Here is a 57671-nt window from a genome sequence, read left to right on the forward strand (position 1 = left end):
GATTTAAGCACATCGGCCTTTGGTCCGTAAACCGCTTGTACCCCATTATCTACTTTAATTAAGCCCAAGGCGCCTAGCGCTTTCCACGTCTTTTCATCCCCGACAGCTTCTGTATCCTTCACCGTCACACGCAGACGGGTCATGCAAGCATCCACCTCGACAATGTTCTGCTCACCCCCAAGTGTCTTGATGATATCCGCAGCCAATTGATTTTGAGTTGAAACCGCTGCCACACCATCCGTTAATGTACTCTCTGCCTCGGAAGTCGCTTGGGGCTCCTCATCCGTATAGTTCCCCAGTCTTCCTGGCGTAGCCATTTTGAATTTACCGATCATAAAATACGCGATAAAGTAGGTTGCTACCGCAAACACAACACAAGTCAGCACGAAGTTGATTATATCCTGTACCAACCCCGCATTTATAGACAATGGCAATCGAGTCAGCAGTTCAATCATACCAAATGAATGTAAACGCAGATGTATGATATCAGCCATTCCGAACGCGATTCCGGTAAGAATAGCATAAACTACATACAACACGGGCGCTACGAACATAAACATGAACTCCAGCGGCTCCGTCACCCCTGTTAAAAAGACGGCTGCTGCTGCAGAGAAAATCATTGACTTGTACTTGCTGCGTTTATCTTTATCTACGCGGCGATACATAGCCACGGCCAGCCCCATAAGGATACCCGCTCCGCCGATCATCTGTCCTACCTTGAAGCGGGCAGGCGTTACGTCTCCCAGCAAGCTGTTGTAGGCTGCCGGATCCGTACCACGAAGCGCACTGAGATCACTAGCCCAAGCCAGCCACAGCGGGTCTTGCCCAGCAACAACGCTTCCTGCTCCAGAACCCGTGAGCACCGTGTAAACGCCACCAAGTTGAGTATAGTTAATAGGAACGGTCAACATATGATGAAGACCAAAAGGAATCAGCAGTCTTTCTAGTGTACCATAGACAAACGGCGCTACAAAAGGAGCCGACTCTCCCGAAGTCGCCAACCAGACGCCAAATTGGTTAATCCCTCCTTGGACAAATGGCCAGACAGCAGACATGATCAAACTAACGATTACAGACCATAAAATCACGACAAAAGGGACAAAGCGCTTACCGTTAAAAAAAGCTAGAGCATCGGGGAGCTTGCGATAATTATAGTATTTATTAAACACCACGGCCCCGACAAAGCCGGAGATAATACCGACAAACACACCCATATTGAGTGCAGGAGCCCCCAAAATAGAGGTGAAATAACCACTAACCGGAATCGTTGCACCGAAGAGGGTATGAGTGGTTGCTCCTTCCTGGGTTAGCATCTTCGAGGATACGCCCAAAATCGTTCCTGTTGAAATATTGATGAGAACAAAGGCAATTAGAGCCGCAAAAGCCCCGCCCGCTCGTTCCTTAGCCCAGGAACCACCAATCGCCACGGCAAACAGGATGTGTAAGTTGTTGATAATGCCCCAGCCCAGATTCTCCATGACCCCGCCGACAGTCACCCAGAAATGAATATCGCCAGCCAACATCGCCACTACTTTACCAAGTGAAATCATAATCCCGGCTGCTGGCATGACAGCAACAACCACAAGAAGTGCCTTCCCAAGCTTTTGCCAAAAATCAAATGATAGAAGTTTTTTCATGCTCGTTCAGTCTCCATCCCTTATAGTATGTATAGCATGGGTAGTGCTCAATAAAAAATATTATGCAATCGGTTGCACGATTATTATAATGATATCGCTTTCTATTGGCAATACCCTAGTTATAAATATCTTGGTTAATGATGATAGAAATACTCGAAAAAGCCGCTAATTTGTTGAAATTGGAGCAATATCGTATGATAGAACATAATATTTTCTGCTTGAGATAGCAAAAGGAGACGAAGACGATGGCAGTAACCATCAAAGATGTCGCAAAACGTGCTAAAGTTGCTACTTCCACCGTATCCCGTGTCATTCAAGACAGCCCCAAAATCAGCGAAGCCACCAAGGCACGCGTTCGCAAAGAAATGAAGGCGCTTGGCTATGAACCCAACTATTCCGCTCAAAGCCTGGCTAACCGTGTCACACAGTCGATAGGCATTATTATGCCTGAATCGGACGTGGCGATCTTTCAGAATCCTTTCTTTCCGGAAAGCCTACGCGGGATCAGCGAATGGGTAAACGAGCACAACTATACACTGTCGATTGTCACAGGCAAGACGAGTGATGAATTGCTATCCCGCGTAAAGTTGATGACCCGGACCGGACGCGTTGACGGCTACATTGTCCTGTACTCCAAGCAAAAGGACAGCATCGTGGAGTATCTTCATAAAGAGAAAATCCCCTATACCGTCATCGGCAAGCCTCAGCAGTTTGTCAGTGAAACTACCCATGTAGACAACGATAACTACCAGGCTGCCAAAGATGTGGTCACTTATTTGACGGGGCTGAAGCATGAGCGCATTGCTTATGTTGGCGGTGATCAGGAACACATCGTAAATCTTGAAAGACTCCGAGGCTACCAAGATGCGCTACGAGAGGCTGGCTTGCCTCTACCAAAAGAATACGTGGTTAGGGAGCCCTTTAATCTGGAGGACATGCGCACGTTATTACAGGCTTCCCCGCCACCTACAGCGATGATCGTTAGCGATGACCTTGTAGCCATGGCCGTACAGAAAATGCTTGCTCAGTTAGGCGTATCCATGCCAGAGCAGCTTTCCATGGTGAGCTTTAATAACTTGATGCTGGCTGAGCTGATGAATCCCCCTCTTACTTCCGTGGATATTGATATCTTCAGCCTTGGTTATCAGGCTGCCAAAAGTCTGATCGAAAAAATTAAAGACCCGAAAGAATTGACCAAGCACATCATTGTTCCCCACCGAATTGTAGAGCGCAAATCAAGCCAGACACTATGAATCTCTAAGAAATGAACAAGAACTGATTTTGTGGATATTCATAAAATCAGTTTTTTTGCGTTGACAGGGCAAACGGTTGCACTATATACTGAACTCGCTCATATATTGGTTCCGTTAAAACAACGATCTCATTTTCCGAGAGGGGTACGCAATCATGGTTTACAACCGATTATTTGACGTAGATAGTTGGAAGCTGACAACACACACTCTACATAGCACACACATGCGATTACAGGAAAGCTTAACGTCCATAGGCAACGGTTATATGGGCATGCGCGGCAATTTTGAAGAAACTTATTCAGGGGATCATCATCAAGGGACGTATATCTCCGGTATATGGTTCCCTGACAAAACAAAGGTAGGCTGGTGGAAGAACGGCTATCCTGAATATTTTGGCAAGGTCATCAATGCTATGAATTTCATCGGCATCCGTCTGATTGTAAACCAAGAGGAAGTGGACTTATTTACGGCACAGATCAGCGATTTTGTGCAGGAGCTGGACATGAAGCAGGGAATCCTGCGGCGCGCTTGTACTGTGAACGACCAGGTTCGTATCACTACAGAGCGTTTTCTGAGCATTACCACACGTGAATTATGCCTGATTGATTATCAGGTCGAAAATATAAGCGATCAGCCTTTAAGCATTGAGCTTGTTCCTTATTTGGACGGCAATACGAAAAATGAGGACACCAACTATGACGAGGTATTTTGGCTGGAAGAGGCCCGTGAGGTTCAAGAGCAATTCATCAGTCTGTCCACAACGACGATAGATAATCCCTTCGGTATTCCGCGCTTTACCGTAAACGCTACCATGGGTATTGTAACCGAGGGACAGGATGAGCAGACGACGGAAGAGAGCTTTTTGTATGCTGCACGCCACTATCAATATAACGTCTCGCCAGGGGACCGTATCCAACTGCAAAAAATTGTAGCCGTCACCACTTCACGCGATATGGAAAAGGATGCATTGATTCCGCAAGCTGAACGCATTGCCGTGGAAGCTGTGAACAAAGGCTACACCTCTCTAAAGCAAGAGCATATCGACGCTTGGGCCAGACGCTGGGACAAGGCAGATGTCGAAATCGAGGGGGATACGGAGGCCCAACAGGGAATACGCTTTAACATTTTCCAGCTATTCTCTACGTACTACGGTGAAGATGCCCGTCTGAATATCGGACCGAAGGGCTTTACGGGTGAAAAATATGGCGGTGCCACCTATTGGGATACAGAAGCATATGCCGTACCTATGTACCTGGCGCTTGCAGACCCGGACGTAACGCGAAATCTGTTGCTGTACCGTCACCAACAATTGGAAGGTGCCAAGCATAACGCAGCCCAGCAAGGGCTTCGAGGGGCATTGTACCCTATGGTCACTTTTACAGGCGTGGAATGCCATAACGAATGGGAAATTACCTTCGAGGAAATTCATCGTAACGGTGCGATTGCATATGCCATTTACAATTACACCAATTATACGGGTGACTTGACTTATCTGCATGAATACGGAATCGATGTACTGGTCGAAATTAGCCGCTTCTGGGCCGATCGGGTTCATTTTTCCAACAGTCGTCAGCAGTATATGATCCACGGGGTTACTGGGCCGAACGAATACGAAAATAACGTCAATAATAACTGGTATACCAATACGTTGGCTGCATGGGTTCTGAAATATACATTATCGGTCTTGCCTCAAATTTCGACTGAGAAAGCGCAGCGCCTGGCAGTTACAGCTGATGAGCTTGCACATTGGCAAGATATCATCAACAACATGTATTATCCGTATGATGAAGAGCGAGGCGTCTTCGTACAGCACGATACCTTTATGGATAAGGATTTGCAGCCTGTATCCACTTTGCATCCGAGCAATCTGCCACTTAATCAGAAATGGTCATGGGATAAAATCCTACGTTCCTGCTTCATTAAGCAAGCAGATGTGCTGCAAGGGCTCTATTTCTTTGGAGACCAGTTCACGCTGGAGGAAAAAGCGCGAAATTTTGCATTTTACGAGCCGATGACCGTTCATGAATCCAGTCTATCTCCTTCGATTCATGCCGTGCTGGCCGCTGAACTCAAAATGGAAGATAAGGCAGTCGAAATGTATAAACGGACGGCCCGTCTGGATCTGGATAACTATAATAACGATACCGAAGACGGACTCCATATCACCTCCATGACAGGAAGCTGGCTGGCGATTGTACAGGGATTTGCCGGGATGAGAACCTATAATGAAACACTCAGCTTTTCCCCTTTTCTGCCGAAGGACTGGAACAAATATACGTTTAAAATCAACTATCGCGGCCGCTTGCTAAGTATTCTCGTACAGGAGGGTGAAGTAGTCATTACCCTGCTGGACGGAGAACCGCTGACGCTGGAGCTGTATGGACAGCCAACGCACATTACCAGTGGGCAATCGTTAATGGCGAACAGTGCTTCATAAATGGACCAGACAGGGGGAAAGCATATGAAAGCAGTTATTTTTGATCTGGACGGAGTCATTACAGATACGGCTGAATATCATTTTCAGGCATGGGGCAGCTTGGCGGCAGCGCTCAGCATCCCTTTTGATCGGGAATTTAATGAACAGTTAAAAGGAATCAGCCGTACGGAATCACTCGAAAAAATACTAGTGCGTGGTAACCTGTCCGATACGTTATCAGAAGAAGGCAAGCAAGAACTGGCCATGCAAAAAAACACCGAGTATCAGCGGCTTATCTCAGCTTTAACTCCCGCAGACGTTCTTCCCGGTATTAAAGCGCTTCTGAAGGAGCTTCGTGAAGCCCGAACCGGCATCGCGCTCGCCTCTGCGAGCAAAAATGCAGCGTTTATACTGGATCGGCTGGAGCTAGCACACTATTTTGACAGTGTGGTGGATGTTACGGCCATTCGGAATGGCAAGCCTGACCCAGAAATTTTCCTCGCCGGAGCTGCGAATTTGGGCGTTCAGCCTGCCGATTGTATCGGCATAGAAGACGCACAGGCCGGCATTCAGGCGATCAAGGGCGCCGGGATGTTCGCGGTCGGTGTAGGAACGCCTTCGCAAATGCAAGGTGCGGATATCGTGGTAGCCACTACAGCCGAGCTTTCTTTGAGTATGCTGGAGGAACATTTTTACGAGTTCAAAAAATGATCTCATTCTGATTAAGTTCATATGACGTTATGTATGACTAGAGACGAACACCATTAGGTGTTCGTTTTTTTCTTGTACTGTACAAAAGGATTCATGAATATTTATCACTATTTTACACATATTACATGCATATCATGCTTAAGTTTTTTGAAGGGGGAAACGTCATTGGCAAGACCACTCAAGGCGAAATTGGACCATCTAAAAAAGACCCTGGGTCATCTTCCTGATGTCGTCTTCAAAAAAATGAATGTAGGCCAAACGGGAATTCATGTCATTATGATCTATCTCTCCGGTATTGCGGATACAAGTATGATTAACGAACAAATCGTCAAGCCGCTCATTTTAACTGGAGTCCGTGAAAACCACTCCCAAGTTAATCCTGAGAAAATAAAGGAGGAGTTGATACAGCAGACAGCATTTACGATCGATATGACAGAAGGGACAGACCTTGAGACGTGTGTAAGCAAAGTATTATCGGGATATACTTGTCTGCTGATCGAAGGAACGGATGATGTTTTTTTTGCTTCTACAGGCAAATTTCCTTCGCGAAGTGTTGATGAACCCAGCACCGAAACTTTGGTTAGAGGACCAAGGGAAGGTTTTATTGAGGATTTGGAAAGTAACCTGGCAATGGTTAGAAGGCACATCAAAGATATTAGTTTCAGAATAGACAAAATAACCATTGGAAGGAGATCCTCCCGTAAATTAGCAATCTTGTACATATCGGATATCACAAATCCGGAGCTAGTTCAGGAAGTGAAGCGAAGAGTCAAAACGATTGATGTGGATGATGCTTCTGATACCGGGGTTATTGAGCAATGGATCGAGGAACATCCATGGTCTCCGTTTCCCCAGATTCAAGCCTCTGAACGCTCGGATAAAGCGATAACGGCCTTAATGTCAGGGAGGGTTGTCATTATGCTAGATGGCACCCCTTTTGTCCTAATTGCTCCCATGACCTTCTGGATGCTGGCTCAATCCCCAGAGGATTATTATGAGCGTTTTCCTTTAGGAACATTTTTCCGTATGCTTCGTTTAATGGCGTTGTTCATTGCAACATTCCTGCCTTCGTTGTACGTTGCACTCATTTCTTTCCATCCTGGATTAATCCCGCCTGAGCTGGTCATATCTATCGTTGCCTCAAGGGAGGGAATCCCTTTTCCCGTTTTTGTGGAGGCTTTAATTATGGAAGTGGCATTGGAAATATTGCGTGAGGCAAGTCTGCGGCTACCCAAAGGGATAGGACAGGTCATCGGTATTGTAGGCGGTCTTGTTATTGGACAAGCAGCTGTCGAGGCGGCGGTTGTAAGTGCTTTTCTGATTATTGTTGTTGGTCTTACTGCCATTGCGTCCTTTGCAAGCCCGCAGTACAGCGGCAGTATCGGAATCCGGCTTCTTCGTTTTCCCATTATGATGATCGCAGGGGTTTATGGGCTGTATGGAGTAATTTTAGCCTTTATTTTTTTAGGCGTACACATGGTCCAGATCAAAAGCTTTGGAGTTCCTTACATGTCACCCCTGGCCCCTGTTCGGCTAAGAGATCAACAAGACACCTTGATACGGGTTCCTTTTAAATACCTCAGAAAGCGTCCGATCATGCTAAAAACACAGGACGAAACACATTCTAACAGGAAAAGGAAGTAAACCTATGATTTCTTACGCCTTTCTGTTTCGTCGCACCCTCTGGGTGCAAAAATGCTTTGCCGCATGGATCGTGTGTGCTCTCCTCACCGGTTGTTGGGATAGCAGAGAGATCGATAACTTGAGTATTATTCAAGGTGTCGCCATTGATATGGATCAGCAGGATATGCTGGAACTTACCTACCAGCACTTAATCGTGCAGAAATCCAAAAAAAATATGTACAGCAACGTAACAACCTTTAACAAGGATTCCATCCAGTCTGCTTCCAGGGAACAGGCCAAGCAGGTATCCCGTGCTCCTTTATATAGTTTTATTCGCCTGATTTTGATTAGTGATCAAGCTATACAAAAAAGAAGAATCGACCAGTTGTTAGATACGTTTACTCGCTCCTATAAACCAAGTCGAAAATCACTTGTTATGATCATAAAAGGCAATGCAAAAGAAGCGCTCAATAAGATCGGTAAACATCAAGAGATCCCTTCTATTGACCTTGAAGCAATGGCTAAAAACAGCAATTTAAACTCAAAAATACCTTATAGAATAACCTTAGGAGAAATTTCTACGCATATCTCACAAGGAGCTGACTTCCTCATTCAATGTCTAGAAACCAATGGAGGCAACCACTTCTCAGGCGCAGCTCTGGTCAGCGGCAAAACGAAGAAATTTGCTTATTGGCTGGACGAAGAGGATGTCATCGGAATCAACTGGATGCTGGGAAAAACGAAGGGCTCAATTATTAGAACTGAGAGCTCAAAGTCAAATCAATCCATGGTGTTTGAAGTTGAGGATGTCCATACAAAACTTATTCCCCACCTCAATGGACAGGATCTCTCATTCACAGTTCGTATTAAAGCAGATATCAAATTAAACGAAAATTCGGTTGATTTTGAGGACTTCTTGAAGGAATCGTTCATCCGAACCGCTACACAAGAGGCACAGGATGAAATCAAACATACCGTATCCCAATCGCTAAACACACTCCAGAAAGAAATGAGAGCAGATGTGGTCGGTTTTGGCACAAAAGTAAAAGTGAACTATCCCGCTTACTGGGATCAGGTAAAGGAAAATTGGCAAGATACATTCAGTCAAATACCAATCGATGTTAAGGCTAAAGTACAGATCGAGCGAACTGGTGCTTATACAAAAGGAGAGGGTGAATAATGTCTAATATACCTTCCATGAAAAAGGAAAAAATATCCACCCTGCAAGCCTTATTTACCGTCACTTCGACCGTGTATGCTGTGGGTATTGTCAGCTTACCAAGAACCATTGCGGAGAAGACGCACACGCCCGACGTGTGGCAGGGACTTTTGCTGGCAACTCTGCTTGGAATCGTTGTCATTTTTATCCATGTTAAATTGTGCGGACGATTTCCAGGGAAGACGTTCTATGAATTCAATCCTGTGATTGTAGGTAAATTCATCGGCCTTCTGATCAATATTGCATTTATTGTATTTTGCATGATGATCTGCTCTCTTGTATGTAGAATGATGGCGGAATTTCTCAAGGGTCTTGCACTGGAGAGAACCCCAATAAGCATGATTCTCTTGCCATTTCTTCTGCTTATCGGGTATTTGACCTGGGGCGGTCTCCATGCAATGGTTCGATTGATCGAGCTTTTTTTCCCTTTAACCTTTATTGTTTTTTTATTGTTGATCGTTCTTAATATCAACCATTTTAATCTTGATAATTTGCGCCCTGTTTTCCATAAAGGATGGCATCCGATCTTTGAATCACTTAAAGTTATACCTTTCTCTACAATGGGTTTTGAATCGATCCTTATCTTAACTAATGTGATGACCCACCCCCAAAAAGCATGGAAGGCCGGGTGGATCGGCTACTCGATTGCAATGGGTTTGTATATTTTAATGGTAACGATGGTCGTTGGCTGTATGTCCGTTGAAGAAGTTTCCCGATTGCAGTGGCCCGTCGTTTCTTTTGCACAGCAAATTGAATTCCCCGGCGCGTTCCTGGAACGATTTGAAATATTATTTATCATTTTGTGGACGATCAAAATTTTCATGACCGCCTCAAATTATTATTTCTATATTGTAGCTGGGATCAGCCAACTCACCCAAAAGTGGAACAGGTTTATCTGTTATCTCCCATTAATTATATTATTTTGCCTGAGCATGTATCCCCAAAATTTTATTGAAATAGGCAACTTTGATAAAATAATAGGTTATTTCGGAATTGTTGTATGCGCGGCAGTACCTTTGGTGCTTCTCGTCATCTCTATGGTCTTCCATCGAACAGAGAAGCCAAATGGGAAGAAGTAGAGGATACTCCCTCCTCGTTCTTGCCAATGACTCCCCCCTTATGCTATAGCGTAAGGGGTTTTTCACTTTTTACCCCAGCGGTTATTCTTCGGAATTTCCCAACTGCTCCCTCCACTCAATTTACATTCGTGAACTGATATAATGGAAGAGTTAAGCTACTATCAGGTCAATATCAGATCAACTATTCTCTCTTAGGAGACTAATGCATATGAAACCAACCTATCTTATGGATGATATACAGTGGCAGCAGCTTATTCAAAACGTGGCTGACCATTTTAATGATGTGACGATCAAACGAGGTTTTCAGTATTTCAAGCAGGGAAAGGTCAAAGAATTCGCAATGCCTGATGCTGACCATATCGCGGCTGTCGTGGACGGGAATGAGCTCTACGAAGTGGATCTCCACTTGAGTGCTTTTGCTGCCAGCAGATGTACATGCCCTGTTCGCACCAACTGCAAGCATATGATCGCCGTATTGCTGAATTACGCGAATGAACAGGAACGTTCCGTGCATGCATTAGTGAACGCTCATTCGGCAGGATTCACACGGCTGACTACAAAAGCAGACACCCGTACCACACCTGCTTTCCGGTCGAACCCTTCGCCGGATCACAAGGAAGCAACAAGAGATGCTCTCCGTAAAAAAGCAAGCAACCTACCGGACATGCCCGTTTCCGAATGGCATGATCTGTTCGATCAGTGTATCGCCCTTAATCATGTGCACACTCAAAATTCCCAATATGTGCAAAGTGCTTTAGCTTCGATCTATGCTGTGAAGCCGCCGCTCTTACCCGGTATGCAGCAGCTATATGGACTACATGCTCATCTGCGTGTGCTGGAGAAGCTGGTACCCCAGGCCCCCATGACGGGTTATCCCACTCATAGCTATATGGGCTACTACACCCAAATCGCCGCAGATGAACTTAAAGAGGCGATCGAGCGTGATTTTGAGCGTCCTCTGGAGCTAACTGATGAACCGATGTACGAAGCTCGTATGGCAGAAACTTTAGCTTATTTACGTCAAAAAATGCTGACAGAGTCGCGGAACGGTACTTATTTTTCAGACGCGTACTATCAGTTTTGGCTGTACTGGGTGCATCCTGCAAGGCAGAAATCCAGCATATATGCGGAGGAATTGCAGCATTTACATTCAGCTGAAGAGGAGCATAGTGCTACGTTGGCACGGCTTCCGTGGATGCTGGCTCGGAGCTGGATGTATGTTTACCAAGCGCAGGATCCTAAAGCCTGGGAACTGCTAGAGGAGGCGGAACGAGCTTTTCCACTAAAAATCTCCTCCAGCCAGTTGCTATTGTTCTTACATGCATTGCGACAGGCCGCAGATTGGGTACGTCTCAAGGATGGACTGCAGCATATCGGCCCCCTCCTTCACAGTCATCGGGACGATCATTTACAGGATTATATGCATGATTGGGAGCTGGTGTTGCAGCACCTTCCAGAAGCAGAACAGGACATGTGGGACACGCTGATGGGTATGCTTCCATTTGCCGGGGGGATGTATGAAGAGGCCCTGCTTGCTCATGAAAAATGGCGGCAATGGATCGACTATCAGCTAAGCATACGCAGTGAACCTTTGAGTTTTCGGGTGAGCGTGCTGCAACCCATCGAAAAGAACGCGCCTGAGTTGCTGCTGCCCTTTTACCATCAAGCGGTAGAACGTTATGTGCTGGAAAAAAACAGATCTAGCTATAAAGCGGCAGTTAAGCTGTTAAAGCGATTGTTCAAGCTGTACAAAAAAATGAAGCAAGAAACACGCTGGGAGCTGTTCTTCATGACCTTTACCAGCCGTCACAGCCGCCTGCGGGCGCTACAGGAGGAATTGCGGAAAGGGAAATTGTTATCATGAGCCAATATACCGAAACGATTACGGTGCACATCCAATTAACTACCTATGGAGACGCGCTAATTTATGGCGATTCCTCCATGAACTATAGCATTTCCGGTCAAATGTTGAAGCAACGTCTGTTTGCTTGGCATGAGGCTTCATTTTATGGCACCGAGCTAGAGATTCAGCATGTTCAAGACACAGATATTATCGTGCTGCCCTCGGAGCAAGTGATTCCTTTTCTGGCAGAGCAGGAGCTTCTACAGCATATCGAATGGATCTGGGACGAGGCCAATGCCCCGTGGCTTCGGCTGATCCCTCCATTGGCTCACTGTATTGAAACGAAAGCCTATGTGCCCAGCTTCACGTCGTTCCAGGCAGGGAAGCTGCACTGGAAGTGGGATGCAGAAGCATTGGAAAGCATCCAACCAGCAGAACTTGCTTTGCTGGACAACCTGGATGAGAACGAGCGCGATGGGCTGGTAGCGGCGTTCTCGGCCGCTGTATTTCAGCGCTGGTACGGCACCGAAGCGGAAGCTGCTGACTTGCGAAGAGAATATCCGATTCTCTTCGCTCCCCAACGCCAGGTCGCAGCAGGCCTGGATGCTCAGGCATGGCTGATCGCCATTGGCTGGAAGTCCGATACGGCGCCGTTCCGTCCGCTTCTGCAACTACTGGAGCCAGAGCTGGAGGACGACGAGCCGTCCTGGCAGCTCAAGCTTGTGTTGCAGGACAAGCAGGACCCGGCCTTGCTGGTGCCTGTACAGCTCGCCGATGACGGTTATGCCTCCGGCTCATGGCCCGAAGCGTGGACGGCGCATGTGCGTGAGCGCTCAGGCGGGTGGCTGGAACGCTTGACCGCTATTTTGCCCGCAGGCCAGCGTGCCGGAAGCCACGACGATATACTGAGTCGCCCGCTCTCCGACGAGGCAGCGTGGCAATTCCTGACGACCGACAGCCAGCGTCTGCTGGAAAGCGGTTGGCAGGTGCTGCTGCCAGCCTGGTGGGAGGCAGCCACCCGCAAGAAGCCAAAGCTGCGAGCCAAGGTTCGCCCAGGCGAAGGTGCGGGAGAGCGCTCGAAGGGCAGCTCGCTGTTCGGACTGGACTCCATTGTCCAGTTCGATTGGCGTGTGGCCATCGGCGATGCCGATCTGAGCGAGTCGGAGTTCGCCGAGCTCGTGGCTCGCAACGAGCGCTTGGTGCGCTTCCGCGGCCAATGGATCGCGCTCGACCCTGCGCTGCTGGCGCAAATCCGCCGCGCCATGGCCGGGATCGACAGCACTCAGGGATTGTCCTTTCAGGACATCCTGCAGCTGCATCTGCTTGGTAACACCGACGAGCCTGAAGGCGACGCCTCGGGCGAGCAGCCGGAGGACCCGGCACGCTTCCGACTGGAAGTAGAGCTGAACGCTCATCTACTGAAGCTGATCAGCCAGCTCGGACGGCAATCGGAATGGCCCGCTTTGGACGTACCCGATGGGCTGCAAGCCGAGCTGCGGACGTATCAGCAGGACGGGTATGCATGGCTTGCCTTTTTGCGACGCTTCGGATTGGGCGCGTGCCTAGCCGATGATATGGGACTCGGCAAAACGGTGCAGTTTATCACTTATTTACTGCACCTACAGGACATTGCCGCCGAGACAGGTGTGCGCTCCAGTTCGCTGCTGATTTGCCCGACTTCAGTGCTGGGCAACTGGCAGAAGGAGCTCAGCCGCTTCGCTCCCTCCTTGAAGGTCATGCTGCACTATGGAAGCAAACGGGAGCAAGGAGACTTGTTCCGCGAAAAAGTCGAGCAAGCTGATGTCATCCTGACCTCCTTCGCTACGGCAACTCTGGACCAAGAGCTGCTGCAGAGCATGACTTGGGATTCGATCTGCCTGGATGAAGCGCAAAACATTAAAAATGCGCAAACCAAGCAATCCACAGCTGTGCGCAGCTTCCCTGCACGTCATCGTATCGCGTTGACAGGAACACCTATTGAAAATCGGCTGTCCGAGCTATGGTCCATTTATGATTTCATCAATCCAGGTTATCTGGGCAGCTCACGCGCCTTTAGCAATCGCTTCATGAATGCTATTGAAAAAGAACATAATGAGCAGCGCACGTTGGATTTGCAAAAGCTGGTTCAGCCCTTCATGCTACGTCGCAAAAAGAAGGACCCTGCGATACAGCTTGATTTGCCTGACAAGAATGAGATGAAAACGTACATTCACCTCACCTCCGAGCAGGGTGCGCTCTATGATCAGATTGTTAAAGAACTGATGGAACGGATGCAGAAGCTGGAGGGGATCGAGCGCAAAGGAGCCATTTTATCAGCCCTGACCCAGTTGAAGCAGCTTTGTAACCACCCTGCTCTCTTAACTAAGGAGGCGCTCCTGGATGCAGCAGCTTCTGGTTATAGTCAGCCCGATCTTGAAGCGGTTATTAGCCGTTCATCCAAGCTGGAGCGCATTCTGGCTATGGTCAAGGAGCTGCGGGAAGAGGGCGAGCGCTGTCTTATTTTTACACAGTATATTGGTATGGGACAGATGCTTCAGCAGGTACTCGCTCAGGAACTTCAAGAACCCGTGCTCTATCTGAACGGTAGTACATCCAAAACTGCGCGTGACCGAATGATTGAGCAATTCCAATCGCATACGCTTCCCCCTGACGAGCAGCCGTCTGTGTTTATTTTATCGCTCAAGGCCGGGGGGGTGGGTCTCAATCTGACGGCTGCCAACCATGTCTTTCACTTTGATCGCTGGTGGAATCCGGCTGTTGAAAATCAGGCCACAGACCGAGCCTACCGGATGGGACAAACCAAAGATGTACAGGTTCACAAATTTATCTCGTTGGGTACGCTGGAGGAACGTATTGATGAAATGCTGGAGAGCAAGCAGCAGCTCAGTGACCAAATTATCACCAGCACCGAGGGCTGGATTACTGAGCTGTCTACAGACGCGTTAAAAGACCTCTTCACGCTACGGCGCGATTGGGCATAATGAGGTGCTAAGTTCGTTATATGCCTATTTTAAGGAAGAGTAGTTTATAGCACGGTCCAACACTCCTTTGTGTGCATTTAATATCTCATCACAACAAAGGAGTTGATTTTTAGTGGCCATTCGTCCTCCACAAACGCTGAAATCTACGGGCAGAAAGGTTCCTGTTACGAGATATCGCAATGTGAGTCCAACACAAACCCTTCGTAGATTCACAGTTATCTGGGCTAACAATGATGGTGTACCTTTTAACACGTCTGGATTTTTTGCAACACTCCGGCGTTTAGATGGAACCTTTGTCCAAGCTGCAGGCTTCGACCGCTTTGGTACTGCCCGATTCAACAGAGTCCGCACACCTACGAACCAGCCTTATATTCTGCGTACTTTTAGAGATGATGGAGTATTATTCCGCGTTAGATCCGTACCTGCTGGCGTATCCTCATTTGTCGTTATTGGTTAAGTTCGTACCGAACGCAGCCTAAACATGTTTAACAAAAAAAGCAGTCAGAACAGAGCGCATCTGTCCTGACTGCTTTTTTTCAAAACTACCTACTCGGAATCTTCTTCCACTTGTGCATCTTTCGTAGCGGCTGTATTGTACACCGTTTTGAGCCAGTTCTCACTCGACCAGTTCAGCTTGCCTGCGCCCGCTCCGTCCTTGGCCTGCAATTGAGCAACCAAGTTGGCAGGGTCTTCGGCTGTATAGCTGTATGGCAACGTTGTGAACCCATTCCAAGAGAAGCTCTTAGCCTTTGCTGGATAAGGAGCTAACGGGCTATTCGCAGCGTCACTGCCGCCTCTGAACACGGCACCGTTGTCCGACAAGATAACATCCTCGGCTTTGATTTCACCTGTATAATCCGCTTTGTTAGGGTCTTTTTGATTATTACGCACCGGAGAAAACACATCAATTAAATACGATTTTTCTAGCAGCACTGCGCCGTTTTCTGTTGAAATCGCACCATTACCCACGACGTCAAAATGATATCCTTTGGCAGCGATCGCTTTGGCCATGTCGGACGTAATTCTTTTTTTGGCTCTGGCCAATCCAGCATCATCCATAACGATGTTATATGCATGCGCATTACCACCACGCAAACGTGGCATACGGTCCTGAATATCCAGATAATAATTATGATGCAGCGTCACTTCCAAATCCGCATTGTCGCCTGCCATTTCCGTGGCACCCACCAGATGCGCTTTCTTTTGTCCTGCTGCAATATCAATGATATCTTCTTTACTCATGCCCACTGCACTGCTTCTCAAATAAGCGTACATAGGGTAGGAGGACTTATCTGCTTCCATGGCATTGACTTGTTGGGTTACCCAGCTGTTGGAGCTGCGGTCATCTCCTTTGAACAATGACCAGGAAATTGTAACTCCGTTACTGCCCTTTTTCACATCTACCAGGCCATCATAGGCTTTGTTAAATGTACAATGGTCGATCCATACCTTAGAGCTTGCACCTTCGATGGTAATATAATCCCAGTCATTCTTGTCATAGTTTCCTTTGGTTGCTTCATCCCATTCCCACAGTTCATCAAATTCAAGGTTACGGAAAATCAGATTAGAGCTTCGTTTGATAACAAAACCGGCATGCTTGATTTTCGCACCATTGGCCGAGAAAATCGTAACTCCATTCATATTCTCGATATAGACTTTGCTCACCCCTGTCTTTTTCAGAACAGGATGTGTTTGTACAGGATTGTTGGCGCTAAATGGCATTGCCTTCGCAGCGCTAGGGATTTCATTCCAGCCAAGGTCCAGATCGTTCATAATTTCAATCACTTTAACCTTGCTGCCTTTTTTCAGTGCTTCGTTGAGATCTACAGCATTGTACACCTTTTTGTAATTAGCATCGGTATCGGTAATGTTCCCACCACCTGTATTACCATACGAAAAGCCAGTCAAATTATAATTATTTTTGGAGGTTACACCGGGGTCCATCCCTGGAGTTGGTTGTTCTGTACCCGGACCCGGTGTCGGCTTCACAGGTGGTGTACTTGCATTCCCTTCTGAAGAAGCACCCGATACAATCACATTGTCGAACTGGGCAACTGCTTTAGACGTTACCAGACCCATAGCTCCAGCAGTGAGACTAGTGTCTGTGGCGGATAACTCCAGCTGATCATTAACATACATTTTGATTTCCGAACCGGATAGCTCCAGCTTCACTCTGTACCATGTATTGGTGTCTAGTTTGTATTTTTTATTGGTAGCCAATGTCTTCATAGATCCATTAACTTTTTTACGAATCTCAAGGGCTCCGCCTTTCTTATTGTACAACGATGCTGCATAGAAGTTGTTAGAATCTGTGTATCTACCTGCCACATATACTCGATTAGAGCCATTAAAATCATTTACATATACATCTGCTTGCACACTATAATTCGTCCATGAGGTATTTCCTTTAACGGAATGGCTTTCGCTTCGACTAGATTGTTGGTATGTAGAACCATTCCCGTCCTTGACCACAGACCAGTTCCCCGAATCTGCGGACCAGCCTCGAGCTTCTCCTTGTTCAAAATCATCACTTACCTGTACATTCTCATCAGCCTGTGCATGGCCTAATAGCGGTAATGATAAAGACAGTGCCAACGTACTGCTTAACATTACACTTGCACATTTTTTTAACAAACTCGATTTCATATAACAATTCCCTTCTCAATTGGATTTATGAATACTAAAGCAAACGGTATATAACGTATTGATGGAGGAAATCATATCCATACACCAATGAGGGCCCCTAATCGCTATACTCCAATAATTATAGGCACTTAAATAAATATTAAAATATGTCTAATTACTTATCTTTTGTCTTAATTTTTCTATTAATTTTTCGTTCTTTTTCGCGAACACACCAAATGATGTTTCATAAAATCACAAAAAACGAGATTTTTTTATTTTTGAATAAGACATACGGTTGTCATATTGAGAATGGTACATATAAAGGGTGAGTATCACCAATATCATGTAAAGGAGCGATTAGATGTCTAGCTACGACTACGCTTCCAAATCAGAGTTAAAAGAAGCCATTCATACCGCCTACTTACGGTTTGACGGTGAATTCCAGGACATCGACGAAAGCCACAAGGATACTCGAATCGACGAAGTAGATAAAACACCTGCAGAAATGATAGCCTATCAGCTTGGATGGCTTCATCTTGTCATGAGTTGGGACAGAGACGAACGAGAAGGGAAAACCGTCATCATGCCTGCCCCGAATTATAAGTGGAATAGACTAGGCGAACTATACCAATCATTCTACAAGACCTATTCCCACCACTCTCTATATGAATTACGCGATATGTTCAAGTTGGCTGAGCAAACGTGGCTGGATTGGGTGGACACACTCAGTCATGAAGAACTCTTCACCCAGGGCGTTCACAAGTGGACAGGCACCAATCCGAACTGGCCTATGGCGAGATGGATTCATATCAATTCCGTAGCACCGTTCAAAACATTCAGGGCCAAGATCCGGAAATGGAAGAAATACAACGTGCAACATTGATGAAAAAAAGCGTGCATTGTGCTACAATACTTGAGTTGTATCGGGATACATTTAGGGAAGGGTAAGTGAAACGCCATGCTAATTATTGGTATTGCCGGCGGTACAGGTTCCGGTAAATCGACGGTCGCACGCGCCGTCGTTGAGCGTCTGGGATCTAATAAAGTGACTTTCATATCTCAGGATAACTACTATAAAGACCATTCACATCTGAGTTATGACGAACGTGCTTTGGTCAACTATGATCATCCGTTTGCCTTTGACAACGACTTGCTGATTGAGCATCTTCAATGTCTGAAAAAAGGACAAGCAACTCAAGCGCCCGTGTATGACTTTACGGTTCATGCTCGTTCCACGGACGAGACGGTAGAGCTTCTGCCGAATCATATCGTTATGTTGGAAGGTCTGCACGTACTGTCAGACGAAAAACTCCGCAGCCTGCTTGATATTAAGGTATTTGTGGATACGGATCCAGATGTTCGCATTCTCCGTCGGGTTCTTCGCGATATTGAGGAACGCGGTCGCACCATCCATTCGATCCATGATCACTATTTAACGACGGTTAAACCGATGCACGAGGCATTTATTGAGCCTTCCAAGAAATACGCCGACCTGATCCTGCCTGAGGGAGGACATAACGAGGTTGGTATTCAACTGCTGTCTATTTTGACTGAAAAATATTTGGCAGGAGATCGGACATGGGGTACTGTATAAAGTAATCCCGGTTGTTCAGGCTGTCGAGATTTTCTCGGCAGCCTTTTTTGTCTTTTGTATGCCATTTGAACTAAATTATTTTTGGAATCACCCTGCCGTTTATGTTAGCATGTAAAGATTAAAAGCTTTAGATTTTAGTTAAAGTTGGAAGCGTTATCAACTATGTCCGTCAGATGATTAGGCCCTCGCCTTAATGGCGTCTTTTTTGAATAGATATAATTATGGAGAGTGCTGTCATGAATGAGCTATGCAACATTTTAATTGTAGATGATGAAATATTGGTACGGCAAGGGATCAAACATCATTTGTCGTGGGAACAATACGGATTTCGAATTGTAGGCGAGGCCTCCAATGGGAAAGAGGCGCTGGAGCTGATTGAAGCCTTGCGTCCTCATATTGTCATTACGGATATCGTAATGCCGATCATGGATGGCGAGGAGCTGACACGCATCGTCAGACAGAACTATCCAGATATCGAAGTGATTGTGCTCAGCAGCTACGGCGAGTTTAATTATGTGCGCTCCACCTTTCAGCAAGGTGTGGCTGACTATATTTTAAAGCCCAAGCTGGACACAGATGAGCTGCTTCAGGTGCTCCAGCGAACAGCCCGCAAAATTCCATCCATTCAGTATCAAGAGGATGCCGGGAATAACCAAATTACGATGGAACATGTGATCGAGAAATTGATCTCCGGCTATAGCATAGACTATGAAGCTGAGCTGCTGAAGCAAGCATTCCCTTATGCCCGTTTTGCGCTCATAGGTATAGAACAGTCGGCACAGCAAGATAAGGGACGCTCTACCACTCTCTCTGCTTCAGACCTATTTTCCAAGCTTACAGATCGAGTAGCCTCTGCCTGTGAACACGTGGTTCTGCGCCAGCTGCCATCGGATGGGTATGCGGCCGTTTTTTTAGCCAATCTGGGGCCACGGGAATTAGATGCCTGGATGGCTGCGGTTAGGGAAGTTGCTCAAGAGATGAAGCAGCTCGATCCGCAGACGGGCTGGGCGGTCAGTCATCTATTTGATGATTTTAATCAGATTAGCGATGTCTATCAGGATGAACTGCCGAAGCTGCTAAGCTATCGCTTTTATTTCCCGGAGACAGCACTGCTCATAGAAGATGAACTCCCTCAGCCTGTTCAGGTGAATCGTTCGTTTAACTTAAAACAGTTTACGGAAGAGATGAAGCGTGAGCATTTTGATACAGCTTTTCAGGATTTGAGGTCTTATGTAGCCGCCATGTCCGGCAACTATACCTCGACCGCTTTTGAATTCAAATCGCTGCTCGGAAATATCGTGTTCAACATTACAATTTTGCTCGGGAATCAGGGGTATGATATGAAGGAGCTGGATGCGGCGAAATATTCGTATTTCAAAACAATTAATGATGCCCCTCATGTACATGAAGCCGTACGGTTGCTGGAGACTTTTTTGGAGGAAGCGAACCGACAGATCCTGGCTAAGACGCAGCAAGGAAGTAGTGCAAGCATGAAAAAATTGCTGGAGTATATTGAGGAACATCATGCTGAAACACTCAATTTGACGACCCTTGGGCAATATTTCCATTTTAACCCCTCTTATTTGTCCAGTTATTTTACGGCACACCATACAGAGGGATTTAGCGAGTACCTGAACAAAATTCGGGTTGAAAAAGCTGCTGAACTACTGCGATCGGGGACGCTGCCCATTTCAGATATTAGCAGTACAGTAGGCTATTCGGACCCCAGCTATTTTACTAAAGTGTTCAAAAAAGTGAAGGGATACTCTCCCAGTCAGTACCGCCGGGAACATCTCCATTAGAGAACAAGCGCATATCTGCCAGCAGAAAAGAGATAACATATGAAAAGATATATCCATAAGATCAAATATCAAGGTCTGTTCTTCAAAATCTTTATTGTTATGGTGGTCAGCATCACTGCGGTATCGTTGCTGACCTCTTTGGTGACGATTCGAATGTCTGAACGACTATTCGCTGAGACATTCAGTATTACCAATGCCAAGGTGCTTAGCCAGATTCAATCCAGCTTTGAATCCTTCAATGACTCTATCGTGAATGCTGTAACCCACGCTTCGGAAAATGGAACCGTCAAAAACTATTTGACTAGCGGCCAATCTGACTCGATTAACTCGGCAAGGATTTACTTCGGTATGGCACAGCAAATGAAGCAAATTAAATCGAACGTCGATGCTTATGATGTCGGTGTCGCTGTAACAGGTCTGAACGGACGGAGCTTTTACTCCGATTCCTCCTATTGGCCTGTAACTGCGGAGCAGCTTAAGAGCAGTGCTATTACGGCCCGAAGTGTAGCACGCCCGGCACAGCTTATGTATCAAATGGATACGGAGTTATTTCATCAACAAATGACTAGCACCGTCCAAAAACCCTCACCCTATATTATCGCCTCTAAACCATTTATGGAGCGAACCAGTGGCACCTTGTACGGAATGATCTACATTGCCATTCGGGAGCCAGAATTTCGGCGTTTTTATAACAATTTCACGAGTAACGGTAATGATGTGCTTATTTTGGACAAATCAGGACTGATCGTATCGAGCAACCGTCAGGACCTAATCGGACAACGCTCCAGTGAGCTGCTGGGCTATGCCACCAAAATCAATGAACAGGGACTAAACTATATTAATGCGGATGTAATGAATAAGGAGAGCATCGTTCTTTCCAACTATATCCCTTCATTTGATTTTTATCTGGTGAACATGATCGATAGACAAACCGCGGTTGGGCAAATTATTGACGTTAAATCTGTTGTATGGATCTGCATCGCCATCGTACTGATTGCTTTGGTGATTGTTTTTCTGATTTCTCGTCGCCTGATTCGTTCTTTGACTCGGTTGGTCAAGCAAATGTCGACGATACGTGAGAAAAATTTTGATAATTATATCCCGGTTACGGGCAGCTACGAGGTCAGACAGCTAAGTCATGCTTACAACTACATGCTCGATGAACTAAATGATTATATTCGTAAGCTTTTAGAAACCCAAAAAGGCCAACGAAATGCAGAGCTTGCTGCACTACAACGGCAGATCAATCCACATTTTCTGTACAATACATTGGCTTCAATCAAAATGCTGGTACTCAAAGGAAACAAGGAAACCGCCGCCGAGACGATTAATGCGCTCATTTCCTTGCTGCAAAATACAATCAGCAATGTGAGCGAAACGATCACCATCGAGCAGGAAATGGCCAACATGCAAAATTATGTATTTATTAATCATGTGCGTTATGGGCAGCGGGTACAGGTAAATTATTTTGTATCACCCGATTGTCTGGAGTATCATGTGCCCAAGCTTATCATTCAGCCTTTTATCGAAAACTCTTTTTTCCATGCGTTTAATGAGAAAAATACAGGGCACATCTATATATTGGTGTCGAAAACAGAGGATACATTGATCTGTGAAGTAGTCGACGATGGAGACGGTATGGATTTGGACGGAAATACAGCGCAGGACGGACTGCCGAATCCCAAGAGCAAACGCCAACTATTTACAGGCATCGGCATTCAGAATGTACACAATCGCATTACCCTTTTGTATGGAGAAGAATATGGTGTGACCATCTCCAGCAAGAAGGGCGAGGGCACCAAAGTAAGAATGACACTGCCTCTAATTGTAAAACCCGCTCCTCCTACCCCATAAATATGGAGCGAGAACAGAGTGGGCCGAATGGTGCTTACAAGCAACAGCGATGGGAAGCACCATCGGCTGCGCAGTGGCGCTTCGTGAATATCTTTAGTCCCTCCTATAAAAAGTACCTAAACCTAAAGAAAACACAAATGTAAGCGGTACCTTTTTGGATAAATCATAATAATAAGACCAATCTGTATAAAGATATTCCTAACTGCCAGTAAAGCAAGGATGATAAACTAAATTCATAAACAAGGTAACCGCTTTCAAAAAAAGTTCTACATGGTTAGCAACATATAAAAAAAGAGTAGGGGTTGAACAAAATGAAAAAAATGTCTTTCCTTCTGCTGATTGCAAGCTTGATCTTGTTATCCGCATGCTCCAGCAATTCTGAGAAAGCAGCTACGACCACAGATTCAGGCAAGAAAGAAATTACAGTCTGGGCTTGGGACCCGAACTTCAACATCGCAGCCCTGAAGCTGGCAAAAGATCGCTATGTTGCCAAACATCCAGATGTAACCGTAAACATTGTCGAATATGCTCAAAACGATATCGTTCAAAAAATGAATGCCGGCCTCAACTCCGGTTCTACTAAAGGATTGCCAAACGTGGTTCTAATTGAGGATTACCGGGCACAGAACTTCCTGCAAGCCTATCCCGATTCTTTCCATGATATGACTAATTCGATCAAAGCATCCGACTTCGCTGATTATAAAATCGGGCCGACCAGCTACAACGGCAAGCAATACGGAGTTCCTTTCGACTCTGGCGTTATGGGATTGTATGTAAGAACGGATTATCTGGAACAAGCTGGCTACAAGGTGGCAGACTTGACCAATATTGATTGGGACAAATTCATTGAAATCGGTAAAGCTGTAAAACAAAAAACAGGCAAAGATATGCTGACTCAAGATCCGAATGACCTCGGTCTGATCCGTGGCATGATCCAAACAGCGGGTTCCTGGTACCTGAAAGAAGACGGTAAAACACCAAACCTGGCTGGTAATCCAGCTCTGAAAGAAGCGCTCTTGACGTACAAAGCCTTGTTCGACGCCAACATTGTTAAAATGAATGCCGACTGGAGTCAATTCTTGGCCGCATTCAACAGCGGTGCAGTTGCTTCTGTACCTACAGGTAACTGGATTACACCTTCAATTAAGGCAGAAGCTTCGCAATCCGGTAAATGGGCTGTTGTACCTTTCCCTAAACTGAAAAATATACCTGAATCCGTGAATGCTTCCAGCCTCGGCGGCAGCTCCTGGTATGTCCTCAACTCGGACGGTCAAGATACCGCTGCTGATTTCCTGAAAGAAACATTTGGTTCAGATACAGAGCTGTATCAAGATATGCTGAGCAAAATCGGAATTGTTGGTTCATTGAACGCAGCTTCCAGCGGTAAAGCTTATGACGTGGAAGATGCTTACTTCGGTGGCGACAAAGTATACAAGAAATTTGCTGATTGGACTAAACAAGTTCCAAAAGTCAATTATGGCCTGCACACTTATGCAATTGAGGACATCATGACTGTTGAAATTCAAAACTACCTGAACGGAAAAGATGTAGATGCAGTTCTGAAGGACGCTCAAGGACAAGCGGAAGCACAGCTTAAATAAGTCAGTCCATCTAGCCAAGGCTAAACAATAAAACGATAAGCACTTAAAACCTTGGGCTTGCGAGTTCAAGGTTTTATTGCTGCATAGGGAGTTGACATGGTATGAAGACAGCCGCGCCCAAAATGACTACAACACGTCTTAAAGCAGGTATGACAGGATGGTTGTTCATATCCATCGCAGTGATCATGATTGCCGCCTTTTATTTCTATCCGATGATTCAGGCGCTAATCTTATCCTTTAAGACGGGTACTGGGTCTAATCTGAGCTTTAACGGCATTGATAACTATAAGCGTCTGTTCACTGACAAAATGTTCATTACCGCTGTGAAGAATACGTTTATCTACTTAATTTTCCAGGTACCTTTAATGGTCATTCTGGCTCTGTTTATTTCCGTATTGTTGAATGATAAAAACCTGAAATTCAAAGGCTTTTTCCGCACCGCCATCTTCTTGCCGTGTATCACATCCCTTGTAGCCTATTCGGTTGTTTTCAAGTATCTGTTCTCGGCTGACGGTTTGGTAAACTCCTTGTTGCTGAACCTGCACGTGATTGGCACGCCAATCCAATGGATTACAGATCCTTTCTGGGCCAAAGTAACGATTATTATCGCGATCACATGGCGCTGGACAGGGTACAACATGATCTTTTACCTGTCGGGTCTTCAAAACATTGACAGTTCCATCTACGAAGCGGCCCGTATTGACGGAGCTTCCCCGATCCGGCAGTTTTTCAGCATTACCGTTCCACTGCTTAAGCCGATTATCCTGTTCACCTCGATTACATCGACGATTGGTACACTTCAGCTCTTCGATGAAATCATGAATATTACCAAAGGTGGACCAGGTAACGCGACATCTTCTATTTCGCAATATATTTATAATCTGTCCTTCAAGTATTCATCCGACTTTGGTTATGCGGCGACCGTATCTTATTCCATCGTCATTATGATCATTATCTTGTCGATTATCCAGTTTAAAGTGGCAGGTGAGAAAAAATGATGAAAACAAAAAGAGCATTTACGTACGCCTTTCTGATTCTTGTGTCATTCATTTCGATTTTCCCGTTCCTGTGGATGCTATCCAGCTCCACGAACCTGTCAGTCGATGTGACCAAAGGCAAGCTTCTGCCTGGCTCCCACCTGATGGATAACATGCACAATCTGCTCGAACAAGTAGACATCGTTACTGCGCTCAGTAACTCTGCAAAGGTTTCCATCTCAACGACGTTGCTGGCTATGCTCATTGCATCACTGGCTGGTTATGGCTTTGAAATTTACAGAAGTAAAGCGAAAGACGTTGTCTTCAATATCCTGCTGATGTCGATGATGATTCCGTTTGCGGCGATTATGATCCCGCTTTACCGGATGTTCGGCAGCATTTCTAATGTGATACCGTGGATCGGCATTGATACGCTCTCTTCTGTCGTTATTCCAACCGTAACTACGGCGTTCCTGATCTTCTTTTTCCGTCAAAGCACCAAGATGTTTCCCAAGGATCTGCTGGAAGCTGGCCGGATGGATGGATTATCCGAGCTGGGTCTGTTCTTCCGGGTGTATATGCCTACGATGAAAACAACCTATGCCGCTGCCGCAATTATCACGTTCATGTCCAGCTGGAACAACTACCTCTGGCCTCTGATTGTACTGCAAACGCCAGAAAATCAAACCATCCCGCTGTTGATCTCGAACCTCGGCTCCAGCTATGCACCGGACTACGGCGTTATTATGATTGCCATTGTCCTGTCCACATTGCCGACTGCACTGGTATTCTTCCTGATGCAGAAGCACTTTGTCGCAGGTATGGTCGGCTCGGTAAAATAATAGATTTCTGTATACGGTCTTCATTCAATTTAAAAATAAGGAGTGTTCGCCTTGACCATTCATACCCCTAGTCTGGACTGGCTCACCGATGTAACCAAATTCGCCGTAAATCGCTTGCCTGCCTATTCCGATCATAAATATTACACCACGCTTCAGGAAGCAGAACACCAGGCCGATATGGTCTGGCGTCACAGCCTGAATGGGAGTTGGAAGTTCAACTATGCGACGAATCCAGCCACTCGCCCAGCAGAATTCTATGCCCCTGACTTTGAATATGGCGGCTGGAGCGATATTCAGGTACCAGGTCATATTCAGACGCAAGGCTTCGGCCAAATGCAGTACGCCAATACGATGTACCCGTGGGACGGACATTCGGACGTTCGTCCACCTCATATTCCACAAGACCACAATCCGGTCGGTAGCTATATCAAAAGCTTTGTTTTGCCTGAAAATATGGCTTCTGACGCGCAGCCTGTGTTCATTTCTTTTCAAGGTGTTGAGTCGGCTTTCTATGTATGGCTGAACGGACAATTTGTCGGTTACAGCGAGGACAGCTTTACACCGTCTGATTTTGAACTGACACCCTACCTGCAAGCTGGCGAAAACAAGCTGGCGGTAGAGGTATATCAAAGAAGTACGGGAGCTTGGCTGGAGGATCAGGATTTTTGGCGTTTTTCCGGCATTTTCAGAGACGTATATTTGTACACGATCCCTACTGTTCACGTACGCGACCTGCATGCCAAGGCGGACCTGGATGCTACCTACACGCAGGGCCTGCTGGAATTGAAACTGACTTTGGAGCAACCAGCAACAGCCCATACAACTGTCGATGTGAAGGATGCCACCGGACATATAGTAGCTTCTTTGAAAGCTGACTTTACAGATGGCATCGCCTCGCTGTCAGCAACTTTGGAGCAAGTAGAGCGCTGGAGCGCGGAAAGGCCTTATTTGTACACGTTGTTCATTCAAATTTATGATGCCGATGGAACACTCGTCGAGGTGATCCCACAAAAGGTTGGTTTCCGCAAATTCGAGATGGTGAACAAGGTCATGCATCTGAATGGCAAGCGCATTGTGTTCAAGGGCGTGAACCGTCATGAATTTAACGCTCGTACCGGGCGTGCAATTTCCCGTGAAGATATGCTGTGGGATATTCGGACACTCAAGCAGAACAATATGAACGCTGTACGTACCTCTCATTATCCGAATCAGACACTGTGGTATGAGCTGTGCGATGAGTACGGGATATACGTGATTGACGAAATGAACCTGGAAACACACGGTTCCTGGCAAAAACTCGGCGCGGTCGAGCCTTCGTGGAATATTCCGGCCAATCTGCCTGAATGGCAGGATATCGTTATGGATCGCGCTATTTCCATGCTGGAACGGGACAAAAACCATGCATCCATTCTGATCTGGTCCTGCGGAAATGAGTCGTATGCAGGCGAAGTGCTACGCAATGTCGCTAATTATTTCCGGTCCACCGATCCGAGCCGTCTGGTACACTACGAAGGCGTGTTTCACAATCGTACGTATGATGATACCAGCGATATGGAGAGCCGGATGTACGCCAAGCCCGCTGATATCGAGCAATACTTGAATGACAATCCACAAAAGCCGTATATCAGTTGCGAATACATGCATGCTATGGGCAATTCTGTGGGCGGCATGCACAAGTATACCGAGTTGGAGAACAAATACGAGCTGTATCAGGGCGGTTTTATTTGGGATTACATCGACCAAGCGGTCATGAAAAAAGATCGTTACGGACGCGAGTACCTCGCGATCGGCGGCGACTTTGACGACCGTCCAACAGACTATGGCTTCTGTACGGACGGAATTGTCTATGCGGACCGGAAGGTTTCACCGAAGATGCAGGAGGTCAAATTCCTGTACCAAAATTTGAAGCTCATCCCGGATACCAAAGGTGTGACCATTCGCAATGAAAACCTGTTCGAGGGAACAGGGGACTATGAACTGGTATACAGCCTGTTGCATGAAGGTCAAGAGATCACGCGAAATGTGAGTCATGTGGATGTGGCGGCTCAGACCGAAGCCTATATTCCATTGACGTTCCCAAGCACAGACGGGAAGCCTGGGGAATATGTCATTCACACGGCGCTTGTATTGAAGGAAGCGACGCTCTGGGCTGAGGCTGGGCATGAAGTAGCCTTCGGACAGCATATTTTCATTGTGGAAAATCCAAATCCGCTGAAAGCTCCTACAGGTGGAGCCCTACGAGTGGTGCATGGCGATGTAAATATTGGCGTTCACGGTACAGATTTCAGCATCATGTTCTCCAAAGGAGCAGGCAGCCTGACTTCACTTCGCTACGCGGGACGTGAGATGATCGCTACGCCTCCTGCCCCGTTGTTCTGGCGGGCGACCACAGACAATGATCGGGGTACCGCACTCGGTTTTGAAGCTGGTGGCTGGTTCGCTGCAAGTCTGACGCGTAAATGTGTGGACATCGAGGTCACGGAAGAGCAGGCAGACCGTGTGACCATTACGTTCCGCTACACGCTGAGCATTCATGCCGACGTACAGGTAACGGTAGCCTATACCGTCTTGGCGGATGGCAGTCTGAACGTAAAATCCACCTATGAAGGTGTATCGGGACTGCCTAACCTGCCGATCTTTGCCCTTTCGTTCAAGGTTCCAGCGGACTACCGCCATCTGGACTGGTATGCGATGGGACCAGAGGAGAATTACATCGACCGGGCCTTCGGTGCTAGACTTGGCGTATTCCGCAACGAAGCTGCGGATAACGTGTCCGGGTATGTCGTGCCACAGGAATCCGGCAATCGTACAGGCGTGCGCCGTGTCGATATTACTGACGATTCCCAGCGGGGCATCCGCATTACCGCACCTGCCACCGCGCCGGTGGAATGCAATATATCGCCGTATACAGCGTTCGAGCTGGAAAGTGCATACCATGTGTATGAGTTACCAAACGTGTATTACACCGTTGTCACCGTAGCTGGCAAGCAAATGGGCGTAGGCGGCGACGACAGCTGGGGTGCTCCAGTACATGAAGAATATCAAATCCCAGCCGATCAAAAGCTGGAATTCGAGTTTACCGTGCAGCGGGTATAAATACACTCCCCGCATAGGCAAGTATATATAACAAAAGCCCTTCCGCTGCTTCCCTCATGGAAAGCCGGAAGGGCTTTTGTATTTACGTAATTGTAGAATAGGCGGCGGACGCCCTATCTATTTCAAAACAACTTCAATATCACGTCCAGGATCACTGTACTTGTAGATGCCAGGATTTAGTTCCAATCTTCCGTCTAATTTAATATCTTTATAACGATCAACATTAACGCCTGTGGATACCATACCCTTCGCAATGATCTCAGGTACTACTTCTTTGCCGTTAATTCGCATCGTTGTTTGGCTGACACCTTTGAAGCCAGGGGAACCGGATTTCGATTCGACAATCAAATCTTTTCCCTCTGTATAGTATGCAAAATCAATTTGATAACCGTCCGCTTTAAGGCCAGCGAACTGTTTCTCTTCTTTAGGTTTATGAAGTGTGACCCAATTTTTAGACGTATCACGTTTCTCAATGACAGCATCGGCGCCCCGGCTAGCTCGTAGCCAGATTGACATACGTTCGCGTGAAATCAAGGTTTTTCAAATCCCTTTGATCTATAAAAAACTCCAAATACCCTGCGTCCCACCAGCACATACCGACCTCATTCAAGGATGATACAGAGAGCAAAACATGCCAATTTTCCGAAGCTTGATTGTGCTTTTCGCGATTCGCCTGGTATTCTTGCAGCTGAGGCAGCACTTCAGATCGTAACTGCTCCGCATACTCCGTACTTCCCCTATGCATAGCTTGCTCGGCTTCCTGGTGGATCTGACTCTCACTCTTATGCCAGTTAAATAGAAGACCCTCTAGCCCGTTTCGGCACAGATAAGCATCCCGACGAGTATTCCCGGCAAAAGACTGATGCTGTCCCCACACCGTGTCGCTATGTTCATATAGAAGCTCATAAAGCTCTTCGTACTGATCTAAAAGAATATCTCCCAGCTCACCCTCCGATGGCAGCGTCAAGATCGGCTGAAAAGAAATTGCATACGAGGTGAAATCCCTGTTCTCGGCACATACTTCAACCTCCCCATTCGGCGGCAAAGTTTTCTTCAAAGCGCTGCTGTCACCGTTATAGTAAAAGACTTTATGGTCAATATCATAAGCTGGCTCATCCAGCCCAAGAAAAAAGTATAATATGCCCTGATGAGGCAATCCCTCGAATGGTGAAAAAGGCAACTCGCTTAGATTGATTTGCGCAATAAACGTATAATATTCTCCGTCTGAATTACACGGCCACTCTATTGTGGGCGGCAGATCTGGATAGCCGGCGATCCGACTATTCCCAACGTTTTCATAGTTTTCCTCATGCTCTAGCTGAAATTGTATAGTAGCTTCGGCTTCCTGATTGATCTCTTTTTTTAATTCTTCACCAAGTGAATGCTCTTCGAGTATTCGAGTCAGTTCTTCCTTTAATGGTGGTTGTAGCATCTCACTCGCCCCTTTTAACAAAGTATTATGTATTGCACTCTCATTCAATCTCTCTTAAATCAGATTATCAAATTATAGTCTGATAAGCCATGCCTGCTGTAAAGCAGAAATGGACTAGACATTGTTCATAAATGTTTTGTGATAGGCATTCCGGTATTGTGAGGGAGTCATATGGACTCGCTTTTTGAACAATCGCATAAAATACTTCTCATCTGTGTATCCTGCTTCTTCCGCAACCTGCTTAATGCTCATATCTGTACGGGAAATCAATTCCTTCGCTTTGTTGATTCGAATACTGTGAATGAACTCCAAGGGGCGCATGCCCGTATTTTGCTTGAATAAACGAGATATATAATCCTTGTTGTAATTGAACTTCCGAGCCAGATCGGTCACGGTCAGCGGTTCCTCAGCATGAATTCGAGTCCACTCGATAATTTTGTTCATGCTCACATTCCCCTGTGAATGGACAGGATTGGAGATCAAGCGGCTGAGGGCCAGTTCAGATATCTCGATCAGCAGTGAGGTGAACAAATAGTTAGCACTGTGATATGTAAGATAATGTGAGTTGGCGACATGCAAAATTTGATTGACAATAATATGAATCCGATCTCCATTATCTGCCTGTAAGCTTTGCGGTAAATAGATATCGCGCATTACGCCATGACGCTGCAAAAGCCCGTCCATAGCACTTGTTTCCTGCTTCATTTTCTCACTAGATAATACATTCGGGGTCGCAGGCACATCGAAGTGAAACCAATAAAATTTAACCCCCGGCAACGATTCCCGGTATCCTCGGTGCGTACGACCAGGGTACAGCAATAGAATATCTCCTTCCCCTATTTCAAAATCCTCCTGTTCCTCCCGTATATATACCGTTTCTTGGACACCCAGGATCAACTCAAAGTTCTCAATGGAACGGCTCATATGCTTCCATGGCACCTCGGAAACAAACTCGCCTGCCGAGATTAGTTGGATCGGAGTATCTACATTCACTTTCAGATAGGTCATGTTATCGCCTCTTTAGATTCATGTTCGGATTTGTCCACCCATTGTATGGTTAAGCTACTGACATACCGCGGTTGCAATGCTAATGTAGTGGAGAAATATACACTTTCATCTTAGCTAAGGAGCGATGATTTTGAAAGCACAAGCTTTTGACTTGCATAAAGTAAGTATTGATTCCGGCCCACTTTACCACGCTATGGAACTGAATACGACCTATCTGCTGGGTTTGGAACCCGACCGTTTATTGTCACGTTTTCGTGAATATGCGGGCTTGGAACCCAAAGCGGCTCATTATGAAGGCTGGGAAGCACGCGGCATCAGTGGACATACACTTGGTCACTACCTGTCTGGCTGTGCACTGATGTTTGCCTCAACAGGTAACAAAAGACTGCTGGAGCGAGTAAACTATGTGATCGACGAGTTGGAAATATGCCAAAACAGTCATGGAAGCGGATACATTTCCGGTATTCCGCGCGGGAAAGAGATTTTTGAAGAGGTCAAAGCCGGAGATATTCGTTCCCAGGGCTTTGACCTTAACGGAGGCTGGGTACCGCTATATACGATGCACAAGCTCTTTGCAGGCTTGCGTGATGCCCACCTGCTCGCTCATCATCCCAAAGCATTAGCGATGGAAATCAAACTCGGCGACTGGCTGGAGGATGTATTCCAAGGACTGAGCGATGAACAGGTGCAACAGGTGCTCCATTGCGAGTTTGGCGGCATGAACGAGGTGCTGACCGATCTGGCGGAACATTCCGGAGAGACACGCTTTCTGAATCTGGCGGAACGCTTTTATCATGGAGAAGTGCTGAATGATCTGGCAGACAGCCGCGATACGCTGGCAGGACGACATGCTAATACGCAAATTCCTAAGATCATTGGTGCAGCACGGCAGTTCGAAGTGACAGGCAAACCTCTATATGCGGACCTCTCCCGCTTTTTCTGGGATCGGGTGGTTCACAAACATTCCTACGTAATCGGCGGCAATAGCTATAATGAACATTTTGGTGAACCTGGCAAGCTGAATGATCGTTTGGGTGAAGGCACCTGTGAAACCTGCAACACCTACAATATGCTGAAATTAACAAGACATATGTTCGAATGGGACGCGTATGCAGCTTATGCTGATTACTATGAACGAGCAATGTTTAATCATATTCTGGCTTCACAGCAGCCTGTAGATGGACGGGTGTGCTATTTTGTATCGCTGGAGATGGGTGGACACAAGTCCTTCAATTCTCAATATGAGGATTTTACATGCTGTGTCGGGTCCGGTATGGAGAGTCACTCTATGTACGGCACCGCGATTTATTTTCACACAGCAAATACAATCTATGTTAACCAATATGTCCCTTCTACTGTGACGTGGGATGAAATGGATGTACAGCTCCAACAAGAAACTCTCTTTCCGCAAAATGGGCGAGGAACGCTGCGTGTCATAAGCAAGGAGCCCAAGTTCTTCACGATCAAACTAAGATGCCCACACTGGGCGGAGCAGGGCATGATGATTAAGATCAACGGGGAAGAGTATGCAGCAGAGGCTTGTCCTACCAGCTATATTGTAATTGAACGGGAATGGAACGATGGAGATACGGTCGAGTACGATATTCCTATGACAGTAAGAGTTGAGGAAATGCCAGATAATCCGCGACGAATTGCCTTCATGTACGGTCCACTTGTGCTGGCTGGAGATCTGGGTCCTGTTGAACAGGAGTCCAACGAGGAACGTCTGCTGGCATCTGTTCTGATCGGATCGGCTGATTCCTTGGCAACCAAGCTGACTGCTGACAGGATCGAGCCGAATACATTCCATCTAAGCGACCTGGGTTATATCGGAGAGTTGCAGCTTCGTCCGTTTTATCAGATATATGATCGTTCTTATACCGTTTATTGGGATCTCTTTTCCAAGGAGGAGTGGACATCAACAGAGGCAGAATACCGTACCGCGTTAGCGTACCAGCTGGAACTGGAACGACGTACAGTGGATGTTGTGCAGCCTGCCGAAATGCAGCCTGAACGGGATCATGCCTTTACTGGCGAACATGTAGGCTTGGGGTCCATCTATAACCGCAAATATCGCGATACATGGCCTGGGGGCTGGTTCTCTTTTGTCATGAAGGTGCTCCCTGATGAGCCTGTCCAATTAGCAGTGACCTATCTGAAGGACTCCGACCGCTCTCATCGTGACTTTGACATCATCGCAGATGGTCAGAATTTGGGAGAAGGCAAGCTGGAATCCGAGGAAATGAATAAATTCGAGACGTTTGCCTATGAGTTGCCTCTGTCTGTGACGAGCCACAAAAATGAAGTGACAATTCAATTCAAAGCCCATCCACAAGGCAAGGTGGCGAAAGTGGCTGGATTACGAGTGATCAGACATTCTATTGTATGACCAAATGATCTATATAAATCTACGATAACGCCACTACGCAGGCGGATAGTGCTTCCCATCGCCACCGCTTTGCTTGTACAGCACTATTCTGCCTGCTCCGTTTTTGATGTTCATCTTTTAAATTCAGCTTAAATACAAAAAAACAGATGCTCCTGTGAGCTATCTGCTTTTTTTGTTTACCCTAATAACTTCGAATATAGTGGCTGCTTCATGCTCACTTTACATCATGTTCATTTCACGGAAACTGTCTCTAATCTTGCGTAGCTCTTGCTGAGCTCGACCGTACCGGGAAGCGTAGGTCCAAGCAAGCACTTGATGATAATGCGAAGGCGTTTCAATTGTGGTCACGTTATACATGGCCAGATTCCCGTCTATTTCTCCTTTTAGGGTAAACTCAATGGCAGGATATCCGTTCACCACCATATCTGAAGCGGTCCCCAATTCAGGGTCCGTAATTCCTGACACCAAATGATCCTCAATGATTCCTTTATATTCTTGAAGAGTCATACTACTGTCAAAGTCGCTTTTTGGTTCAGACAATACAATCAAATATCTATCGGTAAATTCATTTTTAATGGAAATATCCGCTTCCTCATTAATCCTATTATCTCGTGACCAAGTCCACGGAGCCGTAACTGCAAACTGATTATCCTTACTGATAAATACCTCTGGCTTCACGATTTGAGTAATGAGCGTAGAAATTAAGGATACAGCCAAGACAATCGAAGCGATCGTCATCAGGATGATTGCTCCTGCAATAATTCCGGTTTTCTTTTTACCTATCTTCCCCAAATCCCGTACCTTAACTACATATGTATTGGCGACCATATCCCCAATTCGTTGTTTCCGAGGCGTCACCAGCACACAGATGCCGGCGGGCAGCCCCAAGAAAAGCAGCGGATTCGTATCCACCAGATGTATGAGCGTACGGATCAACGATTTAATCATGCCTGGCGGCCTTCCTTCTCCATTCACAACCTGAATACGAAGTACAAACTTGCCCAGCGTATAGCCTGTAAGTCCTTCCAGTAACAGAAAATAGCAGAAAGAGCCAATCAAGAAGAGAATTACTACCATGCCCAGATTTGGAGTTCCCGTTTCAGATAGTTTCTTCGTTGTGAAATAAACCAGCCCTCCATACCCAAAGACGATAAGAATGAAGTCAATCATCCAGGCGGCCCATCTTCTGAAAAAGATAGAGGCTCCGTATGTCTCTGATAATACTGCCATCCTATCTGGTTCTCGTCGTTGATAGCCGCCATTCCTCACAAATTCTCCCGGTGCTACTGTAGATGGATTTTTCGATAAATGATGTTCTTCCAAATGATACACCCCTGATGTCAATTTAATCCTAGTTAAGTATAGCATCCTTTTTCATCCAGTGGAGCAAGCCTGACAGCGCACTAGAGTATACCGAATCCCGCCGATGAACAAACCACACCTCTAATTTGCTATATGTTTCGGGTAAACGATGCGAAGCAATCTTTCCTGCCTCCTTCGCCTTTACAATTGACGAGTGTGGAAGCATGGACACCCCCAGGCCAGAGGCTACACCACCCACAATGACTTCCAATGTCCCAAATTCCATAGTCTGATACGCATCTACACCTGCTTCGCTCAGAAAGCTTTCCGCTCTTGCCCGATGCGTGCAGCCTATATCGAAGAACAGCATAGGCTTGGCGAGCAACTTGCTCATATCACTTTCTCCCGGTTCCGAAATAAGCACCAACTCCTCTTCGAAAGCTGCCACATGCTCTATATTGGGATCATCGACAGGGCCATAGACGAATGCCCCATCTAATTCGTAATTCAATACCTTTTGTACAAGAGCATGCGTCCCCCCGGTCATAAGCGACAGATGCACATCAGGGTATTGAGCGTGATATCCCGTCAATAATGAGGTTAGATGCGTAACCGCAGTCGTCTCAATCGAGCCCAGTCGCAACGGTCCCGCAGGCTGAGCCGAATATTGAGTAGACTTCTCTGCCTCGTCGAGCAAGGTAAGTATGGATTCCGCATACTCCAGCAGATTCTCTCCTGCCGATGTTAGCGTCATTCCGCGATTAGATCTGCGAAATAGCGGTACGTTCAATTGTGCCTCAAGCTGCTGAATCCGCGAGGTCACATTGGACTGTACATAGTTCAACACTTGTGCCGCCCTTGTGATACTGCCCTCGCGAGCAACCGCCCGAAAAATTTTCAAATCACTGCTTTCCATGTACACGTCACCTGCTTGGTATGATCATTTATGATACTGACGTTCGATTTTGTTCATTTTACCGGATGCTTGCCGCTCTGTACAATTCAAAGTACATGCAAATGCATCTAAAATCGACTACAGGAGGCTTTAAAATGAAAGCTGTAATACATACCGGCAAAAGCGGCCTTGAGGGCCTGATGTATAAGGACGTTACGGACAGACATCCGGGGCACGGCGAAGTGAAGGTCAGACTCAAAGCCGCGGGCTTGAATCATCGGGATCTGTTCCTCTTGGCGGATCGAACCGCCAACGACGCTCCACTCATTCTCGGATCGGATGGAGCAGGCGTGATCGAAGCTATAGGCGCTGGCGTTCCAAACTCGCTGGTTGGCACTGAAGTAATCATCAATCCTTGTATCGGATGGGAAAAGACGCACCTCGTTCCCTTGGTTCCTGCCATTCTGGGCGGTCCTTCGGATGGAACATTGGCCGAATCGGTCATCATTCCCGCTCAAAATGCCGTCAGCAAGCCAGCTTACCTGTCTTGGGAAGAAGCAGGGGTACTGCCTCTGTCTGCCTTGACCGCTTACCGCGCTCTCTTCACTAGAGGCCAATTGCGGCAAGGGGATCATGTCCTCATTCCCGGTATTGGCGGCGGGGTAGCCACGTATGCCATGCTTATGGCCTTAGCGGCGGGCGCACAGGTCAGCGTCACATCACGTAGCGAAGCAAAAAAACAGGCTGCCCTCGCCCATGGCGCTCATCATGCATTCGACAGTGATAGCGATTGGAAAGAAAGCATGAACGGAGACACCGTGGATCTGATCCTTGACAGCATCGGACCCGCTACGTTCGACAAATATCTGGATGTCATCAAACCGGATGGCCGGATCATTACATTTGGCGCAAGCTCAGGAGATCACATAGAGATTCCGCTGCGTTCTATATTTTTCCCACAGATTAGCATCATCGGTACCTCTATGGGGAGCGGTGAGGAATTCGCAGATATGCTCCAATTCATGGAGCGCCATTCCCTTCATCCCATTATAGATAGCGTCTTCCCTCTACAAGATACAGCGCAAGCCTTTTACCGTATGCAGCAGGGAGTGCAGTTAGGCAATATAGGGATCAGAATAGAATAAGGCGTACGTAACTTTAAACGTCTATAAAAAAATCCACTACTATAAAGTGCCTCATCCCGAGGTCAATTTTATAGTAGTGGACCTATTCAGTCGATCAAACGATGCTGGACCCATTTGTTGCCACGGAAGCGCCAGAGGAAAACGATCCCCCGCACACCCCATTCAATATCCATGGCCAGCCAGACACCAACAATCCCCAAGTTGAACACAATGCCCAAAACATACCCGAGCACTACCCGACACAACCACATGGACAGCATCGAGGTGAGGGACGTAAATTTGGAATCACCTGCTGCCCTAAGCGCAGAGGGTGTAATAAAGGCGATGGACCAGAGTGGAATCTGGGCCAGCGTATTAATCAGCATGACCATAAAAATGTCATCTACAATTTCAGCAGGTGGATGAAACAACCCCACCATCGGCTTAAACAAAGGCATTAGGATTAGCCCCATTACAATAAACGAACCGGACGACAGCCAAATAAACGATTTGGTAAACTTGCGGGCATCGTGTACATTTCGCCGTCCCATGCATTGACCCACCACGGTCACAATCGTAAGAGCCAAAGCATTCGCAGGAATTTGGAACACGTTAGCTAGGGATGAGCAAATGGCATTCGTCGCCAATGCATTGGTCCCCAGGTTCACAATGAAGATTTGCGTTAAAATTTTACCTCCATTAAAAAACATCTGTTCCGCTGCAAAAGGAAGACCAATAAACAGGATCTTTTTAAGCATGGCTAGATTAAAATAAAGCATATCTCTAAGCTGAACACGCAAGTCGTCATCTACCCTGACCAAATAAATCAACGCGCAGGCAGCCCCTGCATATCTGGAAACATTGACTGCAATCGTCATGCCCAGTACACCCATATCTAACAAGTTAATAAATACGACATTCAGCAGCACATACGAAAGGTTCATGATGAGCGAAAGAGCTAGCGACGCCCTCGTCTTGCCGATCCCTCTCAGCGCTCCACATACGGCCTCAACGATCGCAATCCCCACAAAAGACATACAGCTTCCCAGCAGGTACACCTTGCCGTTAGCCAATACATCAGCCGAGGCAGAGCCAAACAGGACGCTTAAAATGGGATTGTACAACAGGATCATAAACAAACTGATACATAAGGCCAGCAAGGAAACGGAGGATATAGTACCGGATGTTGCTTTAGAGACCATAAGATCGTTGCCGCTCCCCTTATACTGCGCTACAACAACCGTACCCCCGGTAGACACTGCCACAAACACATTAATTAGGAAAATATTTAATGAATCAATCATATTTACAGCACTGACCGCCGCCATCCCTGACGAGCTAATCATTGCTGTGTTCACCAAATTAAGACCCACGATAAAAGCCTGATCAATTAGAAGCGGGATAAACAAGGCAATCATCTGCCGATAATCAATAGACTCTCCTGAAAAATGTCTATTCAGAAAGCCATGCGTTCTCATCCTTACACTCAGTTGACTCATATCATCACATTCTTTTTATCAAATTGAAAAAAACCCTTCAACAGAAGAGTCTTTCATGGCGAAAAAATGTATAAAGTCGCAAGGCTAGATGTCTCTGGCTCTTGATTCTGTACACTTTTCTCTACATAGAAGTATCACTCCAAAAGAAAATTCTGTCAATGCGTTTGCTCACATTTGAATAGAAAAAAGGTGAAAAACCTGCTCAGCTCGGTGAACAGGTTTTGAAACAGGATTACACCATACCTAGGTATGCATAACACCTTGTTAAGAGAATACCTATGATCTTCTCGCAATTAAGTCTTGTTGAATAGAAGCTTCATTCTTTTCGAATTTCTTATAGAAAAACATAGGGATAATTCCGATCAAGAAGACGATAAACGGCAGCCAGATGAAGCTGAACTGAATGCCAGACAAAGCAGTCGGGGTCTGAACCTTTCCAGCAATATAGCCCGTGCTACCCATAACCCATGCTGGCAATAATCCGCCAATTCCGCTACCTGCTTTAATACAGAATGCGCTTCCAATAGAAGTCAGGAATCCACTTGCCCGAATTCCATTTTTCCATTCCCCATAATCAACTGTATCGGACAACATGGCAAATGGCATAGAACACGCAAAGCCTGATCCTAATGCACCAATGATCCAGCCAGCAATAATAAGGGTTAAGTTTGTACTTCCCATTAAAATCACAACTTGACCTAATGCAGCTAATATCAATCCGATAATCATGATCGTATTTTTAGTTAATTTTCTGGCGAAAAACGGAATCAGAACCATAGAGATTAATTGCAAAGAGGTCAGTCCGTTGATTAAAGGCACCAAGTCCTTACTGTCCAGATTGTATTGCAGATAAAAGATAAGCGTGGCAGAACGAATATTCAAACCGATCCAGTAACACAGGTTAGCAGCTACAACGAGCATCCAGGGCCAATTTCGTTTGATGGCTGTAAAGCTTTTAGCAATGGGAACAGATTTCGTTTTCACTGCCGCATTTTCACGCAAATCGGCGAACGCTATGAAAAACATAATAATTGCCATAATTCCAAATAAAACGAGCGTTAGAGAAAATCCTTTTTGGTCATTCCCCTGTCCAAAGAAGGCGACCAGAGGTAAGGTGAACGTGGTGGCGATGAAGAAGCCCACGTTTCCCCCGACCATACGGAAAGAGTTCAAGATCACGCGTTCATTGGAGTTGGTGCTCAGGTTAGGCAGAATAGACGTAATCGGTGTACTGATTCCCGTATACAGAATACCCGCTATGATATAAGTGATGGCCGCATATGCAATTTTCCCCGATTCACTCCAATTGGGCGTCGTAAACGTAAGGACCATGAACACGGCAAACGGAACAGCTAGCCATAGAAAATAAGGTCTGCTCTGACCGTATTTCGATTTGGTCCGGTCAATCAGGATGCCCCAGATCGGGGCATCAATGGCATCGATAAAACGGGTGATAAATAGTAATGTCCCGGCAATCCCGATAGAAAGACCGAATACATCTGTATAAAAATATAATAGATAACTGGAAATGACACAGTATAGTAGATTGCCAGCCGTATCTGTTAACGAATAGCTGATTTTACGATGAAAAGGAACGGTACTGGTTGCTTTTTCAGGTGGTTCCGTACTCACAATTCTCGTACTCATGATCTTTCCTCTCCCCATGCGAATGAATTATGATTCATAAACCCATACACGCATTTCCCCTTTGGCCCGATTACACCAGGCGTAGTAAGGAATAGCGGTAATTTGTTGAGGAACAAGTTCAGGGGGCTCCGAGCTGTATAATGCATTCGAACTTTTTACCCGATGTCCCTCTATGGTCAGCTTTACAATGCCACCTAGCAGATTTTCGCTAAACTCTTCTGTAATAGGACTATCCTTTGGTAATCTTAGCCCTGCCAGGTTCGCCCCATTATCCGCTTCTTCCAGACAGTACACGACTGGGCCGCGTTGGAGAGCAATTTGCTGCTGGTTCATGGAGACAAGCGGGTTGCTCCGAATGCGCTCGACCGGCATAGCCAAATGCAAAGTGACCACATCGCCGTCCTTCCAAGTACGCTGAATCTCGACATAGCCTTTTTCCAGATGGTCTATGGAGATAGCTTCCCCATTTACCTTGACCTCTGCCTGCTTGCACCACCCTGGAATTCGCAGTGCCCACTTAAATGCAGTTGGCTCTGTTACATGGATCGAAAGAGCAAGATCCGCATCCCACGGATAATGATGAGTTTGTATAATTTCAACCTCTTGACCAGATAAAGTCATGTTCACCTTGCTGGCAATATACAGATGCGTATACAATGTGTCCTCGGTCTGGGTGTACATATTGTCCTCCACCGATGCAATCATTCGCGCCAAATTGGGTGGACAGCAGGCGCAGAAGAACCATTTTTGCCGCTCTGTTTTTACATGTTCCTGATCTTTTCTCGATTTTTGAAAAGGATTGACTTCCAGCGGGTTCACGTAGAAAAACCGTTTCCCATCCAGATCCATTCCGCTGATCGTTCCGTTGTATAAGGCGCGCTCCAAAACATCGGCATATTTCCGGTCCGGCGCTAAGCGCAGCATGCGGTTAGCCCAGAAGGCCAGCCCTACAGAGGCGCAAGTTTCGCAGTACATGCTGTCATTGGGAAGATCATGATGGCAAGTGAACGCTTCCGCGTTCACCGTAGACCCGATTCCCGCGGTAATGTACATTTTGTGGTTCGTGACATTATCCCACAGCGTTTCACATGCTTGTAAAAGGGAAGCATCTCCCGTTTTTGCGGCCAGATCCGCCAGCGCAATATACAAATACACTGCTCTTACCGCATGGCCGACCGCCTCTTTTTGCTCCCGCACAGGTTGGTGTGCCTGCTGATATTCAAAGCCAAGGCCAAAATTAATGTTGTTATCATCATTCCAGGTGGGCTCTGTTTGAATATGCTTTCTCTTTTCTTGCTCCTCCACAAAATAAATTGGATGCTGTCCCCGCTGTTCGATAAAATATTGCGCTAATTTAAGATATTGATCCTTAGCCGTTACGTCGTATAATTTGATCAAGGCCAGTTCAATTTCTTCATGGCCCGGATAGCCTTTCCGTTTCCCTTCTTCTGTACCAAAAGTCTGCTGAATCAGGTCTACGTATTTCTCCATAATGTGAAGAAATTTCGTCTTACCTGTCGTTTCATAATAAGCAACAGCCGCTTCTATAAAGTGCCCGGCACAATACAGCTCATGATTATCTCTTAGATTCGTCCAGCGATTATCGGGTTCCTTGAGCAGATAATACGTATTCAGATATCCATCCTCAGCTTGAGCTCTTCCCAACAGATCAATGACTTCATCGGCCCGCTTTTCAAGCGCAGAATTTGGATGATCCCTTAAGCTAAAAGCGACCGTCTCCAGCCATTTGGCAAGATCACTGTCTTGGAAAACGGTTCCATAATACTCCCCACTGGATTCACCGGCCGCAATTCTAAAGTTCTCAATCGCATGACTGGGTTCTGTATCTGGTAATTCATCATTTAGTGCTTTCCACTGATAAGGAATGACCTCTTCCGCCACAACCTGCTTATACTTTTTCCAAAATGAATCATCGACGATGACATGCTTCACTGGCTTTGCCGTTTTCATTGAATAAACATCCCTTCCTGGAAATAGAACGCTTTCATTTTTGAAAAAATAAGGATAAAGTAATGATAATATCGAACAGGCTAACCTGAGCGCCCCTTGCTACAGTCCTTATTTTATCAACCTGAATTTATAAAAAAAATCGCGATCTTTAACTAAAACTTATACGATTTCACACACAAAGGAGCTGACTTCTATGAGCAAAACAGACTTTCTATCTTTCCTTGTCCCTCCATTGCCCTATTTCATAGAGGGAAATTTTACTACATATCAAAAAGGGGACTGGCATCCGAATCGCTATAACTTGGGTTATTTTGACGTAATTATCATTAAAGAAGGACTACTGCACATCGGTGAGGAAGATGAATCGTGGAAGATAACTGAAAATCATGCTCTCATTCTTGAGCCGGACAAGCACCATTTCCCCATAGAGGCATGTACAGAACAAACCTCCTTTTACTGGTTTCATTTTCAAACCAACAGTATGTGGTGTGCCCAATCCTCGCCGAATTTTATTATCCCTAGCACCCCCATTCCTGAACTGCATTTTCACTCAGAACATACCACCATCCATCTACCCAAATATCAGAAATTAATTAATCCCCATGAGCTGTTCTCCAAATTGGACTATTTACTAGCCTCTACTCTAAAAACCCGAAAGCTGGCTCTATGGGAGACTCAACAAACATTTGTGAATATTTTTCAGAGTTTGGAATATGATGAGAATTATAAAAGCAGTTCCTCCAAGTTAGCTGAACAGATCGAAATTTTCTTAAAACAAAACTACAGAAATGCGATTACTAATAAAGACCTGGAGGCGCATTTTCACGTACATCAAAATTATCTTGCTAGATGCATGAAGGCCACCTTTCAGCGCACACCACTTGAGTATTTAATGGACTACCGTCTGGATCAGGGACGCAGTCTTTTGCTGCAAACCGACTGGTCCATCCAACAAATTACGGAGGAAACAGGATTCTCCCAAGCCAGCTATTTTTCAAAGTGCTTCAAGGAAAGATTCGGAATGTCGCCAAAAAATTACAGACAGCAATACTGGAAGCCAGCCACCAATTGAATGTTTACGTCTCTTTTACATTTCGATTGTATTCTTTTGATATTGTCGCTTTATACTGAGTCGGTTATATCATTTTTACATCAGAAAAGGGGCATACATATGAAGTCAACTAAACTAGCATTATTAACCATGTTAACAGGGATTCTGGTATCACCAGACCTGATCCATGCGGCAGACACTCAACCATCTGGGTATGCACCACTACGAACACAAGCAGATAAATTGGGGGCAACTATTACATGGGATAGTGATGACCATTCAGTGTTGGTCAAGCTGAAAAATGGCATTGTGGGAACTTTTACAGTCGGTGAGAAGCAATATCGTCTAGCCGGCCAAACCGGAAAAGCAGACCGTGAAATTAAAATAATCAATGGAAATGTATATCTTCCTACAAAAGTGATTACTGCGCTTGAAGCAGAAAATAGCAAATATGCAGATCCTAAAGACGCAGTTCCCACCTATAAAGTGACCCCCTCTGTCGAAACAGAAGCCGTGGAGGATGGAGAAGATGCAGCTGATGACCCTGCGATCTGGCTCAATCCGGTTGATCCGGAGAAGAGCAGAATTCTAGCTACCAATAAAGGCGGCGGAATTTTAGTCTATGATCTGGATGGCAAGCAACTGCAGAACATCAAAGTCGGAAAAATGAACAACGTGGATCTTCGTTACGGTTTTACACTGGGCGGTAAAAAGATCGACATTGCAGGCGCAACCAATCGAACCAACAATACGATCGATATCTTTGCCATTGATGGTGAATCAGGAACATTGACCAACGTGGTTGGCAAACCTATTAAAGCAACCATGAAAGAAGTATATGGATTTAGTTTATACCATAGCCTCAAGACAGATAAGTTCTACGCGCTCGTTTTGGGCAAAGAGGGCGAATTCGAGCAATATGAGTTGACTGACAACGGAAACGGCAAAATTGCCGGCAAGCTTGTCCGCCAGTTTAAGCTGGCTACGCAATCCGAGGGCATGGTCGCCGATGATGAATATGGTACGCTGTACATTGCTGAAGAGGATTACGCCATTTGGAAATATAGCGCCGAGCCAGACGGTTCATCCAAGCCGCTGCAACGTGTTGATATTGCAGATGGACGCAGACTTCACGATGACATAGAGGGACTCACATTGTATTATGGCAAGGACGGCAAGGGGTACCTGATGGCCTCCAGTCAAGGCAACAGCAGCTATGCGATCTATGAACGACAAGGTGACAATGCCTATATTAGCAACTTCACGATCGGCGACAGCCCTACCGTAGATGGTACGTCTGTCACAGACGGTATTGATGTTCTTGGCTATGGATTAGGCAAGAATTTCCCTCATGGTATCTTCGTTGCACAAGATGACGAAAATCTCCAAAACGGCAAGAAGTTAAATCAGAACTTTAAAATGGTACCTTGGGAACGAATTGCTACAGGTGCTCCTACCCCGCTAACGATAGACGATGGCACCAATCCGCGTGAATTGGTAAACAGAAGCACGAAGTAATGCCCGTCAGGGAAATCGAGACAACAACGTTCTGACTTGATCCATAGAAAAAAGGGGTGTCCTAAAAGCCATAAAGCGGCTCTTGGGACACCCCTTTTTGTTTTTAAGCGAGAAAAGGTTCCAACATCCTTACCCTAACTATCTCGTACCCTACGCTTTAAGATCCAGTACCAGTACATTTACCGAATTAGCCGGTAATTGTAAGAGGACAGAATCTGTATGAAGTGTGACCTGCTGTTCGGTAGGCACTACCTTTTCATCATTTTTCTTATTCACGTTAGGTACATGAACAAGCGAGGAATCGCCGGTTAGTGTAATCAGCTTGGCGCTGGACTCAACATTCAAATCTTGTAGATTCAGCTGCGTTGCCTTATCTACGTTGTCGGCATTCACAAGCTTCACATATACATGTTCAGCATCTCGGGTCACCGAATGAAACACGTCTCTGTTATAAGCCTCCAGCTTGTAATCCAGCACTTTGCTGGTTGTCTTGCCGTCCGTGTAGGAGCAAATCAGGTTGCTGCCCGTTTCTCCCCCATAGTTCATCGTGATGGTGTAGTCGGTATTATCGGCCAGTTCTTCATAGCTGGCTGCTCTCAAGTTGCCCGCAGCTGTACTGGAAGAGTAGTCACCCATGGTATAGCCTTCTATGCCTTGCTTGTAAACCTTCACGCCGGTAGCATTGCCGCCATAGCCAATCGCGTATTCGATGACGTTCTTTTTCTCAGCGGTAATATCCGTGAGACCAGCGCCCACATAAAAACCGTCCGTGCCGGAAATGCGGGAAGCAACGACCTCTACCTTATAGTTGTTCCAGCTGTCGTTCAAGATGTACAGGCCGTTCAGACCGCTATCTTGGGCTTTGAGGACAAGCCCCTTGCCTTCCTCCACCGTATATCCCACGGAGCCAGGAATAACTTTCCAGGCTGGATTCAATTCGTTGGTAAAATCTTGATCCAGCAGCACACTGCCGTCCTTATTCGAAGTAACAGTCACACGCTTAACCACAACCTCGGCGTTACCTGTCGCGATCTCAATTCCACCCTGAGGAATGAGGTCAATTGGCTGGCCGTTTTTGTAAGTAGAGAACGAAGTGGCCAATACTTTATTGCCCAAATATTGGGCATACATTTGCTGCACATAATAGTTTGGTGTAAACCATACAGTTTCGTCATCGAACCAGATACAATCCGGTGTCCATCTGTACGTTCCGTCCGTCAGGACTTTGTTAAACAGCGGCGCATAGGCAGCCAACCGGACGACATCAGCATTATTTTCGAAGCCCGTCATCACTGCTGCTTCTGCGACTGCGCCTGCCAATGTATTTTTATCTGTCGAGGCATACTCCCCAACAAACACCTTCGACGTTTCTTTCCAGTTGACACTGCCATCAGCGTTATAAGCTCTATAGTAATAATTATAGCGGTCCACATTATTCAACAGATACTCATTAGAACGGTAATAGTGCTCATCGGCAATGGTGTCCATATAGTCTTTTTGCTTCTCATACCAGGTTACAGTTTCTTCCGTCACCTGGTTACCGTCCGCAAAAGCAACCTTGGCAGAGCCCTCCATATTACCGCTCAGGAACTTCCAGCCCTGTTGATAGGCATCGTCGTCTGCTTGAGCGCCAACCGTGGAGATAATGTGCAGCTCATATCCTGGGTAGTTTTTCTCCATGTACTCATCAATCGATGTCTTGAACACTTCAAAGTTGGCGAAGAACTCTGTGCCCCAGTTTTCGTTCCCCACGCCCAGATAACGCAGATCGAACGGTGCTTCATGGCCCATTTTTTTACGCATGGCGGCCCATTCATTGTGTTCAAAATCAACGCTGATCGCAAAGTCGATCAGATCCGTAAAATTCTTGATATAGTATTCTCTTAATGCGCCGCCAGCCGGATGAGCATAATCTGAACGGGCTTGGCAGAGCACACCGCAGGCCATAACTGGAAGCGGAGCTGCATTGAGGTCTTCTGCCAACTGGAAGTATTCCATATAACCAAGACCCATGGTCATCATATAGCCCCATACATTAAAGTTTTCCTTGCGCAGCTCGATATCCCCAATGGATTCCTTCCAGTCATATACGTTTTCCCATATAAACGATCCTTCGGAAATACATCCCCCTGGAAAACGCAAAAACTTCGGATGCATGCCGACCAGTGCGTTCACCAGATCTTTTCTCAATCGGTAGTTCGGATTACCCTGATAGTTGGCGTGTGCGGATGGGGATTGCTCTTCCTCTCCCGCCCCCCATACATCTTGTGGGAATAAGGAAACCATATCAATGGAAATGTCGCCTTCAAATGTAAGCGCCAGCTGTCCCAGAACCGTAGCTGTACCTGTCAGCACCAGCTTGGAATCGACGCCGTACTTTTTCCACGTGTTGCCACCTTCCACCTGTACGGTTACCGAATCACTGATGGCCTTCTCCTTCGAGTCTTGCAGTTGCAGTGTGATTGTACCCGCAGAATCGGCCTTCGCCCAGATGGTGAACTCATACTTGGCACGCTCCCGGATGGACATGGCACAATTCTGGTTAGAATCAGAAAAGCCTTTGTTCCGAATCGTTGCCCCATCCGCTACCGTCACATAATAAGAGTTCACATCCTTGTCTTTTGCGCCCAAAAACTCATTTAATCCACCGCTATGCTGTGGAGCCATCTTGTCCGTATCACCAGACCAGGCGAACAGTGGATTACGGTTCCGTCCTGTAGAGCAGCCACATTCACCAGAAGCATGGGAATACGTATCAAACTCAAAGGATTCAAAAGAACGATTTTGCACGAGTTCTGCATAAATCCCACCATCTGCCGCGTTATTGATATCTTCGTAGAACAAGCCGTACATCACTTCGCTGACATCCACAACTTCTTTATTCCCATGAATGGTCAGCGTGTATGGAGGCAACTGTTCTGGAAGAACGGATACTTCAAAGCTTTCTTCTATCCTGCTTGAACCTCTGGTCAAGAGAGCCGTAACGGTGACTCCCTGTGCGGAAGTAATCGCCTGAACCTGACCTTGGTCAGAGAGTATGCTAGGCTGGCTGGATTTCCAGGTCACTTCTACTCTTCCACCCATCAGAACCGTTGGCAGAGCTATGTCTTTGGTTATAATTGTCGTCGGAAATGATAAATACTTATCGCGGGCAAGCTTCACGATCTCTTCATCTGTCAATGAATCGCACATGACCTCAATAATTTCATCCGCCGTCAAACCTGCTTTATAAATTCGGAAGTCCGAAACCGAGCCAGCGAAGTCTACATCAGCTGCATGTTGGGAATGACCGATAAAATTGTTACTATAGTTGGTCGTATCTGCAAATGTTTCGAACCATTTGCGCAGCTTAGCATAGTTACCACTGGAGGTTTGGCTAATGGAACCGTCTGCTGCCACTTCACCATTAACATATACCACCGGTCCCGCACTGCTTAATGTACCGCCTTTTGTGCCGATGACAGACAGGGCGATGTGCATCCACTCATCCCTGACAAAGCCTCTTCCTGGGTCTACGGACAAATCTACCTCAGTGAAAAGAGTTCCGCGCAGATTCCGTGTCATAAACATATAAGGCCCAGTATGCGCTTTACCAAAGTCAAAAACACGTTCCCACATATCCGTGAATCTGCCGAAGTTTACCCAAGCCGTCACTGTAACACCGGTGTTATCGCTTACATCTTTAAATAGATCGGAAGGGAGCTGAATATAAGATGTTCCGTTGGGTCCTCCCTCAAGTGCCAAAGCCGCTCTTCCGGTAGCATGGGAGATCGTAGGTGCTGCTGTGCCTGAAGCAATCCCGTCATTACCTTGTCCGGAGCTATCCTTGCCGACGTTCTCTGCATCATCAAACTTGTACCGCGCAATGATTTGATCTTGGAATTTGGTCATCTTTGTGGCTCCTATACCTATAGTTTATTAATGTAATACCTAATTAGTTAATATAAATACATATTATATAGCTATAGTACCTTATCCTGTGTACTTTTTTCAATCCAATAAATCAGATTTATAAAGAAAATGCTTGAACAAACTACAATAAAAAAGCAGTTATCACAGAGAATACTCTGCAACAACTGCTGTTTGGTTTACAAAGCTATCCGTTCAATTTATGTCCACAATTCGGACAAAAGTTAGCTCCCTCGTTTTTTGTACCACAATTCGGACAAAAATTTGGCCTTTTACCGTCGCCAGAAGGAGTGGGGGCATCGGGTGCAGGCTGAGTCTCAGCCTGAGGCTGCTGACTTGGATTCAAATTTTTCATCATTTCATTGGCTATATTCATGCCCATCATCATACTCGCCATATCCGACGCAGCACCGCCACCTTTTATATTCCCCGATGCCATACCGTCGGTCATCGTCACTTGTTGGTACTTTTGCAGATTACCGATCATTTCATGAGAAGCCGTCTTCGTAATCATATCTTGGATTTCTTGAGGATAATTGAAGCTCATCACATGAAAGCCTGTAATCGTCATACCGTTGTCCATCACTTGTATATCCAGGTCTTCTTGAATGCCCTTCGAAATATCAGAAGCATTTGCCTGTAGATTAAACATATCCTTGCCTTCTCTGCTGATCCACTTCATCAATAACTGATCCAACACCGAAGTAATGCGTATTTTAACGTCCTCTACAAGATAACTGTCCTTTACCCCGGCAATCTTATCAATAAGCGTAACATAATCATTTACTTTAAAATTAAACGTACCGTTGGCCCGAATCGGCATCCCGCCTGGCAATTGGGGGGTCGGAATCAAAACCGGATTTTGTGTTCCCCATTTGACCGTAAACTCCTTCGTATTAACGAACAAGACCTCCACACGCATGCCGCTGTTAAAACCGAACTTGAACCCTTTTAATGTCGATAGAAATGGAATAATATCCGAGTCCATGTTATATGACCCTTCATTCTCAAAGATACCCTCGATCTTGCCGTTATTAACAAAAATCGCGTCCTGACCGGAGCGGATGATTAATTTACTGCCTTTTTTAATTTCACGATTGCTCCATTTCCAAAAAATCATATCATCCCTAAATTCTTCCCATTCTACTACATTTGCAAATTGATTTCTGAAGAATCCCATGTGCTGTATCCATCCCTTCCGTTAAAATGATCCTCTGCTGCCGCTATGCGAATGACCGCCGCTGGTGGTTCCGCCCCCTCCGCCTGATGAGCTGCTGCTACTGCTCTTTTCAATCTTCCGCTTCGTTGTCGTGGTGTGAGTGTACAGATCTTGATGTGCAAGAACCCCTGACGTGCTTGCATCCTCGTAGGTCTGCCGATTTACCGTAACCCGACCGCCGGAACTCGAAACCATCTTACCTACAATAATAGACGCCAATCCCAGCGCAATCGCCAAGTGAAGCCAGCCTTTGAAAAATATACTGTCTGGATTCACTCCTGGGCGAATGGCCAAATATTTGTGCGCACCGAGAATATACTTTTGAAAGGCAAGTCCATAGTTGCCGTTTGTCAGATCCGGGGTAATTTCATGGCGGATTTTCGTAAGCCTGTCGTCATCCAGATACCGTTCTGCCTTATAAAATCCGGCCAAGTACACCTCTCTATTCCTCATATCCATCGTTAAAATGACTGCATTTCCATGAGCCCTGTCATAACCCGGACCATGATCATCATAAAAATCCTGTGTCATTTTCATAACATCCATATTGTCGGGATTGTTGGTCGTATAAATAATAATGTCTGTCTCTCTCTCGGCACCGTATTGATTAGCCATAGAGTTCAACACATCATACTCTTCCTGATTAAGTAGACCCGCCTCGTCAAAAATCAATGGCTTCATCTCTGTCGTTGCTGCTTCGCCCTTCATTTCCATAGGAACCGCTAGAAAAACAGCAAAGAACAACAAAACAGCCACAATCGCTCTATATTTTTTCAATAGAATTCTCCCCCCATTATTAGCCAAGTTATGAACCTTAATGAAAAGAGAGTTATGCCGAAAATGCCTGCAAACCAAGCTGTCACTTTGAACTTGCTAATCGGAGGCTTACCAACTACTTTGCCCGTCTGACCGTTCATCGCAAACGTATGCTCCAATTGATTGTAGTCATAGTGGATGACCCATACTGGGAGCAGGACATAATCCGCTTGTTTTAATGTAGTATCAATTTGCTTTTCCGTGTAACTCACAGACGTATACTCTGACACCGTGGACTGAATATAAGCATCAATATATTCCTTCACTTTGTCTTTCACGCGCGGGAAAAGCTCCTCTTCGTTATAACTATACTTTTCCGCAATATAGCCCGCTAAATATGGCGTTTTAAAAGGTTTGAGCTGATCATAAGGAAAAGGCTCCAATTTATCCATCAGCTCGTCATTCATTTTCTCCGCAGCATCAATCGGAACCTTCACGTAATTCAAACGGATTTTCCGATATACATCAAAATGCTTCGTTTCTGTATATTCGTAATCTCCGCTCGTATAGGTTCTCACTTGGTTACCTTCACCTTGAACCTCAATTTGATTATGTAATTCATATAACCAGAAGGGGACGTACATACCGGTTATTCCCTTGATTCGGTCGGCTATCTTGAATCGGTTCGGTGTGAGACGTCCATTCTTGCACCATTTTTTGAACGCAGCTATGGCTTCTTCCTTGCTGATCGAAAAAGGAATAACCTGCGCCGGAGCTAGCTTCCCGGTCAGTCGATCACCCAGTACCACGGCAGAACCACAAAAGCTGCACACCGTTGCACTCGTCTCCACTTCGGTCATAATCACTGCTCCACAGTTATTGCAATGATACTCATGGGCCTCATCTTCTGAAAAAACACGATTGGTCAGAGGATCAGGAATCGTATCGATGTTGTCCTCTCTTCCGCAGCTATGGCAAGATAACATTCCTGTCTCACTGTCAAAGACCATGCCGCTGCCGCAGTTGGGGCATTTGTATTCGATAACCGGCATCTGCTCACCTCTTCATGTAGAAACTATTATGATTCTTTGGAATTGATTTTCTGCTTGATTGCAGCCAGCTCATCTTCTGCATTGGTACTCTTCTCATATTGCGTGAATAACGCACCCAGGTCGTCCTTCGTCTCTCCCCGGAGCTCAGCTATCGCCATCGCTTCATCATATGCCTTGTTTGCCTTCTCTTCCAAGGCTTCGAATACAGAATCATGGTCGCCCATAGCATTCAAGGCTTGCTGTGCTTTGGCGACTGCCAGCTTCCCTTTAAGTTCGGCACGCCGCACTTCCAGCCGCCCTATGTCGGATACCAATTTCTCCTGCATTTGTTTCATATGTACGGCGTTTGCCGAAGCTAATTCATAAGAGGTCTGTAACGATTCCAGTTTCTCTGCCTGCAAGATTTTACGTTCCAGAAACTTTCGAGCCTCATCTTCATTGCCAGCTTCCACAGACTTACTTGCATAATGCTGGAGCTTTTTGATCTCAGCTCTACATTCATCCAGTGCTCTTTTCGCTCTTTTCTCATCAGCTAGTACCGAGGCTGTTTCCGCTTTCACCTTGCCCAGATCACTGTTCAAGTTCCGCGTATAATCATCAATGGTCTTCTCCGGATCGCTTGCCTTATCCAATAAGGCGCTGATATTTACCTTCATAATATCCTTAAACCTTGATAAAATCCCCATAATGACCTCCTTCGAAAGGACTACATTCCCCCATATCATACATCAAATCCGGTTAAAAATGTTCATCATTCATCATAGCTATACTCAGGCCTATCGCATCCTTTCCGCTATTACTAAAAAGCAAAGGGTTCAAAAACCCTCTACAGATTTTTGAACCCTTCGAATTCATTGTAGATTACAGTTCTTCATAGAAATTGGGGTCCTGGTCCCATAGCCGTCCATCTTCCCTGCTAAGCGCTGAAATCACGTTCATTTCCTCTGGTGACAACTCAAAATCAAAAATGTCCAGATTTTCCGTCTGATGTTTTTCAGAAGAAGCCTTAGGAATTGGGATCGCTCCCAGTTGAATATGCCAACGTAAAATCGCTTGTGTCGCGGTTTTGCCATGAGCAGCGGCAATTTTCCCAATCTCCTCGTTCTCCATCATGCTGTGACCGCGACCCAAAGGGCTCCACGATTCCGTCACAATGCCCTGTTCAGCATCTTTGGTACGCTGATGCTCCTGATTAAATAATGGATGCAGTTCAACCTGATTGATGCTCGGCGCGATACCTGTTACCCGAATCAATCGTTCAGTATGCTCAGGCAGGAAATTGCAGACTCCAATCGAACGAATATAGCCCCGCTTCTTCGCCTCAATCAATGCCTGCCAGGCTTCAACATACCGATCAATTTTGGGATTCGGCCAATGGATCAAATACAGATCATAATAGTCCAAACCGCCTCTATATAGTGACTCTTCGATCGTGACAATGGCTTCCTGATACGCATGTCGACGACCTGGAAGTTTGGAGCAAATCAACAATTCTTCTCTCGGTACTGAACTCTGCTGGACAGCTTTCCCGACAGCGCCCTCATTTTCATAGTTAAAAGCTGTGTCAATCAGACGGTAACCCGCATCAATCGCGCTGGTTATCACTTTTACTCCATCTGCACCCTTCAACCCAGCAGTTCCAAATCCAATGGCAGGCACCTTAGTGCCATCATTTAATACCTTCTCTGGAATTTGATGGTTCATATTAACAGCCTTCTCTCCTATTCTCTTATACCATAACACCTCTTCAATATTCAGACAAAATACAGTGAACCATTCGGTTCCCATATACTTATTACCCACTTGCTCGTGACTTCCCTATTAAATTCTCAGTGTGCTACATCAAAAAGTGCCTGATCCCCGTTGAAATCATACTTGAATTCAAGGGGTCAGGCACATCTATACTACTACCAAATCATATATTCCAGCTCATACTTGACTGCTTGGTTGTCCAACACAAAGCTGAAATGTACTATACTTTTTTATTTCAGGCCTTCCCATACCCAGTTCTCTACCTCTGGCAAGTCAATACCTTCTTCACGAATAAACTGATGATGTTTCTTAACTATTGCATCCATTTCATCCGCAATATTTGCGTACTTTCCAGCGTTAGGTAAGCTTAGAACAGCTTCCTTCACCAAGTCAAAACGGTCCATTTGATTCAATACACGCATATCAAATGGTGTCGTAATATCGCCATTTTCACGGTAACCATGTACATGCAGATTATGGTTATGACGGTCAAAGAACAGATCTTTGATCAGACCTTCGTAACCATGGAAAGCGAATACGACTGGCTTGTCCTTTGTGAAAAATTGATCAAACTCAGCGTCAGATAATCCACGAGGATCTAACTTTTGGCTTCTCAGCTTCAGTAAGTCTACTACGTTGATGTAGCGAATCTTCAAGTCAGGCAGTTTTTTATGCAAAATCGAGATCGCAGCTAAGCTTTCAATCGTTGGCTCTGTACCAGCAGAAGCGATGACAATATCAGGCTCTCCGCCTTGATCTGTACTTGCCCAGTCAATAATCTTCAACCCTTTGTCTACCAATTCTTTTGCTTCATCAGCAGAGAACCATTGTGGACGTGGGTGTTTGGACGAAACAACCAAATTGATCTTTTGACGGTCATTTAAAATAGTGTCAAAAACAGCTAAAAGAGAGTTGGCGTCAGCTGGCAGATACTCACGAATAAATTCTGGTTTCTTATCAGCCAAATGACCCAACAAGCCTGGATCTTGGTGTGTATACCCGTTATGATCCTGTTGGAAGACCGTTGAAGTTGCTACAACATTCAATGATGGGATATCTGCACGCCATCCTTGATCCGTTGCTTTACGCAGCCATTTGAAGTGTTGAGTGATCATCGAGTCAACCACACGCAGGAAGGCTTCGTAACTTGCAAAGAAACCATGACGACCTGTTAACACGTAACCTTCCAGCAATCCTTCAGCTTGGTGTTCAGATAATTGGGAATCAATGACACGACCATACGATGACAAGAATTCATCATTAGGCTCAATAATTTGATCCATCCATTGGCGTTTGGTTACTTCAAAAACAGGAGCCAAGCGATTAGACATCGTTTCATCAGGCCCGAAGATTCTGAAATTACGATTCTCTTCATTTAAAACAACCACATCTTTAACGTATTTACCTAACACAGACATATCTTGCGCAATCACTTTACCAGGCGTGGAGTTATCCAACGCATAGTTACGGAAATCAGGCAATTTCAAGTCTTTAATAAGGTTACCTGCATTCGCAACAGGGTTCATTCCCATTCGTTTATCGCCAGTAGGCAAAATTTTAGCAATCTCTGCTTTTAACCGACCGTTTTCGTCAAACAATTCCTCTGGTCTATAGCTATTCAGCCATTCTAATAAAGCAGGCGCGTGCTGCATATTTTTTTGATCGACCGGAATTGGAACCTGATGGGCACGGAACGAATTTGTATTCGGCACGCCATCCCATTCCTTTGGACCTGTCCAGCCTTTAGGTGAACGGAAGATAAGCACTGGCCACGCCGGACGAGTAAGGTCATTATTTTCACGCGCATTCTTTTGAATAGCTTCAATCTTTTCGATGGCAGTATCCAATACTTTCGCCATTTCTGGGTGCATGTGATCAGGATCTTCACCTTCAACAAAGAATGGTTCCCAACCCAAACCTTTAAAGAACGAGGTTAACTCTTCTTTTGATTGGCGAGACATAATCGTTGGGTTACTAATTTTGAAGCCATTTAAATGTAAGATCGGCAGCACTGCGCCATCCGTGATTGGATTGATAAATCGGTTAGAGAACCACGAAGCGGCCAATGGACCCGTTTCAGCTTCACCATCCCCAATAACAACAGCCGAGATCAGATTCGGATTATCTAGAATAGCACCTACACCATGAGAAAGGGAATAGCCCAGCTCCCCACCTTCATGGATAGATCCAGGGGTTTCAGGCGCAGCGTGTGAAGCAATACCGCCAGGGAATGAAAATTGTTTGAACAGTTTCTTCATACCTGGGATATCCTGCGTGATTTGCGGATAAATTTCGGTGTAGCTTCCATCAAGATATGAATTTGAAACCATCACTTGGCCGCCGTGACCAGGGCCTTCAATGTAAAGCATGTTCAAATCATATTTATTAATAACACGATTAAGATGAGCATAAATAAAGTTTTGGCCTGGAATCGTGCCCCAGTGTCCAATAGGCTTAACCTTTACATCCGAATCTTTCAAAGGTTCTCTCAACAAAGGATTGTCTTTTAAATAAAGCTGACCTACTGAAATGTAGTTCGTTGCACGCCAGTATGCATCAAGTTTTTCCAAATATGTTTTAGACGAGTAATCTTCTAACACGGGTGATAAAGCCATGGTGTCCACTCCCTAGTAATTTTGTTTGTAATTTATTTCCGGAAATTTCATCTACATGTACATCATAACGCTACGCTGAATTAATTCAACCTTTTTCACAAGTGATACGGTCCAATTTTGTGAAATTTTGAACATACTATGAAATATAAATTAAAAAGACAGTAAAAAAGCTCTTACATTAAAATATATAGAAGGATAAACCAATAAAATTTGTGATAAATGAAGAGTTTGCAGACTCTAATTCTTTTTCAAAACTATAAAAAAAAGACCGGAGAATTCTCCAGTCTTTTCATTAGTGTACCGATACAAAGGTATTAAATTTCAAATATTTGTAGTGAAATCGCATATGCGAAAATTCAAATGGGGTACCGTTATCCAAAAAGAAAACACCCTCCATAATGCCTACGGGTTCATTTTCTTTCAATTGCAGCAGCTTTTGATCATTCTCTTCAGACGGTTCTGCAAAAATAGATAAAAAGGATTTGGTGACGGCCAGGTTCCGCGAGTCCTCCAAATAATTAAAAATGGAACCCTCAATAATCGTCTGATTTAAATCCTGGACAATTTTAATGGGGATATAGCCCGTTTCGATCATAAATGGATCATCATCAAACAGACGTAACCGAACGATTTTATAAACAAAATCATGAGTGTCCAAGAACAAATCGCGCTGTAGTTCTTCTGTCGGTGGAATGACCTCAAAACTCAATACTTTGATTTTTGGCTTTTTGCCATGCATTTGAAAATTATCAGTAACTCCTAGATTAGAGCCCTCGTAGTTAAAGATAGATTCATTTCTTATGTATAAGGGATTAATAAATGTCCCGGAACCTTGTTTTTTGAAAATAATTCCGACACTCTCCATTTTAGTCAGAGCACGTTTAATGGAACTACGACTAACCTGGTAAGTCTCACTAAGACTACGTTCATCTGGCAATCTCATATCTGCAAACTTTCCAGCGAAAATTTTCATTTTAAGATCGTCAATAATTTGCTTATAGACAAATTGTGTCATATAGTACTCCTCTTTCAGGTCTTCTATAACTCCATATAGTTTACCATAAACATGCCCATTTCATCTCATGTTTGTTTGTGTCCCTTCTACTTTACATCCTTATGCATAATGCTACCATGACATATACATCACACCACTGAAACATATCTGCAAATCAGCAAAAAATACAGCACTTCCACATTAACATCCGCATAGGAGCAAGCCTGTTTCGAACTTTGTGGGTTGTTTGACTAGACCAGGCTAAAATCCTTGAATACATTGTTATTATTTATCTCGTTCAAAGGTTCTCTAATTAGAATGGTGGGGGGAGATCACATTGGCTATCCGCTACAGCGTCATCATTCCAACCTATAATCGCGCCCAG

Annotated in this window: 40 protein-coding genes (2 of these 40 running past the window's edge); 22 read left to right on the forward strand and 18 right to left on the reverse strand. The window is 45.6% G+C overall.

The window, feature by feature from the left end; genetic code table 11:
• Positions 1-1637 carry the 5' portion of a PTS transporter subunit IIBC gene (locus G9G57_RS12020; protein WP_016820178.1) on the reverse strand. It extends 28 nt beyond the left edge of the window, so 1637 of the gene's 1665 nt are visible here — the first part of the coding sequence; it begins with the start codon at positions 1635-1637; the stop codon falls past the left edge of the window.
• A gap of 245 nt (positions 1638-1882) precedes the next feature.
• Here G9G57_RS12020 and G9G57_RS12025 point away from each other — a divergent pair, with 245 nt between their 5' ends.
• The 9 genes from G9G57_RS12025 (at position 1883) to G9G57_RS12065 (ending at position 15219) form a co-directional block, all read left to right on the forward strand.
• Positions 1883-2890 (forward strand): LacI family DNA-binding transcriptional regulator, encoded by a 1008-nt coding sequence (locus G9G57_RS12025; RefSeq protein WP_017425636.1) that lies wholly within the window; start codon positions 1883-1885, stop codon positions 2888-2890.
• Positions 2891-3044: 154 nt separating this feature from the next.
• Entirely contained in the window at positions 3045-5327 is a 2283-nt protein-coding gene (locus G9G57_RS12030; RefSeq protein ID WP_164964990.1) for a glycoside hydrolase family 65 protein, read from the forward strand.
• 24 nt (positions 5328-5351) lie between these two features.
• On the forward strand, positions 5352-6017 hold the full coding sequence (gene pgmB / locus G9G57_RS12035; RefSeq protein WP_164964991.1) for a beta-phosphoglucomutase: 666 nt from the start codon (positions 5352-5354) through the stop codon (positions 6015-6017).
• 165 nt (positions 6018-6182) lie between these two features.
• A complete protein-coding gene (locus G9G57_RS12040) occupies positions 6183-7661 on the forward strand; it encodes a spore germination protein (protein ID WP_107734446.1) in 1479 nt (492 codons plus the stop codon).
• A gap of 4 nt (positions 7662-7665) precedes the next feature.
• Positions 7666-8820 carry a Ger(x)C family spore germination protein gene (locus G9G57_RS12045; RefSeq protein WP_164964992.1) on the forward strand — a complete coding sequence of 385 codons (1155 nt, stop codon included), beginning with the start codon at positions 7666-7668 and terminating at the stop codon, positions 8818-8820.
• Positions 8820-9938: a GerAB/ArcD/ProY family transporter gene (locus tag G9G57_RS12050; protein ID WP_107734445.1), complete on the forward strand. Its 1119-nt coding sequence runs from the start codon at positions 8820-8822 to the stop codon at positions 9936-9938. The genes G9G57_RS12045 and G9G57_RS12050 overlap by 1 nt, the downstream gene beginning before the upstream one ends.
• A gap of 208 nt (positions 9939-10146) precedes the next feature.
• Positions 10147-11802, forward strand: a complete 1656-nt coding sequence (locus G9G57_RS12055) for an SWIM zinc finger family protein (RefSeq protein ID WP_164964993.1) — start codon at positions 10147-10149, stop codon at positions 11800-11802.
• Positions 11799-14762: a DEAD/DEAH box helicase gene (locus G9G57_RS12060; RefSeq protein WP_164964994.1), complete on the forward strand. Its 2964-nt coding sequence runs from the start codon at positions 11799-11801 to the stop codon at positions 14760-14762. The genes G9G57_RS12055 and G9G57_RS12060 overlap by 4 nt, the downstream gene beginning before the upstream one ends.
• 112 nt (positions 14763-14874) lie before the next feature.
• Positions 14875-15219, forward strand: coding sequence for a hypothetical protein (locus tag G9G57_RS12065; protein WP_016820169.1), 345 nt, complete (start codon positions 14875-14877; stop codon positions 15217-15219).
• An 89-nt stretch (positions 15220-15308) separates the two neighbouring features.
• On the opposite strand, the gene G9G57_RS12070 is transcribed toward G9G57_RS12065, so the two are convergent.
• On the reverse strand, positions 15309-17408 hold the full coding sequence (locus tag G9G57_RS12070; RefSeq protein ID WP_164964995.1) for a pectate lyase family protein: 2100 nt from the start codon (positions 17406-17408) through the stop codon (positions 15309-15311).
• A 340-nt stretch (positions 17409-17748) separates the two neighbouring features.
• Between G9G57_RS12070 and G9G57_RS12075 the strand changes: the two genes are divergently transcribed.
• The 8 genes from G9G57_RS12075 to G9G57_RS12110 all read left to right on the forward strand — a co-directional run bounded on the left by G9G57_RS12075 (position 17749) and on the right by G9G57_RS12110 (position 29153).
• Positions 17749-18270, forward strand: a complete 522-nt coding sequence (locus tag G9G57_RS12075; RefSeq protein ID WP_019685820.1) for a ClbS/DfsB family four-helix bundle protein — start codon at positions 17749-17751, stop codon at positions 18268-18270.
• Positions 18271-18345: 75 nt separating this feature from the next.
• Positions 18346-18981 carry a uridine kinase gene (gene udk / locus G9G57_RS12080; RefSeq protein WP_013368919.1) on the forward strand — a complete coding sequence of 212 codons (636 nt, stop codon included), beginning with the start codon at positions 18346-18348 and terminating at the stop codon, positions 18979-18981.
• Between the two features lie 236 nt (positions 18982-19217).
• Positions 19218-20783 carry a response regulator transcription factor gene (locus G9G57_RS12085; RefSeq protein WP_017425627.1) on the forward strand — a complete coding sequence of 522 codons (1566 nt, stop codon included), beginning with the start codon at positions 19218-19220 and terminating at the stop codon, positions 20781-20783.
• Positions 20784-20822: 39 nt separating this feature from the next.
• Entirely contained in the window at positions 20823-22637 is a 1815-nt protein-coding gene (locus tag G9G57_RS12090) for a cache domain-containing sensor histidine kinase (protein ID WP_019685819.1), read from the forward strand.
• Positions 22638-22948: 311 nt separating this feature from the next.
• Positions 22949-24238 (forward strand): ABC transporter substrate-binding protein, encoded by a 1290-nt coding sequence (locus G9G57_RS12095; RefSeq protein ID WP_016820162.1) that lies wholly within the window; start codon positions 22949-22951, stop codon positions 24236-24238.
• 101 nt (positions 24239-24339) lie between these two features.
• Complete coding sequence (locus G9G57_RS12100) at positions 24340-25236, forward strand: carbohydrate ABC transporter permease (protein ID WP_016820161.1); 897 nt, start codon at positions 24340-24342, stop codon at positions 25234-25236.
• Complete coding sequence (locus tag G9G57_RS12105; protein ID WP_013368914.1) at positions 25233-26057, forward strand: carbohydrate ABC transporter permease; 825 nt, start codon at positions 25233-25235, stop codon at positions 26055-26057. Before G9G57_RS12100 ends, G9G57_RS12105 begins: the two co-directional genes overlap by 4 nt.
• A 51-nt stretch (positions 26058-26108) precedes the next feature.
• On the forward strand, positions 26109-29153 hold the full coding sequence (locus G9G57_RS12110; protein WP_019685818.1) for a glycoside hydrolase family 2 TIM barrel-domain containing protein: 3045 nt from the start codon (positions 26109-26111) through the stop codon (positions 29151-29153).
• Between the two features lie 117 nt (positions 29154-29270).
• Here the strand turns inward: G9G57_RS12110 and G9G57_RS12115 are convergent, their stop codons facing one another.
• The 3 genes from G9G57_RS12115 to G9G57_RS12125 all read right to left on the reverse strand — a co-directional run bounded on the left by G9G57_RS12115 (position 29271) and on the right by G9G57_RS12125 (position 31593).
• Positions 29271-29687 (reverse strand): hypothetical protein, encoded by a 417-nt coding sequence (locus G9G57_RS12115; protein ID WP_226888813.1) that lies wholly within the window; start codon positions 29685-29687, stop codon positions 29271-29273.
• Positions 29647-30585, reverse strand: coding sequence for a YwqG family protein (locus G9G57_RS12120; protein WP_164964996.1), 939 nt, complete (start codon positions 30583-30585; stop codon positions 29647-29649). The genes G9G57_RS12115 and G9G57_RS12120 overlap by 41 nt, the downstream gene beginning before the upstream one ends.
• A gap of 114 nt (positions 30586-30699) precedes the next feature.
• On the reverse strand, positions 30700-31593 hold the full coding sequence (locus tag G9G57_RS12125; RefSeq protein WP_164964997.1) for an AraC family transcriptional regulator: 894 nt from the start codon (positions 31591-31593) through the stop codon (positions 30700-30702).
• A gap of 130 nt (positions 31594-31723) precedes the next feature.
• On the opposite strand from G9G57_RS12125, the gene G9G57_RS12130 reads away from it, so the two are divergent.
• Entirely contained in the window at positions 31724-33982 is a 2259-nt protein-coding gene (locus tag G9G57_RS12130; RefSeq protein WP_164964998.1) for a glycoside hydrolase family 127 protein, read from the forward strand.
• A 219-nt stretch (positions 33983-34201) separates the two neighbouring features.
• On the opposite strand, the gene G9G57_RS12135 is transcribed toward G9G57_RS12130, so the two are convergent.
• The gene (locus G9G57_RS12135) at positions 34202-35350 is read right to left on the reverse strand and encodes an RDD family protein (protein WP_164964999.1); all 1149 of its coding nucleotides are present in this window, start codon (positions 35348-35350) and stop codon (positions 34202-34204) included.
• The gene (locus G9G57_RS12140) at positions 35334-36200 is read right to left on the reverse strand and encodes a LysR family transcriptional regulator (protein ID WP_164965000.1); all 867 of its coding nucleotides are present in this window, start codon (positions 36198-36200) and stop codon (positions 35334-35336) included. Before G9G57_RS12140 ends, G9G57_RS12135 begins: the two co-directional genes overlap by 17 nt.
• A 134-nt stretch (positions 36201-36334) precedes the next feature.
• Between G9G57_RS12140 and G9G57_RS12145 the strand changes: the two genes are divergently transcribed.
• Positions 36335-37324, forward strand: a complete 990-nt coding sequence (locus G9G57_RS12145; RefSeq protein ID WP_164965001.1) for a zinc-binding dehydrogenase — start codon at positions 36335-36337, stop codon at positions 37322-37324.
• An 86-nt stretch (positions 37325-37410) separates the two neighbouring features.
• Here the strand turns inward: G9G57_RS12145 and G9G57_RS12150 are convergent, their stop codons facing one another.
• The 3 genes from G9G57_RS12150 to G9G57_RS12160 form a co-directional block, all read right to left on the reverse strand.
• Complete coding sequence (locus G9G57_RS12150) at positions 37411-38802, reverse strand: MATE family efflux transporter (RefSeq protein ID WP_025675836.1); 1392 nt, start codon at positions 38800-38802, stop codon at positions 37411-37413.
• A 276-nt stretch (positions 38803-39078) separates the two neighbouring features.
• On the reverse strand, positions 39079-40449 hold the full coding sequence (locus tag G9G57_RS12155) for an MFS transporter (RefSeq protein ID WP_017427857.1): 1371 nt from the start codon (positions 40447-40449) through the stop codon (positions 39079-39081).
• Between the two features lie 27 nt (positions 40450-40476).
• Positions 40477-42420 (reverse strand): glycoside hydrolase family 127 protein, encoded by a 1944-nt coding sequence (locus tag G9G57_RS12160; protein WP_164965002.1) that lies wholly within the window; start codon positions 42418-42420, stop codon positions 40477-40479.
• 193 nt (positions 42421-42613) lie between these two features.
• Here G9G57_RS12160 and G9G57_RS12165 point away from each other — a divergent pair, with 193 nt between their 5' ends.
• Both G9G57_RS12165 and G9G57_RS12170 read left to right on the forward strand, forming a co-directional pair.
• A complete protein-coding gene (locus G9G57_RS12165; RefSeq protein ID WP_016820150.1) occupies positions 42614-43492 on the forward strand; it encodes a helix-turn-helix transcriptional regulator in 879 nt (292 codons plus the stop codon).
• 99 nt (positions 43493-43591) lie between these two features.
• Positions 43592-44989 (forward strand): phytase, encoded by a 1398-nt coding sequence (locus G9G57_RS12170; RefSeq protein WP_017427859.1) that lies wholly within the window; start codon positions 43592-43594, stop codon positions 44987-44989.
• A gap of 150 nt (positions 44990-45139) precedes the next feature.
• Here the strand turns inward: G9G57_RS12170 and G9G57_RS12175 are convergent, their stop codons facing one another.
• The 8 genes from G9G57_RS12175 to G9G57_RS12210 form a co-directional block, all read right to left on the reverse strand.
• Positions 45140-48880 carry an alpha-L-arabinofuranosidase C-terminal domain-containing protein gene (locus G9G57_RS12175; protein WP_164965003.1) on the reverse strand — a complete coding sequence of 1247 codons (3741 nt, stop codon included), beginning with the start codon at positions 48878-48880 and terminating at the stop codon, positions 45140-45142.
• Positions 48881-49085: 205 nt separating this feature from the next.
• Positions 49086-50078 carry an SPFH domain-containing protein gene (locus tag G9G57_RS12180; RefSeq protein ID WP_164965004.1) on the reverse strand — a complete coding sequence of 331 codons (993 nt, stop codon included), beginning with the start codon at positions 50076-50078 and terminating at the stop codon, positions 49086-49088.
• A gap of 21 nt (positions 50079-50099) precedes the next feature.
• Positions 50100-50894 (reverse strand): TPM domain-containing protein, encoded by a 795-nt coding sequence (locus G9G57_RS12185; protein WP_016820146.1) that lies wholly within the window; start codon positions 50892-50894, stop codon positions 50100-50102.
• Positions 50891-51925 (reverse strand): TFIIB-type zinc ribbon-containing protein, encoded by a 1035-nt coding sequence (locus tag G9G57_RS12190; RefSeq protein WP_102998394.1) that lies wholly within the window; start codon positions 51923-51925, stop codon positions 50891-50893. The genes G9G57_RS12185 and G9G57_RS12190 overlap by 4 nt, the downstream gene beginning before the upstream one ends.
• A 26-nt stretch (positions 51926-51951) precedes the next feature.
• Positions 51952-52611: a PspA/IM30 family protein gene (locus G9G57_RS12195; RefSeq protein ID WP_164965005.1), complete on the reverse strand. Its 660-nt coding sequence runs from the start codon at positions 52609-52611 to the stop codon at positions 51952-51954.
• A 175-nt stretch (positions 52612-52786) separates the two neighbouring features.
• Entirely contained in the window at positions 52787-53629 is an 843-nt protein-coding gene (locus tag G9G57_RS12200; RefSeq protein WP_164965006.1) for an aldo/keto reductase, read from the reverse strand.
• Between the two features lie 278 nt (positions 53630-53907).
• Positions 53908-56292, reverse strand: coding sequence for a phosphoketolase family protein (locus tag G9G57_RS12205; RefSeq protein ID WP_044786805.1), 2385 nt, complete (start codon positions 56290-56292; stop codon positions 53908-53910).
• A 292-nt stretch (positions 56293-56584) separates the two neighbouring features.
• A complete protein-coding gene (locus G9G57_RS12210; RefSeq protein WP_016820141.1) occupies positions 56585-57307 on the reverse strand; it encodes a GntR family transcriptional regulator in 723 nt (240 codons plus the stop codon).
• A gap of 316 nt (positions 57308-57623) precedes the next feature.
• Between G9G57_RS12210 and G9G57_RS12215 the strand changes: the two genes are divergently transcribed.
• On the forward strand, positions 57624-57671 hold the start of the coding sequence (locus G9G57_RS12215) for a glycosyltransferase (protein WP_044786803.1). 1101 nt of this gene lie beyond the right edge of the window; 48 of the gene's 1149 nt are visible here — the first part of the coding sequence; it begins with the start codon at positions 57624-57626; the stop codon falls past the right edge of the window.

It is taken from the genome of Paenibacillus sp. EKM211P (assembly GCF_011066175.1).
GTDB lineage: Bacteria > Bacillota > Bacilli > Paenibacillales > Paenibacillaceae > Paenibacillus > Paenibacillus polymyxa.

What these genes read in the sequence shown, in the direction of transcription:
- G9G57_RS12025 (WP_017425636.1), top strand. Translation starts at nt 1,883, where the DNA reads ATGGCAGTAACCATCAAAGATGTCGCAAAACGTGCTAAAGTTGCTACT.
- G9G57_RS12030 (WP_164964990.1), top strand. Translation starts at nt 3,045, where the DNA reads ATGGTTTACAACCGATTATTTGACGTAGATAGTTGGAAGCTGACAACA.
- pgmB (WP_164964991.1), top strand. Translation starts at nt 5,352, where the DNA reads ATGAAAGCAGTTATTTTTGATCTGGACGGAGTCATTACAGATACGGCT.
- G9G57_RS12045 (WP_164964992.1), top strand. Translation starts at nt 7,666, where the DNA reads ATGATTTCTTACGCCTTTCTGTTTCGTCGCACCCTCTGGGTGCAAAAA.
- G9G57_RS12050 (WP_107734445.1), top strand. Translation starts at nt 8,820, where the DNA reads ATGTCTAATATACCTTCCATGAAAAAGGAAAAAATATCCACCCTGCAA.
- G9G57_RS12055 (WP_164964993.1), top strand. Translation starts at nt 10,147, where the DNA reads ATGAAACCAACCTATCTTATGGATGATATACAGTGGCAGCAGCTTATT.
- G9G57_RS12060 (WP_164964994.1), top strand. Translation starts at nt 11,799, where the DNA reads ATGAGCCAATATACCGAAACGATTACGGTGCACATCCAATTAACTACC.
- G9G57_RS12070 (WP_164964995.1), bottom strand. Translation starts at nt 17,408, where the DNA reads ATGAAATCGAGTTTGTTAAAAAAATGTGCAAGTGTAATGTTAAGCAGT.
- G9G57_RS12075 (WP_019685820.1), top strand. Translation starts at nt 17,749, where the DNA reads ATGTCTAGCTACGACTACGCTTCCAAATCAGAGTTAAAAGAAGCCATT.
- udk (WP_013368919.1), top strand. Translation starts at nt 18,346, where the DNA reads ATGCTAATTATTGGTATTGCCGGCGGTACAGGTTCCGGTAAATCGACG.
- G9G57_RS12085 (WP_017425627.1), top strand. Translation starts at nt 19,218, where the DNA reads ATGAATGAGCTATGCAACATTTTAATTGTAGATGATGAAATATTGGTA.
- G9G57_RS12090 (WP_019685819.1), top strand. Translation starts at nt 20,823, where the DNA reads ATGAAAAGATATATCCATAAGATCAAATATCAAGGTCTGTTCTTCAAA.
- G9G57_RS12095 (WP_016820162.1), top strand. Translation starts at nt 22,949, where the DNA reads ATGAAAAAAATGTCTTTCCTTCTGCTGATTGCAAGCTTGATCTTGTTA.
- G9G57_RS12100 (WP_016820161.1), top strand. Translation starts at nt 24,340, where the DNA reads ATGAAGACAGCCGCGCCCAAAATGACTACAACACGTCTTAAAGCAGGT.
- G9G57_RS12105 (WP_013368914.1), top strand. Translation starts at nt 25,233, where the DNA reads ATGATGAAAACAAAAAGAGCATTTACGTACGCCTTTCTGATTCTTGTG.
- G9G57_RS12120 (WP_164964996.1), bottom strand. Translation starts at nt 30,585, where the DNA reads ATGCTACAACCACCATTAAAGGAAGAACTGACTCGAATACTCGAAGAG.
- G9G57_RS12125 (WP_164964997.1), bottom strand. Translation starts at nt 31,593, where the DNA reads ATGACCTATCTGAAAGTGAATGTAGATACTCCGATCCAACTAATCTCG.
- G9G57_RS12135 (WP_164964999.1), bottom strand. Translation starts at nt 35,350, where the DNA reads ATGCTATACTTAACTAGGATTAAATTGACATCAGGGGTGTATCATTTG.
- G9G57_RS12140 (WP_164965000.1), bottom strand. Translation starts at nt 36,200, where the DNA reads ATGGAAAGCAGTGATTTGAAAATTTTTCGGGCGGTTGCTCGCGAGGGC.
- G9G57_RS12145 (WP_164965001.1), top strand. Translation starts at nt 36,335, where the DNA reads ATGAAAGCTGTAATACATACCGGCAAAAGCGGCCTTGAGGGCCTGATG.
- G9G57_RS12150 (WP_025675836.1), bottom strand. Translation starts at nt 38,802, where the DNA reads ATGAGTCAACTGAGTGTAAGGATGAGAACGCATGGCTTTCTGAATAGA.
- G9G57_RS12155 (WP_017427857.1), bottom strand. Translation starts at nt 40,449, where the DNA reads ATGAGTACGAGAATTGTGAGTACGGAACCACCTGAAAAAGCAACCAGT.
- G9G57_RS12160 (WP_164965002.1), bottom strand. Translation starts at nt 42,420, where the DNA reads ATGAAAACGGCAAAGCCAGTGAAGCATGTCATCGTCGATGATTCATTT.
- G9G57_RS12165 (WP_016820150.1), top strand. Translation starts at nt 42,614, where the DNA reads ATGAGCAAAACAGACTTTCTATCTTTCCTTGTCCCTCCATTGCCCTAT.
- G9G57_RS12170 (WP_017427859.1), top strand. Translation starts at nt 43,592, where the DNA reads ATGAAGTCAACTAAACTAGCATTATTAACCATGTTAACAGGGATTCTG.
- G9G57_RS12175 (WP_164965003.1), bottom strand. Translation starts at nt 48,880, where the DNA reads ATGACCAAATTCCAAGATCAAATCATTGCGCGGTACAAGTTTGATGAT.
- G9G57_RS12180 (WP_164965004.1), bottom strand. Translation starts at nt 50,078, where the DNA reads ATGGGATTCTTCAGAAATCAATTTGCAAATGTAGTAGAATGGGAAGAA.
- G9G57_RS12190 (WP_102998394.1), bottom strand. Translation starts at nt 51,925, where the DNA reads ATGCCGGTTATCGAATACAAATGCCCCAACTGCGGCAGCGGCATGGTC.
- G9G57_RS12195 (WP_164965005.1), bottom strand. Translation starts at nt 52,611, where the DNA reads ATGGGGATTTTATCAAGGTTTAAGGATATTATGAAGGTAAATATCAGC.
- G9G57_RS12200 (WP_164965006.1), bottom strand. Translation starts at nt 53,629, where the DNA reads ATGAACCATCAAATTCCAGAGAAGGTATTAAATGATGGCACTAAGGTG.
- G9G57_RS12205 (WP_044786805.1), bottom strand. Translation starts at nt 56,292, where the DNA reads ATGGCTTTATCACCCGTGTTAGAAGATTACTCGTCTAAAACATATTTG.
- G9G57_RS12210 (WP_016820141.1), bottom strand. Translation starts at nt 57,307, where the DNA reads ATGACACAATTTGTCTATAAGCAAATTATTGACGATCTTAAAATGAAA.